The sequence below is a fragment of the uncultured Apibacter sp. genome (assembly GCF_946479295.1).
Classification (GTDB): Bacteria; Bacteroidota; Bacteroidia; order Flavobacteriales; family Weeksellaceae; genus Apibacter.
This window is the reverse complement of the sequence record NZ_CAMLFD010000013.1, coordinates 1-57,671: the sequence shown is the minus strand read 5'-3', so window position 1 is coordinate 57,671 and position 57,671 is coordinate 1. Positions and strand designations below refer to the sequence as shown.

The following is a 57,671-nucleotide window of genomic DNA, read 5'->3' as shown; positions in this document are numbered from 1 at the left end:
TTCGATTTGTTTGATAAGACGACTGTCAGATTCATTTCTGATGTAAAACTCATCTGTGAATAAAATAATTTCGCCATTATATTCTGATTCTACATCAAATGAGAGTATTTGATCTTTACCTATAAATAACATTTCGCCTGCTGAAACCTCTATAGGGGTAAAATCAACTTTTTGAATAGTTTTACCACTTGTTATTCGGATAATTTGATAAAAGCTTGCACGATGAGGCTTTCTGGTTATAGAACAGGCCTTTCGATTCATTGTAGGCAAATTTTTTATTTCAAAACCAAAAGGTAATAGTTCATTAAATGAATAGGATATCAAGTGGAAAATTTTTTTCAAATATACAAATAATCATAATATTATAGTGAGGATTGTTATTGTTTGAATATTTTATTATTTAAATTTATATTTTTACCTTATAAAATTTATAATATATTAGATACAATATTTTTTTATTAACAAAGTAGCTAACTTTTATTTACATTTTTTCATAACAATCAAAAAACCAGTTTACCTAAAAATATAAAACATTTCCTTATTTATGAGATTGTAAGAGTTTTTTTCTTAACCATTCACGAACAGGCACATCATAAAATTTCATGGAAAGGTAAGCTACGATAAGGGAAATAATCACTACAAGTAAACCATACGGCCACGAATCTTCCAGAGAGAGGTTGTTGTTGACAATGTAAGCCATATAAATATTAACAAATGGAAAGTGAGTAATATAAATAGGGTAGGAGATGTCACCAAGGAATTTACATAGAGACATGGTTTTTTTATTTTTAATTTTTCCACCGGCTCCTAACCAAATGATCAATGGAAAGAATACGAACAAACATATACATTCGTAAAAACGGTTCCAAAGGTTATTTTCTCCTCCCAAATGAGGTATAGATAACAATATAACCAATAAAAGAGCAGTTAATAAAAAAGCATTTTTTATAAATCTAAGTTTTCCAGTCCTAGCTAATAGTAATCCCGCTAAAAACGGAAAAGCTAAACGAGTCAAACCGATTCTTAGTTGTTTGGGATCATCAATGGCCCACCCCCCGATTATATCTCCGAGAGGATTTGTAAAGGCATAGTAAATTGTATTTCCTGCTGCAAAAATAACAAGTATAGATAATATTATTTTAGAAGTTCGACGTAAAATTAGTGCATATACAATATTTGCTATATATTCAAAAAATAAAGACCAGGCAGGGCCGTTTAAAGGGTACATTTCATTCCATCCTCGGATATCTAAACTTTTACCTACGGGAATTAATAACATACCAAGAGCCATAATTAGCAACAATTTCATTATAGAAACATCTGATGTTTCTTTCCAGCCCAATGCTGGTGCATCTTGAAAATAATATAATAATGCCCCTAACAGCATTCCGGCAATAATCATAGGGTGAAGTCGGACTATACGTCGTTTAAAAAAATCTTTTAACGTCATGGTTCCCCAACGATCATCATACGCATATCCCAATACATACCCGGATAATAGAAAGAAGAAATCAACTGCCAGATAGCCGTGATTAATAATTTGTAAAGCGTGATTATTTTGAGAGTAAATTTCCAGCACATGATATAGGACAACCATAATAGCCGCAACTCCACGTAAACCATCAAGAATTACATAATGCGGCTTTGATGCTTTTACATTTATTGTATTTTTCATTAATTAAAAATATTATTTTTTATTTGTATTGCAAAATTAAAATAATTATATATTAAAATATAGGGATATAATAAATTAATATTGTCTTATATTAGTATATAAACAGTTTTTAGTATATAATAAGTGTTAAAAAATGCAAAATATATATTCACTTGTCAAGTTTTGTAGAGCAATCTTTTCGTTTTGATCATGTGAGAATAAATTGGAATGCACAAGCAACCAGACAATTAGCTTATATAATCACAGACAACGGAATAAGAAGAATGTGAGAATGCGTTGAACCTTTTTTTCGTGAAGATATTGTATTGATTACCCCCTATATTCCCCATTGTCGGCTTTTCGATAATTCCGATTTTAATCAGAATGTCAAAATTGAAAATTTAACTATTAGATTTTCTAATCGATTTTTTTGGAAAATTGTAAATATACTTTTCCAGAATTGATTGTTTACATTAATAAAATTTAGAGAAACAAACAAGCAATCTCTTTTACCGGGATACTTTCAAAAAGTTACAAACTATTTTGATAACTATGATTGTTAAATCTAAGGTTGAAAGAATTTCTTCATTTATACATTTTACAACCTTAATAGCTTTTTCAAAGCGCAAAAATCCGTCCATAAAACGAAGTATTGGAAATAAGCAAACAATAAGTCATGGGTTGATTTAGATTATCAATTTGTATAGAAGATAAGATTGAATGCAAAATTTTTTTAAAAATTTCATATGCACGAAATACTATTATATTTTTATATTTGCAAAGCTAAAAATTCAAATAGCTCATAAACTCACGTGGTGGAATTGGTAGACACGCCATCTTGAGGGGGTGGTGTCCATAGGATGTGCCGGTTCGAATCCGGTCGTGAGTACATTAATTGAAATCTACTATCTAAAATTCAGTTACCTGATTTTTTATTTTTAATATTTTGTACAGCTATACTAATATAATAATGTTGCTATAAGTAATTTCTAAATAAAAGAGATTTATTACAGTTAAAGGATAACAAAATTTTAGTGAATTACAAACTTCATGACAATTAATTTTCAAGTTTCAATAATAAATACATATTAAGCCATTTATCAATAAGGAATTCAAGAGATATTGATTTTCATTTATTGAATAAGAAATAAGAAAAATAACATATTTATAATGGTTATAGTTAAAGTGTAACGCTTTGATAAAATCAGTAAGTGAAACTCAGAATAATTCAAGTAAAAAATAAAATCACCTAGCTAGCTCCATAAAAGAAATTCGATTTCCTTTTTGCTTACAAGGGGGAATATGTATATATAAATCCTAATCTATAATTTTTATAAATTTTTTATATAGGGATTGAATCATATATACAAACATTCAACTTAAAGCACTTTTTTAGCTATGTAAGACATGGTAAATTTCTAATACATCTTATTTAATCAAAAAAAACTCCTTAGATCGTTTTATTTTTACTTGTTCTTATTTACCAATATCATTTATCAATACAAACATCTATTTTAACTTACATACAATAATAATTCTATTAACGTCTACCTTAAAAGTAAAAACCATTTAAAGAAAGCTGTATTTGTGATAGAAAAGACTATGCATCTACTGGTTAAGTTGTTTATAATTCAAAAGAAGAAGTGACATAGTATGGAAATGATTGTGTGCATATTATCTCTGATACAATTCTTGAAAGAATTTATGATAATAAAGAATAAAATAATAATATAAATCACTAAAATTTATAGAAGAAATAATTGGTATGATCTATAAGTTCGTTAGCTTTATCAATGGTTACAACTATAGAGCAATATTAACGTAAGTAAATAAAAATTTAAACCAAATACTCAATACATAAGAATTTATTTTAATAAAAAATAAATAATAATTTGTTTTTGTTTATATTTATAATTTAACTTAGCGCATCTTAAAAATACTATGGAATTCAAAATACACAATGTATACGGAGAAGAAAAATTATCTTCTATCGCAAAAAAATATGATACAACGCCAGAAGAGATAAAAGCTCTAAATCCTCAAGCTAAGTTTATTAAATTACCCTTTAGTAGTACTGTAGTGGGACATGGGCAACAGATTAAAATTCCTGTTAGAACAAAAGAGCAAGTAAAGGTAGAACGAAAGCAAGGAGATACCATTCCCAAAGGAGAATTTATTAAACAAGCCCGTTATCGGTGTAATCAAGATAATCTGATAACCATAGATGGAACTCCCAATTTTTCCTGTGAACTCAAAACACAATATTTATATTCAACCTTAGATAATGAAGAACAAAAATACCTGAATGTTACATTAGAGGATTATATTACTTCTATACAACCTCAGGGAATGAAAGAAGCATTTGAATTGATTAAACAAATAGAATTAATCAGAAATCAAATTATTTTTACCCAAGACAATTCAGGTAAAATATCTAAAATTCATAATTTAGGAACACTTGAGAATAATTGGAAAATATTTTTAAATAAAGAAGCTAAAAATATTCCGTTCTTTCAGGAACTAGAAAAAAGAAATCCTGATACTATTAAGGATTTTATCAAAAATGGAAATAAAGAATTTTCCAGTAATGGGAAATTAGCAGAAGTATTAGATAAGAATTTATTTTATCATATTTTACTCAAAGCAAATTTACAGGATGATTTAAAAGAATATACTTTAAATCAGCAATCACAATTATTTCCTGATATAAAATTACAAACAAAGGTAGTCAAAAGTATGGCTACAGAAGATGATTTATCTACTACCTATCGATTAGTAGGAACTTTAAATAGAGAGAATTTGGATGAAAAAGAATTGCAAAGATTATATACAGAGATGTATCAACCATTAATAAAATTCTCTTATACAGAATATGATTATATCTACCGAATTACGTATGTAATAGAGAACAAAACAGGGCTATTACTCAATGCCAATGCTTCATTAAGTGAACAGGTTAAAAATAATTACGAAACTATTACTAAATTTGAGCTAAAAAAGATAGCGTTGTAAAATGAATTTAAAAAATAATATAATAGAAGCTAAGGCGTACAATTATTCTACTATGATGAAAACCGCCTATTTATGGTTGCCTGTCTTATCTGTAATCCTATTTTTCTGTTCCTATTTTGAAAAATTAAGATTTTTTTTATATCTGACAGTGGGAGCTGCAACGTATGGATTAATTTTAAATCAGATGAAGAAAAAATCTATTCAGATTATTTTTTCAAATAGTAGTATAACTATTGATAAAAATACTGTTCCATTGTCAGAAATTGAAAATTATCATATCTGTTTACCTTTAAATGAGCTATTTATGTTAAGAATAAAAACAAAAGGTAAAAATCTAATAACCTATATTGGAAAAGAATGTAAAGAAGAAGTTGAGGTATTCTTTAAAAGTACCTCCATTCCAGAAAATAAAACTGCTTATGATACTTTTTTCAAATATAGTCATTTGATACTTGCTTTTGCTATATTGTTTATAGGGTTAGGAATATATTTCATTTACGAAAAAATAAGATTATTAATTAAACTACATTAAATAATGAGTAAAGTTTATATACCCAAAGATACACCTATGCAGTTTGTACCTATCAGCAAAATTCAGACCCCAAAAAGATTTATTGCTACTCGTGCAAAAGTTTCCGTTTTTTATAAAAAGAAAGCCCTGTTAACTATAGAAGATAGAAATACAGATGAAAGATTCATTTGTAAAAAGCCTATGAATTTTGCCTTAGGTTTTGCAGGTCTTATTGTTGGTGTGATTTTAGCTTCTAATCCTATTGGTTGGGCTGTGGCAGGTATTTGTGTAGGTATTCTTGCTGCTGCTGCTACCATAGCAATAGTAAAGCATGATTGTTCAGGTCATTTACAGGCAGGAGAATGGATAAATTATAAAGAAGGAGTAAAATTTAATGGTCATAATGCTATTACTAACTGCTCTATGCTTATGTGTGAGAAAGGGGGAATACTACAACCTATAATTAGCTATGATGTGGCTAAACACGCTGCTGAATCAGTAGCATGGCAAAATAGGATAGAAACAGGGGTAATTACTGCTGGTGCTATTGCTTCTGGCTTTTTTCTTGGTAAGGGAGGTGGTTTTTCCAATGCTTTACTTAGTTTTCGTAATGCTTTTTTCTCTAAACAGGTATTTTTTACTGTTGGTGGTATAGGAACTACTTATGCCATGACTAACTATCAAAGTTATATAATGAGAAAAAATGAGAAATATTCAGATAATGAGATTTATCAAAGGATGAATGATGCAGAAAAGAAAAATTATAATGATATTAAAACTATAGGAGAAGAAACTGGAAAGTCTGTAAAAGAAGCAGCTTTATCAGGAGCTCCACCAAATATAAAAGATTTAGCAGGGGTAGTACAATTGTATAGGACAGGGCAGTTAATTATACAAGATGTAGCTTTACAGGCTCAATTTGAGAAATTAGCTACTATGAACAGGCAACAATTAAATACCAGTGAATTAGCTCAAAAAATATGGAGAGAGGTACAAACTAATCCTAAGTATGAAAGTGTTTATAATGCAGCCAAAAGAAATAGTAATTATAATCAAAACAGGGTTACACCAACGATGAGGAATAATGCTATCTCTCATTTGGATGATAATATTAATAATAATAAATGGTCATTGAATAATCCTAATTCTTTGCTTAATAAAGGTGCTTCTATTGCTCTTTTCTTTGTTCCATTGGTAAGTGGTTATTTTTCTGAAAATGCAAGAAGGAAATTAGCTGATACAGCTAGACAAGATGCGACAGACAGTATAAGTGTTAGAACGAGTAAGTAAAGCTATATGGATTAGTCAACACTTAATCTGATAGCATAAATTTATCTGTAATTGTTAGATTAAGTATTAATTCAATTTAATCATTGCTTGTTCTATTTCTGAACGTTTAAAAAGAATTTAAGTGTAAATTTCTAATACATCTTATTTAATCAAAAAAAACTCCTTAGATCGTTTTATTTTTACTTGTTCTTATTTACCAATATCATTTATCAATACAAACATCTATTTTAACTTACATACAATAATAATTCTATTAACGTCTACCTTAAAAGTAAAAACCATTTAAAGAAAGCTGTATTTGTGATAGAAAAGACTATGCATCTACTGGTTAAGTTGTTTATAATTCAAAAGAAGAAGTGACATAGTATGGAAATGATTGTGTGCATATTATCTCTGATACAATTCTTGAAAGAATTTATGATAATAAAGAATAAAATAATAATATAAATCACTAAAATTTATAGAAGAAATAATTGGTATGATCTATAAGTTCGTTAGCTTTATCAATGGTTACAACTATAGAGCAATATTAACGTAAGTAAATAAAAATTTAAACCAAATACTCAATACATAAGAATTTATTTTAATAAAAAATAAATAATAATTTGTTTTTGTTTATATTTATAATTTAACTTAGCGCATCTTAAAAATACTATGGAATTCAAAATACACAATGTATACGGAGAAGAAAAATTATCTTCTATCGCAAAAAAATATGATACAACGCCAGAAGAGATAAAAGCTCTAAATCCTCAAGCTAAGTTTATTAAATTACCCTTTAGTAGTACTGTAGTGGGACATGGGCAACAGATTAAAATTCCTATACCTGAAAAGAAAGTAATACAAACACAATTCTATTCTGATGCTCCTTTAAATAAATTTATATTTAATTCCAAAGCCAGATATAGATGTGAACAGATTAACAGTACCAAAGTTAATAATACCCTTACTTCTTATGTTAATCAAAAAACTCAATACCTGTTAGAGCAGAATTTAGAAGAAAAATATGCCAGAACAGAATTAGAAGAATTTTTATATGAAGTGATACCGCCAGCTCTGGCTGATTCCTTTGAATTAGTAAAATCTACAGAATTTATAAAAAATAAGGCTTATTTTCAATTATCAGAAAATGGAAAAATAGAAAAGTTGTTAAATCGCAATGCTATTTTAAAACAATGGAATGAATTTAAAGAAAAAGATTTTTCTAAACTTCCTTTTATCGCTTCTTTAAAAGACAAAGAAACAATCAAAAATATAGAACAGGCTGGAGATAAACAATTCAACAATCCCAATATTCAGGAATATCAAAGAAACCTATTTAATTTTCTTTGCTTTGACCAATATTTATATAAACCAATAGAAGAATTAGAAAAAGAAGAATTTTTTTATGCCTCTACATTATTACCTCCTTTAGTAATTCCTTTAGAGTTTAGATATGATAAAGTACGTGAAAACAAAAATATGCTTACCATAAAAAAAATAGCAGAGGTTAAATTATCAGATAAACTGATACAGGAATTAACAGCAAAATATAATGAAATACTAAAACCTGCGATTAAATACTCTTTTACAGAATATAAATTATTTTTTAGCTGTATTATAGAGTTTGATACAGAAACTAAGTTACTGGAGAAAGGTTCTGTAAGCCTGAAAGAAGAAGTAGCAGACAATATAGAGAATACTTGTGAGTTTAGTTTAACCCGATTGCTTAATTATACTCCCTAAAAACAAGAGCAATAGTGTGAAGAATAAAGTTAAAATAGAATTACTAAAAACAACAATTATAGCTGTTCTTCTTGGTTTAGCAGGTATTATATTATTAATTGTTGGCTGTTCAGATTTGATACATATAATAAACCTCAAATTCTTTAATCGGGATAGTTATACAAGATTATCTAACAGATATGCTGAAATTACAGGTCAATCAATGTATAATACTCAATATATTATAGGGATAATCCTAATGACCATATTAGGCGTATTATTAACATTATATTTTATTTGGTATTTAAAAGTGGCTTTTTTTGATGGAATTAATATAAGAAAAAAGAATTTATAATCGTATGGAACAAGATAATAAAAAATATGAGTTTAAAGCTGTAAATCTAAAACAGGAAATCATAATTGGAATAGTATGGGTAATATTATTTTTATCATTTTTTATATTCATGCAATATCTATATCGGGATGATAAAATAGTCAATGTAATAATCAATTTAAAGATCATTGGTATTCCTTTTTTGCTCTCATTTATATTATCATTTGCTATATCATACTACATTATAAGCGATAAGTACCATATACAATTAAAGGGGGATAATATGTTAATATATGCAAACAATAAGCGAAAGTATAATCTAAATATAAACAATATAAACAAAATTATTTATAGTATTCCAGAAAAAAGAAATAGCATATGTCTTTTAATTTATTTAGACATTAATAAGATACGAATCATATCAGGAGTATTTTATACAGAACGCAAAGAATCTAAAAAATTTGCAAATTACTTAGAAGAAATATTGCACGATTTTCTATTAAATAAAGGTTTTACAGAAGAAATAAAAACAAAAAATAAAAACGTTGCATATATTCTAACTAAAAAAGATTAATATGTCCTTTTATTTGCCAGAAAAAACGTATGTAGTTTATACTAATCAAACAGGGGATTTAATAACCGATTTAGAAAAGAAAAGTTCATAAATAAATTTCAATAATATGGAACAGAATAATAAATATGAGTTTAGAGCTATTTATTCTAAAAAACAGTCTTATTTATGTTTGGCGATTTGGATTATATTATATGTACCTATCTGTATCTTATTTAATTTTTTATTTGATAGTAGAGAAAGTGGAGTTTCCACTAATAAGAAAGTATTCTTATTATCATTTTTATTATCTACATTATCTACATTCCTTATATCTCAGTTTTTTATAAGTTCAGTTTTAAATTTTGAATTAAATAGCAAAAAAATTTCTATATTCAAAAAGAAGAAGAAACTTATTGACATTCCTTTATCTGAGATAACCAAGGTAGAATTTGGAACATCAACTATGTTCTTTAATCTGACTTTTATTCATTTTTTCTTTAATGATAAAAATATCATATTACTTACAGGATTTTTATTTACATCAAAAAAAGGAACAATACAATTAAAGAACTTTTATTTTAATTATTTTAGAAAGTATATGCTTTCAAATTTTTTCATAAATGAAGATACTGCTAAAATAAAAAAGAATAAAAACTTTGCGGAACGATTTACTCCCATAAACTAAAAAAGATTAATATGTCCTCTTATTTGCCAGAAAAAACGTATGTAGTTTGTACTAATCAAACAGGGAATTTAATAACCGATTTAGAAAAGAAAAGTTCATAAATAAATTTCAATAATATGGAACAGAATAATAAATATGAGTTTAGGGCTTTGACAATAAAAGGGGTTATTTTAATTTTTATTCTTATAGTTCCTGTATTTTTTACTATTTATTTATTGATGGATAAATTTATATTTTATGATATAAAACATTATAATGTATTCACAAATATGAAGGTAATAGGAATACCTATAGTTTTAACTTATTTATTAATGACTATAACCTCAAACTACATAGTAGGTAATAAATATTTAATTGAAATAAATGATAATATAATTAGAATTTATAAAGATAATAAAATTTTCCATCTTATAGAATTAAATCAATTGCAAAAAGTTGAATTTAATTTTAATGCTAAACAAAAGAATGGTTGTTTAGCATTCCATTATAACAATCTAAAAATAGGTATGTTTTCTGGGGTGTTACTTACGAAAAAAAAAGATTTTATAATAGTAAACGATTATTTCGACGCAATTCTTTATCGTTATTTATTGGATAATGATTTCTCAGAAAAGACAAAAAAACATAAATATATTACAACATTTACTTTAACTAAAAAAGATTAATATGTCCTCTTATTTGCCAGAAAAAACCTATGTAGTTTGTACTAATCAAACAGGGAATTTAATAACCGATTTAGAAAAGAAAAGTTCATAAATAAATTTCAATAATATGGAACAGAATAAAAAATATGAGTTTAAAGCTGTAAATATTGTCCAAATCATTATAATTATGATAGTTTGGGTAATTATTTTCATGCTTATTTATATTATGATGGATAAATATATTTTCTACAACATAAAAACAGCAAATGTATTTACCAATTTAAAAACTTTAGGTATTCCTATGATTATTTCTTTCATATTATTATTCTTTATATCTCATTATATCATCAGTAGTAAATATTATATTCAAATAGACAATAATATTTTGATATACATAAATAGAAAATTAAAATATTCTATACCTATCGACCACGTAAGTAAGGTGGAATATAAAATACCAAATAAGAAAAATGCAATGACACTACAATTAAATTTTAACAATGAAAAAGTTGTAATAATTAATGGATTATTTTTTACAAAAAGAAGTGAGTCCATAATTTTTGAACGTTACATAGACACTATTTTTCATAAGTATTTGATTAGTTTAAATTTTCAAGATAACATCAAACAGAATAAACAATCCATTACTCATATCCTAACTAAAAAAGATTAATATGTCCTCTTATTTGCCAGAAAAAACCTATATAGTTTGCACTAATCAGACAGGAAATGATTATAGGGAACTACTTGCTGATTCAGAAAAAAGAAAAGTTTCTGTATTTTATCAGGAAAATAGAGCCTTTCTCACTATTATTGATAAAAAATTAAATGAAGATTTTACCTGTAAAACAGGATGGAGTAAAGGATTAAGCAAAGGGGCTTTTGTAGGAGGAGTTGGTGTAGCTCTTGGAATAGCGGCAGCGGCGGCTACTGTTCCTGTTGTTGGATGGATTATAGGAGGAGTTATAGGTGTAGTTGCTGTGGGAATAGCTTTATATGATATATTTACTAGCCCTAAATGTATAGGAGCCTTAGGAAATGAAGCCAGTCAATGGAAATTATATCATCCTAAAGTTTACAAAAACAAATACAATGCTATATTGAGTTGCTCTATTCTCCAATGTGGAGAAGGAGGAATATTACTACCTTTTATCAGTCAGACTGCTGCTGCTAAAGCTGCTAGTACTATTGGTTGGAATAATAAGGCAGATATTGGACTTAATGTAGTAGTCAATGGATTAGCTGGATATGGTTTAGGATTTAGTGTGATGGGGATTGAAACCATAGGAGGAGGGATTATGTTTGCATTAAGTACAGGATTAGCCATTTATTTAGGTGAGAATGTAATAAACCCCAGTGCTCAATGGGTAGGAGATAAATATGCAGAAAGATATAAAAGTAAAAGGTATGATGAAGTTCGAAATTCTTTAGAAAAGAAACCAGCGCCAGATAAAGGTCTTTTAGATTATGTAATGGGAGCCAACAATCCTGCAAAAGATATTAGTAATATGGTTAAGAATAAAAATCAAATTGTAGAAGCCATGAAAGCCAATGGGGCAAGTAAAGAAGCCATTGCTAATTTTGAAGCCTCTGTAGCAGAAGCTCAAAGAACTGGTACATTAAGTAATTCAGAATCAGCTAAAGTTTTATCAGATATTAAAGAAGGTAAATATGGTTCAGATGTTAAAGATATATTTACCAATAGAAGTGGAAATGCAAGGGGTATGCATACACAAAGAAATTATGATAAAGCGACTCAGATGGAACAAGATAAAATTCAGTTGAATAAATATAAATCTTTAAAAGAAGCAAGAAAAGGAGCTGGGAGTTTATTAGCCATAGCCCAACCTTTTATTAGTGCTATTTTTGATAGAAAGGTATTAATTAAAGCAATAGAAATACAGGAAGCAGCTGATGCAGAAGATTTCTCTAACTCCATTAGTGTTATTAGTACTGATTATTAGAATGTAAAATATTGATTATGGAATTAACAGGACTTAGACTTTTGTATATAAACCAATAATTAGCTTTACACCTCATTTGAATTTTACAAAAAATAATGTTCGGTTTAATGTTTTATTGATATTTATCATAATCCCTTAAAGTTAAATTTCATTCAAATCAAAAATAATTGAAGAATATGAAAAAAATATTTTTAAGAAAAAATTGAATGGAATAAAACACCTAATTCAAAAGGAAATGTAAATGAAGGTAATTTATTCAAAAAACAATATTTTATTTTTTTAATCATATTTTAGTAAATCAACTTACTGATAATCTTTATAATAGTAATAATAAACCTGATAGTATATTATTTTTAAATTTTAATTATACTGTAACAATAAAAGATTATTTCCCTGAAATTCAAAAAAATATCCCTAATACCTCAATAATAAATATTCATAGCGAATTTAAAAATAAAGATAATCCTATTGTTTTTGGTTATGGTGATGAAGAAGATGAAACAAATTTTAAATTAATTGAAAAATATGATGAATGTTTAAAATATATGAAAACATATTGGTACTTAAGAACAAACAATTATCAAAAATTAATAGATTTTGTCTCCAGTAATGATTTTGAAGTTTATATAATGGGGCATTCTTGCGGCTTATCTGATAAAACTTTATTAGGCGAAATCTTTAATAATGAAAGATGTCTAAAAATAAAGGCATTGACATATCAAAAATATAGAGATGATAATTTAAGTTTAAATTCGACAGATTATATTGAGAAGACTTATCAAATGGGTAGAATATTTAAGAATAAAGGAGATATGAGAAAAAAAGTACTCCCATTTAATTCCAATGATATAATAAAAATAAAATATGATAAAAACGCGAAACTTCTTTCATTAATATAAGCTTTTAAAATACTGATTGTAAATTAAATAGTGCATACTTCTCTATTATTATAAATTTATGTTTTTTTTCATATAAAAATTAAGATTCCTTCAATAAATACATTTATGAAAAGTTTTGTGCACATGTAAAACTTTTGTAAAGCATATTTATATTTATTATAATTTTACATGAGTAAAATTTTAAAAACAATGAACGAAGCACAACTTTGGAGTAAAATAGAAATTTTTTTTAAAGAAAAGTTTGCTCAAGATGATATACCCGATTTAAATACAATGATTTTTTTAATAGGTTTACAAGAATTGGGGCTAGGTTATAAAAAATATAAAAAAGATGAAAAAATGAATTTAATACATATTGCGGTTTGTCGTTTATTGGAACCGTTCGGATATTATAAACTAGATGGATACGATAAAGATAAATGGCCACATTATAAATTAATTGAAAAGCTTCCCGACTTAAAACCCAATGAGCAAACTTTATTGATGAAAAAAGCTATAATTCAATATTTCATTGATGAAAAATTGCTCACCTTTGAAAAATAAGAAAAGACAAACTTATGTCTGTCTTTTCTTCAAAATTATATAAAGTGTAAAATATATTTACTTATTAATTAGATTCAGATTTTGCATCACGAATCATTTTTTCATTTGCCGTAATTGAAAATTCAACTCTTCTATTTAAAGCTCTTCCGGATTCAGTGTTGTTATCACCAATAGGATCTGCTTTACCAAACCCTTTAATAGTGAAACGACTGGAACTGATTCCATTACTTGCTAAATAATCAGCAACACTTTTAGCTCTATTTTCGGACAAATTTAAATTATATTGATCTGCTCCTTTAGCATCTGTATACCCGAAAATACCAATATTAGTATCAGGATATTGTTTGAATATGGAAATAATTTGATCCAAATTTTTTCTTGCAGTAGGAGTTAAGGTAGATTTATCAAAATCAAAACGCACCGCATTTTCATTAAGAACGACTTTTATTCCTTCACCCACACGTTCTACAGTAGCTCCGGGAACACTTTCTTGAATTTGGCGAGCCTGTTGATCCATTTTGTGACCAATCAAACCACCAGCAGTTCCCCCTACAGCGGCACCAATTACAGCACCTAACGCAGCGTTGTTTTTATTTCCTACGTTGTTTCCGATTACAGCACCTAACACACCTCCAGCAACGGCACCTATTCCGGCTCCTTTTTGAGTATCATTTGTGTTACAAGAGAGTATGATGCTTGCAGACAATAAGATTACTGTTAATTTTGTAATTAATGATTTCATAATTATAATTGTATATTATTCACAAGTTATTTATTTTAATTTTCCGGATGCTAATTTACTAAAATGAAAAGTAATAGTAACTCCACTAATAACTTGACTTAAGTTGAATTCTTCTTCGGAAATATTATCATATAAATAAGTAGTTCCTGTAGTTACTTTTCTGGCTTTATCACCTTCATTAAGTAACTTTAAAACAAGCATATTTTGTTTATCTATATACCAGGTAAAATTCTGAGTAAGAGCAGGACAAGTATTACCTCCTTGCAAGGTGAAATTTCCTCTATTATTATTAGCAATAAAATACCAAACGCTATTTTTTAGACATTGTGCATCATATTCATCAAAAGCTTTTACTTTAACCATATTTTCAGAATAAGAAACCCTATCCAGTCTCCAAGTACCTCTTACATCTCTTTGAGAGGGACGGTCAAGAGCTACGGAATTAGAAGATGAGCATGAATACAACATAAAGATGCTCAAAATTCCTAAAATCATAATTTTTTTCATAAAAGAAATTAATTTAAATTTATAATTATTATTTATATAAAAAGTAACAAATAAAATAAAAATTTAAAACATTAAAAATTTATTTTCCCTGAATCCGATCCTTTTTTACATACTAAAGATTTTTTCTGTCCATTAACAATAAAATTAATAAAATTCTGCTGCTCAGGGTATTTATCCAGCAACAATGAATTTTTTATACTAATGGAAGAAACGGAATTAACACCATTTACTTCATAATAGATCCAGACTATGTTACCGTCCGGATTTTTAGAAGAAAAAGTAAAAGTTACCGGTGTGTCATTAATACTCAATTTAACATTATTTTGAAGGTATTTATTTAGGGAAGTATCAAAATCATTCGAGTTGACTTTTTTCCCAATAGTTTGTTCGATATGCTCAACATTTACTTTCGAAGAAAGTTTTAATGTTTTAGTACTAGACACATATTCCACTTTAGTTATAGAAGTAAAAAAATCAGATGAATAAAGAGTATACGAACATAAAAATAAAATACATAAAATAAAAGGAATAAACTTTTTCATCATTGGTTTAATTATATTTGGTTACATTCTGCGAGAGAAAACAAATTTAATGCCAAATACCATTAAAAATTTTGTTTAATACTGTATTTATCATAAAAAGCGCGAATATGCCCTACAGCTTCATCGGCAGTATCGACAAGTCGAAAAATATTAAAATCTGTATCTTTTATATAATTTTCTTCCAGCATAGATTCGCGCATCCATTCCAATAAACCACTCCAGTATTTAGTACCTACCAAAACAATAGGAAATTTACTTGTTTTTTTGGTTTGAATCAAGGTTAGAGCTTCGAACAATTCATCCATGGTTCCTAATCCCCCGGGCATGACTATAAATCCTTGAGAATATTTAAGAAACATGACCTTTCGAACAAAAAAGTAATTGAAATTCATACTTAGTTTATAATCTACGTACGGATTACTGCCGGTTTCAAATGGCAATTCAATATTAAGACCTATAGATTTTCCTCCTGCGGCTTGAGCACCCTTATTTCCTGCTTCCATAATTCCAGGCCCCCCTCCGGTAATAATACCAAAGCCGATCTTGGTAAGTTTATAAGAAATTTCTTCTGCTAGTCCATAATATTTATTTTCAGGACTGGTACGAGCAGAACCGAATATTGAAACACAAGGTCCTATTTTGGTCATGGTTTCAAATCCGTTAGTAAACTCCGCCATAATTTTAAAAAGCATCCAACTGTCTCTGGTTTTTATTTCATTCCAGTTTTTTTGTTTAAAATTATTAGCAATAAATTCTTTTTTTTCTGAATTATGCATTTTGTATTATTTTTTTATTTAGACAAAATATGTACAGCAAAAATAAAGCATAATAAAAATCTACCATCATAAATTGGCAATGATTTGAATTATAATTTACAATTTTATCCTAATAGGTTCATTATGACGTACATGATATAAGCTTTACATTTATGAAAAAATATATGGGAAAAATAAAAAAAGTATTCTTGAGGATTATAACCATATATTATATTATTTTTGTAGACGTAATTAAGATAAAAGATAGATATGGAAAATAATAGATATGAATTAAATAAAAATTTAGCACAAATGCTAAAGGGAGGAGTAATCATGGACGTATCAACTCCTGAACAAGCAGAAATAGCCGAAAAAGCAGGAGCGGTTGCAGTGATGGCTTTAGAACGAATTCCTGCAGACATTCGTGCTGTAGGAGGAGTTTCACGGATGAGCGATCCGAAAATGATTAAAGGAATCCAAGCAGCAGTAAGCATACCTGTTATGGCTAAAATAAGGATCGGGCATTTTGTAGAAGCTCAGATATTAGAAGCATTAGAAATCGATTATATTGATGAAAGTGAAGTTTTAACACCGGCAGATGATAAATACCATGTAAACAAAACCAAATTTAAAGTTCCTTTTGTTTGCGGAGCTAAAAATCTTGGAGAAGCACTACGAAGAATACAAGAAGGAGCTTCTATGATACGTTCAAAAGGAGAACCGGGTACCGGAGATGTAGTGCAAGCAGTAAGACATCTACGCGCTATGAATGAGGGTATTCGTAGAATTCAGGGATTGCATGATGATGAGCTCTTTAATGAAGCTAAAGAATTGCAAGTACCTTATGAATTAGTAAAATACGTATATGAAAATGGAAAATTACCGGTGGTAAATTTTGCTGCCGGAGGGGTTGCTACTCCAGCCGATGCAGCTTTAATGATGCAATTAGGAGCTGAAGGAGTATTTGTTGGTTCCGGCATATTTAAATCGGGAGATCCTGTAAAAAGAGCTCAAGCCATTGTTAAAGCAGTAACTAATTATAATGATCCTAACATTTTATTAGAAGTCTCCGAAGATTTAGGTGAAGCCATGGTAGGAATAAATGAAGGAGAAATTGAGATACTAATGGCTGAAAGAGGAAAATAAAATAAAGTTTAAACTGATATTAGGTCATTTTGAAAATAATTTTTTCAAAATGACTTTTTTAATTCAAATCGTTAAATATGAATGTAGGAGTATTAGCATTGCAAGGAGCATTTATAGAACATATTCAGATATTGAAAGAATTAGGTATAAGTACATTTGAAATAAGGCAAAAAAAAGATTTAGTTCGATCTATGAATGGCCTAATTATTCCGGGTGGAGAAAGTACTGCGATAGGAAAGTTATTAAGAGACTTGAACATGCTTGATGAGCTAAAAAACATGATCGAAAACGGGTTACCTGTATTCGGTACCTGTGCCGGATTAATTTTACTTGCTAAAAAAGTTGAAGATGGTGGCAATCATTTGGGAGTCATGGATATTACAGCAAAAAGAAATGCTTATGGGAGACAGTTAGGAAGTTTCTTTGTTGAAGAAAATTTCGAAGGAATTGGAACTGTGCCGATGACATTCATTAGAGCTCCGTATATTTCCGAAGTAGGCTCTAAAGTAAAAATATTGGCAGAAGTAAATGGAAATATTGTTGCCGCACAGGAAAAAAGTATGTTGGTAACGTCTTTCCATCCGGAACTAAACTCTTCTCTAAAAGTTCATCAATACTTTTTAGAAAAAGTATGTAGCTAAAATTTTTATGAATAAATCAAAAATAATAAATTATTCAGGAATATTTCTGACTTATTATGCAAACAATGATACCAGTTGTGTACATTCGGCGCAAGATCATTGTTTAATTTATTTGTATTCCGGAAAACTAATTATTGAGGAAAAAGACAAAAAAGAAATTGTTTTAGAACCGGGAAGTTGTGTATTTGTACGAAGAAACTATAATATAAAAATGACAAAAATTAATTCCGGAGATCAGCAATATAAAGGAATTACCATGACGTTAAGACGTAATTTTCTTCGCGATTTTTATTATAAAAGTTTGAAAAAAGATAATGAACCCCAAATCTTTCCCCCAAAAGATAATATATTTATCATCCCCTTACGCCCCGATTTAGTTAGTTTGTTCCACTCTCTTGATCCTTATTTTGACACATCAATTAAACCTTCTAAAGATATTTTAAGCCTAAAAGAACAAGAGGCCATTCTATCCTTATTAAAAATCAATAAAAATTTTTATTCTATACTATTTGACTTTACTGAACCCTGGAAAATTGATATTCTTGATTTTTTAAATGAAAACTATAGGTTTGATTTAAGCATGAAAGAAATTGCATTATATACTGGACGAAGCTTGGCAACTTTTAAGAGAGATTTTTCAAAAGTAAGTGATGTTCCGCCCCGAAAATGGATTATTCGAAAAAGGCTTGAAGTTGCGTATAATATGCTTGAATACAGTGATTTGAAAATAAAAGACGTTTGCTATGAAGTAGGATTTAAAAACTTATCTCATTTTTATAAAGCATTTAAAAAGCAATATGGTTTTTCACCATCTGAAAAACACTAATTAAGCTCTAAAACAAATTTATTTGATCTTCTCGGCAAAAGGAAATTTTTTAACTGGCATTAACTTTGTTTATGTAATCACATATAGAACTTAAAAATCTTTAATTAAAATGTTATGAAAGAAAAAGTAATAATTGTGATGGGGGCTTCCAGTGGAATAGGGGAAGCGACAGTAAAAAAACTTGCAGAAAAAGGTGCAAAGCTTGTTATAGCAGCGAGAAGAGAGGAAAGATTAAAAGCTATTAAGGATTCTTTACCGGGATCTGAAATCGAATACAAAGTAGCGGATGTTTCCAATTTTGATGAAGTAAAAGCTGTAGTTGATTTGGCTTTAAATAAATTTGGAAAAATTGATGTCATCTTTAATAATGCCGGAACAATGCCTTCCTCTTATCTTATAGATGGTAAGCGTGATGATTGGCATGATATGTTACATGTAAATGTATTGGGAGTTCTGAATGGAATTGCTGCAGTTCTTCCTTATTTTGTAAAACAAAAATCCGGTCACATAATTACCACTGATTCAGTGGCAGGGCATTATGTATACCCGGGATCAGTAGTTTATTGTGCAACAAAATCGGCTATACGTGCCATCATGGAGGGATTACGTCAGGAACAACGCGAAAATAACATTAAATCTTCCATGGTATCTCCGGGAGCAGTGCGTACAGACCTTTATCAAACCATGAAAGACGAATCATTAAAAGAAGGTCAGCTTAAAATGCAGAATACAGAAGGATACGGTGTATCTTCTGAAGATATTGCAAATGCTGTTGTTTATGCGATAGATACACCTGTAGATGTATCTATCAGTGAGATAATTGTACGTCCGACTAAACAATCTCTCTAAACAATAAATTGTAAAATAAAAATCTGATTTTTAAAAATAAATATTTATCCAATAAATGATTTATTTAAGTTAAATATTTATATAAATATTTTATATTTAGATTTAATTCTGAATATAAGAAATTAAAGTTAACATAATTTTTTTATTGTTAAATGTAATATATATAGTAGGTTTATATATGATATTTATAAAAATAAAATTGTTTTTTGGGTAAATATTTTTTTAATTTTAGTTAACCCTTATTCGTAAAGAAAGATATCTCCTATCAAAAAAATCAGATAATAAATAAACAAATTCTTATGAAAAATTCAAATCCTCCTAAAATCAGTGATTTTCCACAAGGAAACGAAAATATAGAATATGAACGTTTTTTTTCCGGAAAATCTTGGTTGAAACAACTTACATCTCTAAAAGAATTGAATGTACCTTTATTTAATGTAACTTTTGAGCCTAGTTGTAGAAATAATTGGCATACACATTCCGGTGGACAAATACTTATTGCTATAGGAGGCAAGGGATTATATCAAGAACGGGGTAAAAAAGCACAACTTATGATGCCGGGTGATATTATTGAAATTGCTCCAAATTTGGAGCACTGGCATGGGGCAGCGCCTCATGATTGGTTTTCTCATTTAGCAATTACCTGCAATCCTCAAAATAATCAAAATATTTGGATGGAACCGGTATCAAATGAAGATTATCAACAAGCATTTAACTCAACAAATAAATAAAAAGATAAATTTTTATCCAAAATAAACACATACATAAAATGGATTATATAAAATTAAACAATGGAATAGAAATGCCTATATTAGGCTTTGGAGTATATCAAATATCTCCCAAAGACTGTGTGAAAGCAGTATCAGAAGCAATAGAAGTTGGATACAGATCAATAGACACCGCACAAGCCTATTACAATGAAGAAGAAGTTGGAAAAGCAGTCAAAGCCAGCCATATTGATCGAGACAAATTTTTTATTACCACCAAAATATGGGTTTCAAATGCAGGCTATGATAGAGCTAAGAAATCGGTAGAAGAATCTTTAAAAAAACTTCAAATGGATTACGTAGACTTATTATTAATACATCAGCCATTTGGTGATTATTATGGTTCATATCGTGCCATGGAAGAATTGTATAAAACAGGAAAAGCCAAAGCTATTGGTGTAAGTAATTTTTATCCGGATCGTTTTGTGGACCTTGTTGAACATGTAGAAGTAAAACCGGCAGTAAACCAGGTGGAAACTCATATTTTCAATCAACAAAAAATTGCTCAGCAAATAATGCATGAATACGGTACCCAAATTGAATCATGGGGCCCATTTGCAGAAGGAAAAAATAACTTTTTTACCAACGAAACTTTAGTTTCTTTAAGTCATAAATATAATAAAACCACTGCGCAAATAGCACTTAGATTTTTAATACAGAAACAGGTTATTGTTATACCTAAATCTACTCATAAAGAACGCATGATTGAAAATTTTAACGTTTTTGACTTTAATATTTCAGAAGAAGATCTACATTCCTTAGAATCTTTGGACCAAGAAAAATCTTTATTCTTTTCACATAATGACCATGAGACCGTACGATTTATTTTAAATTACAAAAAGGAACATAATTTATTCTAATATTTAATGATCTTGCAAGTAAAATTTTAAGAAATAATTTATTCCTATGATTTAATAATCAATGTACGGATAGCTATACACAATAGGGGAGATATTTCTAATAAGTGTTTAGGCTAAACTTATTATCTTTAAAATAGTTCTTTTATTGTTTAATACCTAGAAAAATTACCTATGAAAACAATTTTCTTAACGTCGTACATAGCCGGAACCATTGAAAAGCTTGTCGAACTGCTTCAAAATTCTAATAAGTGTTTAGGCTAAACTTATTATCTTTAAAATAGTTCTTTTATTGTTTAATACCTAGAAAAATTACCTATGAAAACAATTTTCTTAACGTCGTACATAGCCGGAACCATTGAAAAGCTTGTCGAACTGCTTCAAAAAGAACAACGTGGAGTAAAAAATATTTTGTTTATTCCTACAGCTGGAAATGTTGAAGAATATACCGGATATATAGATGACGGAAAAAACGCCTTGCAGCAATATGGATTTGAACTTGATATGCTAGATATTGCCCATACCGATTTACAACAATGCCAAACATCTCTTTCAAATGCTCCAATAATTTGTATAAGCGGAGGTAACACATTTTATTTATTGCAGGAACTAAAAAGGAAAAAACTTGATCAGATATTGACTAAGATAATTACACAGGGGTGTTTTTATATTGGAGAGTCTGCAGGGGCAATAATTCTGGCAGCGGATATAGAATATAATAAAATTATGGATGATAGCAGTTTGGCTCCTGATTTGGAAAACTATACCGGACTAAATCTTATCGATTTCTATCCTTTACCTCATTATATTGAAGAACCATTTGTTGAATCAGTCCAGCAAATTTATACAAAGTATAAAGATAATTTAAAATTAGTGCCAATTAATAATCATCAGGCTATAATTGTTAATGACAATACGTATACAATAGTCTGAATAATTTATATATAGAAATATTTTTTGATAAACTTAATAAATAATGAAGAGATTATAGAATACAGTATATTCTATTTATCAAATAAAAAAACTTTTACATACAAAAATAAAATAGAGTGGGAAGAGTAATTTTTAACTTAAAACTTATTATATAATATAAATTAAAAAAAAAGCAATTAATATAAATTAAAAAAAGTAATTGATTTCATCAAATATTACCAAATTAATAAAAAATATAATCGTATGAATAGAATAGAAATTTGTAAAGATAATTTTAAGAAATTATTTAAAGGAGAAGCTCTCAATGGAAAAGGCAATGACCCGGAAATGATGGATATACTGCAAAAATTTATTTTTGGAGAAGTATTTACTATTGGAGATATAGATAAGAAAACACGTGAATTAATAACCTGTGTAGTTCTCACTTCCTTACAGCAATTGCCTCAATTGAAGTCACATGTAAATGCAGCTTTAACCATTGGGGTAACTCCAATAGAAATTAGAGAGGCTGTTTATCAATGCGTTCCAGTCATAGGATTTCCCAAAACACTAAATGCTTTAAGAGTAATAAATGAGGTTTTTACCGAATGTAACATACAATTGCCATTAGAAAGACAAGGCATGGTAATGGAAGACAATCGATATGACGAGGGATTAAAAATACAAGACCCTTTATATGGAAATCGCATTGAAAATCTAATGTCAAAGGTACCAGGAGGAATTGGAGAAAAGTGGCTCAATTTCTAACAGAAGTTTATTTTGGAGATTTTTATACACGAAAAGGATTGAACTTACCTCTTCGTGAATTACTTAATTATTGTGTATTAACTTCTATGGGAGCAGAAGATCAATTGGTATCTCACTACTATGCAAATATAAAAATAGGTAATAGTAAGGAATTATTAGCTGCAGCCATAGTTCAAACTTTGCCTTATATAGGCTTTCCTTTAGCCTTAAAAGGATTGAAAATTATTATAGACTGTTCAGAGAAACCTTTAGAGTCTTAATTATTAACTTTAAAAAAATATTAGCTTAAAAAATAACATTTGTTATTGCAAAGTAATTTTTGAAAAAAATTTACTTTTATCTTATAATTATTAAAATCTACAACGTCGTACATAAAAATAATATCATGTATGGCAGTACATTTTATTACCATATCCTTCATATTATAAAAGCACATAAATTTCTTTTGATGTAATATATACCTTTAATCTATCATTAAAATATAGTACATTTGTTTACTAAATATGATAAAGAATAGGTTTTGGATTCTATTTTAACTTACTAACATAAATAGAAAGTCCATAGATATAATATTCCTTTTAATTAAAATTTTAAATTCAAATAATTTGGGATTTAAGAGAATATTAAAGTTTTTTTCTATTTTTTATTTATTTGTAAATTTATTGGATTATATATAAATGAGTAATTAATTCGTATAAATTTTAATTATAACTTTAAAATAATTAATTAAATAATAAAAATATTATGCTAAAAGCAGGTTTGGTTGGAGCCGGACATTTAGGCAAAATTCATTTGAAATTATTACAACAATCTGAAAAATATGATTTAATAGGTTTTTATGATAGCGATGAAGAAAATGGAAAAAAACTGGAAGAAGAATTCGGTTATAAGTTTTTTCAAAGCTTTGAAGAACTAATAAATCAAATTGATTTATTAGATATAGTAACTCCTACTTTTGCACATTTTGAATATGCCAAAAAAGCCATACAAGCTGGTAAACATTTTTTTATAGAAAAGCCTATTGCCAGATCTTTAGAAGAAGCTGATGAAATCATTCGTTTAGCCCAAGAATATAAAGTGCAGGGTCAAGTAGGACATGTTGAAAGATTTAACCCGGCCTTTACTGCGGCAAAACCTTACATTCAAAATCCAATGTTTTTGGAAATCCATCGCTTAGCAGAATTTAATCCTAGAGGAACCGATGTTCCGGTTGTCCTAGATTTAATGATTCATGATTTAGATATTGTGTTATCGTTGGTAAATTCAAAAGTAAAAGAAATACATGCCAGTGGGGTAGCAGTTGTCAGCAATACTCCCGATATTGCTAATGCTAGAATTGAATTTGAAAATGGGTGCGTAGCTAATGTAACTACCAGTAGAATTTCAATGAAGAATATGAGAAAAAGTAGATTTTTTCAAAAAGATGCTTACGTTTCCATAGATTTTCTGGAGAAAAAAGCGGAGATCATAAGAATTAAAGAAGTTCCGGAACAAGTGCAACCATTTGATATGATAATTGAAAATGCTGAGGGTGAGAAAAAACAAATTATTTTCCAATATCCCGATATTGAAAATAATAATTCCATATTAGACGAGCTGGATTCTTTAGCAGATTCCATTGAAAATAATAAGTCTATTAAAGTAACATTGATGCAAGGAAGAGAAGCTTTACGAGTAGCATTAGAAGTTATGAGACAAATTGAAAATAAAAAATAGAGTGGGAAACAAAGACTATTGTTTTATAATTAAAATGTAAATTATCATTGTATAAAAAAATAAATTCAATGAGCGAAGAAGTTGTAGATCAAGAAAACGATGAAATTCCAAAAGATAAAGCTCCGAATAATTATTTAGTATTTGCGATAATTTGTTCGATTGCTTGCTTTGCACCCGTAGGAATTTTTGCTTTGTTTTATTCGTTACGTGTAAATCAATATTGGGAACAAAAAATGTATTCAAAATCAAAGCGTTCTTCTGCTATTACTCGTTTACTTTGTATATGGACTATAATAGCAGGTATTATATTTTGGATGGGCATTTTATCAGGAGCAATCTATAATATTTTCGGACAGAAATCTCATAATTGATTTGTGATTTTTATATAGTGCATGATTTTTGATTATTATTTTATTTAATTTAATATAACTATGAGAACCGTTATGACTCGAAAGAATATAATTTTTGATAATATTTTATGGAATATTTCTTTTTTTGTGATTCTAGTCTTAAATATTGTGGCGTGTGGAGATAAAGCTACTTTGTCAGACGATGTCGCTCTTAATTCGATAGAAGAATATCTCAAATCCAATCCAATATATGAAACAGCAGATATAACCATCGGTGAAGTTAAGTTTAGCGTTAAAAAAGATAAAAAAAATATTAAAGCATATAAAGAATTAGAAGAAAAAGGGTATCTAATTTTAAATTTAGTAAAACAAAAAAAGAAATTTTTAAGTAAAGACAGTGTATTAACCTATGAAGCTAAATTGACAGATAAAGCTCGTCCATATGTCATTAAACAAAAAAAAGAAACCGTAACGTTGAAATCCTTAGAATATAAACTAGGAGACAAGGAGCAGACCAGATTTGAGTTAACTGGTAAACATTCAGCTAAAGCGGTGATAACTCTTAAAAAAGTAAATACAGATTTTTCAATACTAGGTTACGACAAAAACCCTAATACCAATTTTATAACTAAAACATTTAATTTAAGTTATAAAAAAAATAAAGGTTGGACGGTAACGAAAAGTAAATGATTTATTTTTTCCTTTGATATGTTAAAAAGCTAAAATCATAGGGTTGATTATCATCCTTACCATGAAATTCTTCAAAAATTTTATTCCATTTTGAAAAGTCGATTTTAGGAAAATACGTATCTGCATCCTTTACTTGCGTATGAACTAAAGTAAGTTCCAATATATCAACATAATCCAATGCTTGTTCATAAATAGTTCCTCCCCCTATAATGTAGGGATTTACATCATTTATATGAGCAGTTTCCATTGCTTCTGATAAAGAAGAAAGCAGAATTACGTTTTCCGGTACCTCATATTCGGGATTCGATGAGATCACTACATTTATACGATTAGGAAGAGGACGTCCTAGAGATTCGAAAGTTTTTCTTCCCATAATTATAGTATGATTTTGGGTTAGACTTTTAAATCTTTTTAAATCTTTTGATAAATGCCAAAGTAATTGATTGTCTTTTCCAATTGCATTATTTTCATCTATGGCTGCAATAATGGTCATGTTAATTGAAATTAAAAATAGATTTAAATATATAAAAAAAAGAGCAAAGTATAATTTTTGCTCTTTTTTTATTAAATTTTATAAATTACTTATTTCATTTTATCTAGCCCATCGGAAATGTATTTTACCTGATCTTTAAGACTTTGATTAGGAAATGAAGTAATGGAAGCCTGCTGCTTCATTTGTAATGACACTTGTATAATTTGAAGCATAAATTTACCAAATTCATAATTTTTAGCTTGAGGGTAAACTTTTACAAAAGCATCAACAATATTTTGTGTTTCAGTAGGATAGTTGCCTTGCATGATAGTTTTTAAACTTTCAATATAAGTATCTGCTTCTTCCTGAGATTCAGATGAAATTAATAATTCTAAAAAGCTCTTTGAAATAATTCCAAGTTTAGAATTATCTTTAGTATAAATTGCAGTTTTAGCAATGGCTGTTGACAAATCTTTACCTGGGTTTTTATCATCAATTTTACTTACTAATTCTGAGGCAGCATTCTTATCTACCTTTAAAATAGCTAGTATACAGGCAGCTTTAACACCATAGGAAGGACTATTGAAAGATTTTATAAATAAATTCTTATATTTTGTAGCATCTATTTTTCCTAATTGTTTAATGGCATTTGCCTGAACTAAAGTTTTAGAATCCGAAGTAGCAATCTTTTCTAAGACAGAAGCCGATTTTTGTTTTACGTTAGGATTGGTTTCATCTAATTTTGAAATAGCAAAAGATCGTAATCCTTCAAATTTATCAAAAGAAGCAGCTTTCAATAAAGTTTCCAATGCTCCCGTATGGGAAGTTTGAGCATCAGCTAATTTGCTAAGAGCCTCTTTTCTCGAACTGTATTCAATAGCATAATTATATTGACTTATATATTGCTCAATAGTTTTATCATCAGTTAATTCACAAAGCAATACTCGATCGGGGTTTACATTAACTAATTGAGGCTTGGTTTTATAAGGAAGTTCAAATGTATTCTTGTCAGTAGCTTTAGCCCAAACATGATGGCGGGTTGCTTTTCCGTTTTCATATATATCAATATCCAAAGGGAATTGAAATTTAAGATTTTGAATTTGAGTAAGAGTTACTGAAACTGTTTTTTGTAACTCATTATAATTATAGGCTACTTTTAATTTAGGATGCCCGTTTCCAAAAAACCATTGATTAAAAAACCAGTTAAGGTCTTTACCGCTCACTTCTTCCCAAGCGAGACGAAGCTGATGTGCTTCAGTTGCTTTATATTCATTATTTTTTAGATATACGCTCATACCGGAAAAAAATGCGTCATCTCCTAAATAGTTTCGCAACATGTGAAGTATCAATCCTCCCTTATTATAGCTTACAGCATCTAACATATCCTCTTTGTCTTTATACTGGAATCGTATGAGATCTTTTTCAAAATCTTCTCCACCATACATATATCCTTTACGTTCCTCATCTCTATGTTCTTCTGCATAGTCTTTACCATATTTATGTTCCAGCCATAAATATTCGGAATAATTGGCAAAAGATTCGTTAACAGGAAGATTGGACCAGCTTTCTGTAGTCGCGAGATCTCCAAACCAATGATGGAATAATTCATGGGCTATTACTGGTTCCCAAGTATTTTTATCAATAAGTTGACCGGGTTTTTGTAATGCACTTTCATCATGTAGCGTGCAGGTAGTATTTTCCATTGCCCCACTTATATAATCTCTTCCCACCATTTGACTGTATTTTTCCCAAGGATAAGGGTATTGTAAAATAGTTGAAAAATATTCGATCATTGAAGGAGTGTCTCCGAAAATTTGTTTGGCATAAGGCTCATATTCTTTGTCTACATAATAATCTACAGGAATATTTTTCCATTTGTCTTTTACTATGGAAAATTCTCCTATCCCCATAAAAAATAAATAAGGAGCATGTTTTTTATCAAATTTCCAGTAATCTGTGCGAGTACCATCGGAATTTTTGGTTTGAGTTTTTAAAACCCCGTTGGATAGAGTCACATATTTATCCGGAACAGTTATATATATTTCTTCTGAAGTTTTTTGATTGGGCTTATCTATAGTAGGAAACCAACAGCTGTTTGATTCGGTTTCTCCTTGAGTCCAAATTTGTGTAGGTTTTTCTTTATTTTCACCTCTAGGATTTATAAAATAAAGTCCCTTGGCATCATGAATGGCTTGACTGCCTTTTTGATTAATGGATCCCGGAATTGCAACATATTTAATATAAACTGTATACGTTTCATTTCTTTTATAGGTCTTGTCCAGAGCTATTTTTAATTTAGTGCCGCTGTAAGAATACTTTAAGGATTTATTACCCGTAAGAGAAACGGCGGAAATTTCCATTCCTTTTGCATCTAAAGTTAATGAATCGGTTGGATAAAAGTGTGGCTTTAAAGTTATCCAGGCTTCACCGAAGAGTTTTTCATTAGGGATATCAAACCCTACTTTTAATTTGGTGTGCACTAAATCATTAACCATGGTTGAAGAAGGATGATAATCTGAATAATCCTGAGCTTTCGTAAAATTAATGGCTAAAATAGAAACCAATAAAAGTATACTTTTTTTCATTAAAATTTATTTAAAATTAATTATATATAAAGAAAAATGTGTAGGAAATAATTTTAATTTTTTATTCTAAAAACGCATTTTTTCCATTCTGATTTTTTAAGAATATAAATATACGAGTATAAAAAATATCAGCTAATTTAATTAATTATCTTAATAAACAAAGTTAATAAAGTATTAATACTTAAAAATTGATTTTCCTAATTATAGGATCTTAGAATATATAAGAGTAAAAATTATAAGATGGGTTTTCTAAATATACTTAGATATAAAAACGTCTTATACACTGATTTTTAATTTTTTTTAAGTAGAATTAAGATTTATAAAACTAATAGTAATTTAAAATATATATTCAATAAACTAAAAGTTTAATTCATATAAATTTAATTTTAGTAAAATAAGATTGCGTAATATCTTTAGTAATTTCAGAATAAATTTTATTTTGATTGTAATTTAACTCATGTCGTAAGGCTGAAGAATTCAGCTGAATATATAAAGTTTGGTCATCAATAAATATTCGTTGGGTATGATTGGCTATTATAGACCCCATTAAATTTCTCCATTTTTCTTCCATTTCAAGAATAAGCAGTTTTTCTTCCATACCCAATGCCTTAACCAAATTTTTAATGGCTGAATTGCATGTTTGTTCTTTTCTTCTTAAACTCATTAATGTTAAATTTTCAATTTTAAATAAATAAACTTTTACGCTTTATTCAATTTTTAATTTGATAAAATATATGGTCACTTTAAACAACAGTAAAAGGTATGTATTTCTTTAAATTTAACAATATTTTTTAATCAATCCAAGTTTTATTTCAAATAATTAACTATTTGCAGAAAGATTAAAGTTCGAAAATTCGATAATCGGAACTGATTTGCTGTACTATTTTTTCTGTTCTTTCTTTATGAGTATCTGAAAGAAATATTTGACCGAATTCTTCTTCATGAGCTAATTTCACCAATTGCGCCACTCTGTGATCATCAAGTTTATCAAAAATATCATCCATCAAAAGGACAGGACTTTTTAACGAATATTCTTTAATAGTTTGAAGTTGAGCTAATTTTAAGGCTACTAAAAATGACTTTTGCTGACCTTGAGAACCGAATTTTTTAATGGGATATTGAAACAGCTTAAAAATCAAATCATCTTTATGAATTCCTCCTGTTGTATAAGCAGCTGCCCGATCTTTGTTCAAATTCTCTTTTAGAAGACTATTCATATCTTTTTCTTCCAAATTTGATATATATTGAATGCTTACCTCTTCCTCTCCTTGCGAAAGGGAAGCATAAAACTTGCGGAATTTAGGAACATATGAACTTATGAATTCATTGCGTATTCGATGTATTTTAGTTCCGTTTTCAATAAGTTCGGCATCATAAATCTCTAAGCTTATAGCATCGAAATACATATTGGCCAGAAATAATTTTAATAATGCATTTCTTTGCGCAAGAGCTTTTTGATATCTAAGAATTAGATGGAGATAATCGGGATTGATTTGGCTGATCATTCCATCCATAAACTTTCTTCTATATTCACTTCCCTCACTAATTAAGTTACGATCATAAGGGGAAATCATCACACAAGGATATTTCCCTATATGATCGGAAAGTTTATCGTATGTTTTTGAATTTCGTTTGATTATTTTTTTATGTCCTGATTGAACTTGTATCTTGATATTATCTTCATTATTTTCATCCGTAAAATTTCCTTCAAGAGAAAAAAAAACTTCATGAAAACGAATATTGTTTTGATCTGAATAATTTAAATAACTCTTAGTTAAAGAAAGATAATGAATGGCATCCAAAATATTGGTTTTTCCAACACCGTTATTTCCTACAAAACAATTGATTTTCTCAGAAAAAGTAAAATTTTTTTCTGAAAAATTTTTGAAATTGAATAATCTAAGATTTTTTAGATACATGTATAAGTCTACCTTATTTTCGGATATTCAATTGGATTTACTTCATGCATAATTTCGTATATTTTTTCTATCACATCATCTACTGAAGGCTTTGAAAAATAATCTCCGTCTGATCCATAAGCCGGCCTATGATCCTTAGCCGTAATAGTTTTCGGAGCTGAATCTAAATATTGAAATCCATTCTGCTCTTCAAGTATTTTTTGCAAGATATAAGAGCTGGCTCCCCCTGATACATCTTCATCAGCTATTACCAAACGGTTTGTTTTTTTCAGGCTTTCAACTATTTCATGACTTAAATCAAATGGAATTAATGATTGAATATCAATGATTTCAATATCAATACCTAAAGCTTCTAATTCTTTAGCAGCTTCTGTAACAATTTTCCATGTAGCCCCATAAGTTACTACAGTTATATCTTTACCTTCTCGCGTAATATCAATTTTTCCTACCGGAGTGGTAAATTCTCCTAGATTGGAAGGTAGAGGTTCTTTTAATCGATAACCGTTTAAACATTCAATAAGTAAGCACGGTTCTTCCGACTGTATCATAGTGTTGTAAAATCCAGCCGCTTGTACAAAATTTCTTGGTACCAATATATATATCCCTCTCAAGTAATTAATAATTCCTCCCATAGGAGATCCAGAATGCCATATGCCTTCCAATCTGTGGCCTCGTGTACGGATAATCAAAGGTGCCTTTTGCTTTCCTTTGGTTCGGTAACTCAAAGAAGCCAAGTCATCGCTCATAGTTTGTATTCCATAAAGTACATAGTCCAAATATTGTATTTCAGCAATCGGCCGTAAGCCTCTCATGGCCATTCCCATTCCTTGACCTATTATGGTGCTTTCACGAATTCCGGTATCTGATATTCTTGTAGAGCCATATTTTTCTTGTAACCCCTCAAATCCTTGGTTGACATCACCAATTTTGCCAAGGTCTTCGCCAAAAGCAATAATTTCCGGATATTTTTCAAAAAGTTTATCAAAATTATCTCTTATAACAATCCTGCCATCCACCAGATCCGGATTTTCATTGAATATAGGGGGAACATATGGGACATGTACTGCAGAAAATTGTGTGTCTGTATATAATTTAGAATTATAATTTTCGCTTTCTTTATTAAAGACGATCGTATACCAATTTTGTAAATTAGTTTTAGCTTGCGAATCTTCTTCGCGCACTATGCGGAAAACTTTACGTATAAAATGGAAGATGTCTTTTTTGTAAGGAAGAGGAATTTGTAGGAAATTTTCCTTTTCTAAATTTATAAATGCTTTTTTTACGCTATTTTCAGCTAAATCTGTTATTAAAGATAAGGCATTGTTTTTAAGGACATCTATGTCAGAACGGAACTTATTCCATTCGTTTTTTTGATGTTCCTTAACCATTTGCTTAACTTCATCTTCTAAATGTGTTAATTCTTCCTCAGTGGCAACCTTTATTTTCTGATTATTGATCTGATCGTAAGTTTCATAATCAATAATCCATTCCCTGAATTTTTTAATACAGTCATATTCCTTTTCCCATTCTAGCCTTTCAGCAGATTTATATCTTTCATGAGAACCAGAGCTTGAGTGACCTTGAGGCTGAGTGAGCTCACAGACATGGATAATAACAGGTATATGTTTTTCTCTTGCGAATTTTTCAGCTTGTGCATAAGCTTCAATCAATTCCGGATAATCCCATCCGTGGGCTGTGATGATTTCACAACCTCTGGAATTTTCATCATGGGTACGTTTAAAGCCTTGTAAAAGTTCAGAAAAATCATCTTTTGCCCTTTGCTTAGAAGATTCTACAGAAATTCCATAGCCATCATCCCAAATGGAGAGAACCATAGGAATTTGTAAGGCGCAAGCAGCATTCAAGGCTTCCCAAAAATGTCCTTCGGAAGTGCTGGCATCTCCGATGGTTCCGAAAGCAATTTCATTTCCATGATGTGAAAATTGAATTTTATCTTCGAGTTCAGGACAATTTCTATAAATTTTTGAAGCATAAGCCAATCCGAATAATCGAGGTATTTGTCCGGCAGTAGGAGATAAGTCTGCGGCATTATTTTTTTGTTCCGTAAGAACTTTCCAATTGCCTTCATTATCTACTAAATGGGTAGCATAATGACAATTCATCATCCTTCCACCTGATTCCGGTTCTCTTTCTTCGTCTGTATCAGCATAAAGCTGAGCAAAATAATTTTCAACCGTAATTTCACCCACCGCAAAGGCTATTGTTTGATCACGATAATATCCGGAACGAAAATCTCCATTTTTGAAAACTTTTGCCATCGCAATTTGTGGAAGCTCTTTACCGTCTCCTAATATTGCAAATTTAGCCTTTCCAGAAAGAACTTCCTTTCTTGCTAACAAACTGCTATATCGACTGATTAAGCACAATCGATAATCGTTAAGCACTTCTTTTTTAAATTCTTGAAAGCTTAAACTAGCTTCTGATACAGTTGAATTTATTTCTTTAATCACGAACTATTTTTTAAAAAAAAACAAAGTTACAGATTTTATTCTAACTTAAGCTTTCGAACAATAGTTATATAGGTAAAATTTTTTTTGAAAAAAATACTCATAATTTTTATTATATTTATTTTACAAGCTGAAGAATTAATTTATTGGGAAATTAAAAAATTAAGTCAAAAATTATATAGTTAAATTAAGTCTGTTAACCATTATAATTAATAAAATAATAGATAATAGTATTCATTGATGGAGTTAACGTAGATTAGTTATAATATTCAACCAAATAAAAATATAAATTTTTGTATAGCAGAACTTACAGAGTCTTTGATTATATGCCAGAAAAGAAAGGTAAATAAAATAATTTTAAATTAAATCAGGCTAATTTTAAAGATATTAATTTTCACTTATTTGAACGTTTTTTTGAAAGGGAGTAACCAAGAAATATAAATGGGAAGCTATGAAACCAATCCAAAAAAGATACCCTCCTAGATGAAAACGTTCTTTCATAATTTTATGTTCGTAAACAGTTGAAAAATCATGATAGGTGTAGGCTAAACCTAAACAACTTAGAAGTAAAAATAAAAAAAAGATAAGTCTGGATACGGATAAGTGACATAAACGTTTAACCATATATTGCAATAAAATAAAAAATAATTGTAAAGCAAAAATTATCAAAGCTGTTTTCCACCATACTTTTAAAATCTTATATTCTCCGCGAAACAAATTGATTCCCATACGTCCTATCCAAGACATTTTAGAAAGTAATAATCCGATAGATATGGAAAGTACTAACTCGAAAAGTACTAATAGGGATAATCTTTTCATAATATTTGATTATGGCAATAGGCTTATTTCACTATATGTGGTAAAAATAAAAATAAACTATGAAATGAATAAATTTTTCGATAAAATAATTAATCTTTCCAAGCAATACCTTGTCTAATTAAGATAAGCAAATAGAAGCAAATTTGTGAACAAAAAATCAAAAAAAAATAGCGCTTAATAAATAAAAAAAACACTTGGAATCAATTAATAAAAACATATATATTTGAAGCCATTTTACTTATAAATATGGGCACTATGAGAAATTAGGTTAGGATATTCGATAAAGTTCAATGAAACGAATGTATACTGAATTAAATTTAATAATTAGTTAAGAAAAATTATAGAGAAGTGCTTTATGATAAAAAAATATTAATTTAAAAATTAAAATGATGAAAACAGTAAGAAAAATTTTAACAGGAATTTTGTTAGGAAGTATTTTAGTATCATTTACAAAATTTCCTTTAGATTCATCCCCCAAAGAGAAGGAAAATGATCCCAGAAAAGAATTAGCAAATTTTCCAGAGGCAAGTACTGGTATGGTCAGACATGTAATTCTTTTAGATAAAAAAACAAATGAAAATTTATATAAAGTAGAAATTATCCCGGGAAAAGTAATGAAAGTAGATTGTAACAAACATACTTTAATGGGAAAAACAGAGGAAAAAGAATTAGAAGGATGGGGATATACCTATTTTGAATTTTCTTCAGATGGAGAAACTCTTTCAACACGTATGGCATGCCCAAATTCAAATGATGTTGAAAAATTTGTTTCTTCACAATCTACAAATGTCAGCTACAATAGTAAATTACCGATCGTTATTTATGCGCCTAAAGGGTATACCATTAAATATAGAATTTGGGAAGCAAGTAAGGAGAAAAATGCCTCAGAAAAATAATTAAGATAAAAAAAGGATTTCTTTTTAGTTAATTCAAAAAAGAATCCTTTTTTACTTTGAAAAAAATATTATAATTTAAGATAAAAATAGCAATTTATTGATTATAAAATTAAATGTTACTACATACACTTTTATTACATGGGGTTAGAATATCCTTTCTATTTGAATATAAAAATTCCTAGTATTATCGGAAACATTATCTGGTGTATCATTGTTGTCAACTATTACAAAATAAAAAATTCTATACCATTTTTTATCAACGACTAGTTGTACCATAATTACTTCCAAATCGTTGCTAGTACCTACAATACCTGCTGTTGGTGGTGCCGATAAGGATTGATTTTTTCCGGCATTTCCATACACACCATCATCTAAATCTGCAAAATTATTTGGAGCTATTACTATATTTGAACCTGAAGTAATGGTTGCACTGGCTAAAGTCGAATACCAAACTTTGACAGGAGATGATGATATATTTACTAGCCGAGGATTATAAGTAACTGTACCAGAACCTTTATTAGCATTGTCTAATAAATATATATCCAGCCTTATCTTTCCATCAAGGACTGGTAAATTATTAATATATTTACTTAAAAAATAGTCTGGCAAATTTTTATGACTTCCCCAATAACCAGTAGGATCTCCTATACTTGGATCAATATTTGGGCTAATATAAGCTATTTTTTCACCCACCGCTAAATCGTCTCCCATACCCACTTTTGCACTACAATTTTGTCCACCAATTTTAATTTCAAAAGTAGTGGTATTAGGACTGGAACTTGTTGGCGTACCTGTAATATTATACTGTATAACACCACTTCCTTTATTCAAATGTCCTGGATCAAGAGTGGCTGTTAAGCCATTTATCGGGCCTATTTTTTGTGCTCCGTATATACCTTGGTTTCCTCCTGTATAAGGTACTGTCATAATACCGTTATAAGGAACATTTAAAGTATATGTTCTCGGATTAATCAACACGGAATTACACGTAATACTTTCTACACTTGCTGAAATCAGTGGACGTGAATCTAACGTAACCCATTGATTTCCTATCCAAACTGTATAACCAGTATAAGGAAAGCTATCATTTGCTCCATCATTATAAACTAATAAGCCCTTAGCCGGTTTAGGAATAGTTGTGCTATCAGTAGATGAGATTAAAGAAACACGAGGGCCTAAAAAACCTTTTTTATATCCAGGATTTAAATTGTCAACATTTATTTCAAAAATTGAAGAAGAATCTGGGGTATTGGTTCCTATACCTACACTTCCATTATTAGTAATTACAAAATCATTGGTTTGCTGAGCAGGAGTAGGGTCACCCACTTTCGGATTATCCTTGGCTCCATCTACATGGAAGATAGCTTTGGGGTTATCTGTATTTACACCGACTTGGCTATATACGGATAAAGGAATTAATAGCATTCCTAAAAAAATAAATTTAGTTTTCATACATTGAGATTATTTATTAAAAGATTATTAATGTAAAAGTGTTTTAATGATATAAATAATTTTAAGGTTTTTATTTTAGTTTTTAAGTGTTTAAATAAAATTATGCATATAGAGTAATATTAGTGTTAATTGAATTATAATAATATTTGATTCAAATTTAATTATTTATTTTTAAAATAAAATAGTATATCTACTTGATTATGCTGTTTGTTTTAATAAAATATTAATTTTTTATTATTTTATTATATTATTTTTTTGAGATATACCAAGAAATATTTAATAAATCCTTTACAGATATGGCTTTCGTATTTTAAAGAGGAAATAAAAAAAGAAAGGTTATAATTTCTAATAAAGTAAAGAAATCATTTAAAATTATTATAAGATAAGTTAAAAAATGAATATACAATAGGCAAATTCAAACTTTAATTTTAAATTGCTTAGGTATAAATATTTATAAGCCTGAAGAATATGTTATTAAATTAAGAATTTAAGAAGTTTGTAAAGGAAAAATTGCTTTCCATACACTAATTAATATAAAAAAGGATTCCTTTTTAGTTAATATAAAAAAAGAATCCTTTTTGCTTTAAAATTATACTACACTATACTAAAACCTTACAACTTGATTGATCAGACAATCAAATGTAAATCTATGCCTATTGTTATAGTTTATTAATATACTCTGTGAATTGTGATATAAAATTTCCTGGTATTATCGGAATCATCATAAGGCGTGTCTTTATAGTCAACTACCGAAAAAAAAGTAAGCTTATACCATTTTTCATTGATAACAAGATCTACCATTATATTTTCTTGATCACCAACTACACCATCGAAGTTATATATGGGAGACGGTTGATTAGATCCTTTATTTGCATATAAGCCTTCACTAAATGATGCAAAGCCGCCGGGTGCTAATATTACATTTGCGCCTGAAAGATTTGTATTAGAAGCTGTAGAGGAGTACCAAATTTTAACTGGGTTTAGCGTAATATTTATAACACGAGGATTAAAAGTAATTGTTCTAGACTCATTATTTGCATTGTCCGTCATATATATATCCACTCTTAATTTACCATCTAAAATGGGTAAAGTACTATCAAAGTTACTTAAATAATTACTTACTTTATAACCTTTGGCAGAGTCCTTAACTGCCACTATACTTGGGTTTATATTTTTGGTAACGTAAGATTTATACTGACCAACACCTACATCACTTCCTGAACCGACAGTTGTACTACAATTAACACCACCTAATTTAAAAGTAACATAAGTAGCGGATTGTGTTATTGCCGTACCCTTAAAAGAATAATATACTTCACCATCTCCTTTTTCGAAATGTCCTGGTTTAAGAGTTGCCGTAAACCCATTAAATGGTCCAATTTTTTGAGCTCCATATACACCTTGGTTTCCTCGCGTATAAGGTACTGTCATTATACCCTCATAAGCAGTACCTGGTGTAAATGTACTTGGGGTAATATAAACGGAATTACAAGAAATATCTTCTACCTTACCGGGAATAAGCGGGCGAGCATCTAACGTTTCCCATTGATCTCCTACCCATACAGCATATCCGCTATAAGGGAAGTTAGTATTTTCTCCGGTATTATAGACCAATAAACCCTTGGTCGGGTTAGGAACAGTTTTGTCATCAGTAAATGACGTTAAGGAAACACGAGGGCCTAAAAACCCTTTTTTATTATCGGAATTTAAATTGTCAACATTTATTTCAAACATTGAAGAAGGATCGGGGGTATTGGTTCCTATACCTACACTTCCACTGCTAGTAATAACAAAATCATTAGCTTGTTGGGCAGGAGTGGGGTCAGTTGCATTTGGATTATCCTTAGCTCCATCTACATGGAAGATAGCTTTGGGGTTATCTGTATTTACGCCAACTTGGCTATATACGGATAAAGGAATTAATAGCATTCCTAAAAAAATAAATTTAGCTTTCATACATTGAACTTATTTATTAAAAGATTGTCTAGTGTTGAAATTTTCAACGAGATAAATAATATTAAGGTTTTAAATAGTTTTTAAGTGTTAAGATTAAATTTTACATATTTTAGTGTTAAAATTGTTTTAATAGTATTTAATACAAATTTAACTATTTATTTTTAAAAATAAGGTAATATATTTATTGATTATGTAATTTTTTTTCAATAAATGTTCATTTTTTTTATTTTATTGAGTTGTTTATATTTGGTATTTTGATAGAGAATTCTAGTAAATCCTTTACGAATGTGACTCACCAATTTTCTATAAATTAATTGAAAAAGAAAGGGTTTATTTACACTTATAATTTTAAAGCATTATAAGATTAAGTGAGAAAGTCATTTCTTTTGAAATTTAAATTACAATTTATAATTATATTTTTTATAAAGTGTAATAATGAATATTTAAAAGCTAAGATAATTTGAAGTACTTAATTTGTAAATTCAGTTTTCTTATAATCTATTTCTATTTTTGCATTAACTAATATAAATATAACCTAGCTCAAATCGTCCTTTAATATATAAGCAATAATTTCGTTTTAAGATAAAAATACCACTCTTTTAATACGTAAATACGGTTTATTATTCGTTTTTATTTTCATAATAAACATAACGTTTGCACAAATAGCAGAAGTTGTATGTTTATCTCAATTGAAAGTATAACCTTCGTTTCTTAGATGAAATTTACAATTATTAGCCGAAAAAATGAATATCGATGTAGCCGGAGCATCATTTGTGTAAGCCTAATTATGGAATAATTCCATCTTTTCCTGGGCCATGGAAATATATGGAGTACACAACCCTAGAGAGGACAAAAGTAAATTCGGGTACTCTTTTGAAAATGTGCTAAAAACACAGAGTTTACTATGGAGCTCAGTCAATCGGTAAAAAGACAAGAAAAATAGGTAATAGATAGAAAATAAATTTTTTAAAGAAATAACGATACAGGAATTTGAAGAAATCTTACGAAGCAAAAGATCATTGCAAGAAATTATATATCCGGTCTTATTAAAAAATACACAATTATCAGTATAAAAGAATTTCAAAGCTGGTTTTAGCTCATAAAAATATAGCTGAAAAAAGCCTTATATGCAATTAGGTGATTGCAAATTGAACTAAATGAAAAAAATATGAAGTAAAAAAATTAATAAATAATAAGAATGGTATAAAAATTTTATTAAAAATTCCAGCTGTAAGTAGAGTTGAAATGATGGAAGAGACTAATGAAATTAGAAATATACTATTACTAAAAATTTTGAAAAAGGCTTTAGAAAGAAGACCCGATATTAATATTACTAATTGGCAAATCGATAATTTTTATAAAAACTATATTTACCAAAAAATCACAAAAATTATCGGGTCTTAGATTTCCGTAAGTTTTAAACAAATTTAAAGTTCTATAAGAAAATCTTATGGGATTTGGAGTAAGTTTTATTGATCTTTTTTTACGAAAATCAAGAAAATATAAATTCCTCTGTTCACAATAATGATTATTAACTATTGTAGTCTTTCAACATATATATTAATCCTCCAAAAGTCATCATCCAATGTGTCGGTATCATTATTGTCTACAAATGCAAAATAAGATATTCGATACCATTTTTCATCCAATTCAACGTCTACTGTCAGCCCTTCTGTATCTGTGAAGTCCGGTGAAAAATTAATTACACCTCCATTCTGTCTGTACATGTTTCTTCCAAGGTTAGCCCATATACCGTCATCAAGATTAGCCCAAGCCTTTGGCGCCAAGACTAAATTTCCAGCAGATTTAAAAGTAGCACTTGCTCGAGCTGCAAACCAAAATTTTAATGGTTTATCTGTTATATTTACTAGTCTAGGATTGTAAGTAGTATTACCTGCACTTACATTTGCAGGGCTAAATAGATATGCATCCACTCTTAATTTATTTCCTATAACAGGCAATTTATTATCATAATAACTTAAAAAATATATAGGATTGTAATTATTAGCGCTTCCACCAGATTCTCCAATTGATGCTTTTAATCTATTAGTAGAATAATAAATTTTTTCACCTACAGCGAGACCTTCTCCTGATCCAATATTTGCATCACATCCTTGATTACCCATTGATATTTTAAAGTTGGTAACAACTGGACTCGTAACCGTTGGTGTTCCTTTGATTAAATAACGTAAAGCACCACTCCCAATATTTAATTGCCCACTCTCGAGAGTAGCTGTTAAACCGTTAACTGGACCAAGAGTCTGGTCGTTATAGATGCCTCCGTTCCCTCCTGTATAAGGTACTGTCATAGTCCCTGTAAAAGCTGTTCCCGATTTGTATAATTTAGGATTTAAAGTAACAGAGTTACAAATAAACTTATCTATAGATGCTGGAGAAAGGGTACGTCCTTCTAATGATTTCCATTGAGAACCTTGCCAATATATATATCCATTATATGGGAAGTTAGGATTATCTCCCAAATTATAAACTAATAAGCCCTTAGCCGGTTTAGGAATAGTTGTGCTATCAGTAAATGATGTTAAGGAAACACGAGGGCCTAACAAACCTTTTTTACTTCCGGATTTTAAATTGTCAACATTTATTTCAAAAATTGAAGAAGAATCTGGGGTATTGGTTCCTATACCTACACTTCCATTATTAGTAATTACAAAATCATTGGTTTGCTGAGCAGGAGTAGGGTCACCCACTTTCGGATTATCCTTGGCTCCATCTACATGGAAGATAGCTTTGGGGTTATCTGTATTTACACCGACTTGGCTATATACGGATAAAGGAATTAATAGCATTCCTAAAAAAATAAATTTAGTTTTCATACATTGAGATTATTTATTAAAAGATTATTAATGTAAAAGTGTTTTAATGATATAAATAATTTTAAGGTTTTTATTTTAGTTTTTAAGTGTTTAAATAAAATTATGCATATAATAATATTAGTGTTAATTGAATTATAATAATAATTATTTCAAATTTAATTATTTATTTTGAAAATAAATTAATATATTTATAAATTATGTGATTTTTTTTTATAAATGTTAAATTTTTTTTATTTTATTAAAACAATATATTTAAGATTTAAATGAAGAATTTTAGTAAATTCTTTATGAATGAGACTTATCTATTTTATAGATAAATTAAAAAAACTTATAGGCTCTTGTATAAAAAAAATAATTAAAAATTATTATAGAATTAAGGTAGAGAGTCAATTTTTTTGAAATTTAATTACAATTTATAATTATTGTTTTTTTATAAAGTACAACATTGAATATTTAAAATCTAAGATAATTCGGAGTACTTAATTTATAAATTCATTTTTTTTCTAATCTATTTCTAATCTTGCATTAACGTAAATATAACCTGGGTCAAATCGTCCTTTAATATATAAGAAATAATTTTGTTTTGAAGACAAAAATAACACTCTTATAATGCGTAAATACGGTTTATTATTCGTCTGCATTTTTATAACAAGCATAACATTTGCACAAACAGCAGAAGTTATACGTTTGACCCAATCGCAGGCAGAAGCCTTGTTTCTTAGGCAAAATTTACAATTATTAGCCGAAAAAATGAACATCGATGCAGCCGAGGCATCCATTGTACAGGCAAAATTATGGGATAATCCTAACTTTTCCTTAGGCGATGTAAATTTATGGAGCACTAAATCCCAGCGAGAACAAGAGCAAATTCCGGCACTTTTCGGAAAATTTGCTAAAAATACAGAATTTACCATGGAGCTCAGCCAACTGGTAAAAACGGCAAGAAAAAGAGGTAAATTGATAAATAGGGAAAAGGTTTCAAAAGAAATAGCTGTGCAGGAATTTGAAGAAACCCTACGAGGCTTAAAACTAGAAGTTAGAAAATCACTCCAAGAGATCCTATATTTACAGTCTTATCAAAAAATACTCAGTCATCAGCAAGAGGCCCTTTCAAGGCTGGTTGCTGCCTATAAAAATCAAGTAGCTCAAGGGAATATAGCCAAAAAAGACCTTATACGCCTCCAGTCATCACAACTCGAACTAAATGGAGAAATCTATGAAGTAAAAAACAATTTCAATGAACAACAGAAAATTATAAAAAGTTTGTTGAATATTCCACCCGTTAATACAGTTGAAATAATAGAGGAAAACAACGAAGTTAAAAATCCGGATGATATATTATTACCAAAAATTTTAGAAGAAGCATCAGAAAGCAGACCCGATATAAAAATAGCTAATTTGCAGATCGATTACTTTGACAAAGATCTCATATACGAAAAATCACAAAAAGTACCGGATCTTACCTTTGCTGTAAACTATGACCGCATCAGCGCACCCTGGAAAGATTTTATAGGGTTTGGAGTAAGCTTTGATCTTCCTTTTCTAAACAGAAATCAAGGAAATATAAAAATAGCCCAGGTAAACAAAGAACAAAGTAAATATCAAGCCCAACAAGTAGTAAATACAGCACAGCAAGAAATTTCGGAAGCCTATAATAACTATTCCGCAACCTATCATTTATTTAAAGATATTCAAAAAGAAAATATCTCCGATGATTTAGACTCAATGCTTGATGCCTATACCAGAAATCTAATGAGCAGAAATATAAGTATGCTCGAATTTATAGACTTCATTGAAGCATATAAAACCAATAAAGAAACCCTACTAAATACACGCAAAAATCTATATACACAATTTGAAGAATTACAATATACCGTTGGAAAAGAAATAAGATAAACCCCATGAAAAAAAATATTTACCTACTTTCAAGTCTGGCACTTGCGTTATCCTGCACCGGTGTCAAAGATAAAGACACAAAAGTTCAGGACGATCCGGCAATAAATCAGTCTTTCTTAAAGCATGTAAAGACGATAAAAGCAGAATTAAAGCCACAAGAAGAGGAGCTTACGCTTACAGGAAAAGTAGAATACGATCCGGATAAGATTGTAAACTATGTACCCCTGATAAATGGAGTAGTAACAAAAACATATTTTTCATTGGGAGATCAGGTAAAACGCGGACAAGTTTTGGCAAATGTCAAAAGTTTGGAAGTTAACTCATTACATTCCGAAAAATCTAGTTTGCAATCTGAGTTGGAAGTTGCAAGAAGAGAATTGAAAAGCGCTGAATCCATGTATAAAGACAATATGTTGTCAGAAAGCGAATTAGTAGAAGCAAGAGGAAAAGTAAAACAAGCGGAAGCGGCCTTAAGAAGAGTTCACACAGATATGTCCGTTATAGGCTCTAACAGTAGTGGAGCTTCTTCAATCCTTTCTCCGATGAGCGGATATATAATCAGCAAAAATATTACCTCAGGAAGCACTATTTCCCCCGACGCAGAGCCAATATTTACAGTTGCAGACCTTAGTAAAGTATGGGTAATCGCCAATGTATATGCAAGTAATTTACAATTTGTGAAAGTAGGAATGCCGGTAGAAATGACCTCTTTGTCTTATCCGGGAGAAGTGTTTCAGGGAACCATACAATCCGTATCCCAAGTTTTCGATACCGAAGAAAAAGTATTGAAAGCTCGAATTATCATGGAAAATTCAGATTTAAAATTTAAGCCCGAAATGTCCATGACTATAAAGCTAAAAAACAATACCGAAAATATGAAAGTTTCCATACCAATAAGCGCTCTTATTTTCGATGATGATAAATACTACGTTATAGTAGAAGAATCCAAAGAAAATTTCAAAGTAAAAGAAGTGCAGCTTCAAGGTCACAATGAAGAAACGGCCTATATATTATCTGGGCTTTCCGAAGGAGAAAATGTGGTGGTAAAAAATCAATTACTCATTTATTCAGGATTAAAAAACAAATAACAAAACATGCATAAGTTTGTTGAAAAATGTATAGCTTTTTCATTAAGGAATCACCTATTGATACTATTTCTTAGTGTAATACTTTTTATAGCGGGAATAGTATGCTACATAAACACACCTATTGAAGCATATCCCGATGTTACCAACACAAGGGTAAGAATCATAACTCAATGGCCCGGAAGAAGTGCCGAAGAAATTGAAAAGTTCGTAACGCTTCCCATAATGAGGGAAATGAATACCATTCCTAAAAAGACCGATGTACGATCTACCTCACTTTTCGGCTTATCGGTGGTTACTGTTATTTTTGAGGATGGAGTAGACGATTTTTTTGCCCAACAATATGCCTCAAACCGTATGCAGGACCTGAACCTACCCGAAGGCGCAGATCCTTCTATAGAACCGCCTTCCGGCGCTACCGGGGAAATCTACCGATATACCCTTAAAAGCGATTTGCCGGTTCGTGAAGTTTCCGCACTCAATGAATGGGTCGTAGAACGAGAGCTATTATCAGTTCCTGGGGTTGCCAGTATTGTAAGTTTTGGAGGAGAAGAAAAATGCTATGAAATAAAAGTTAATCCTACAGAATTGTCAAATTACGGACTTTCTCCTTTAGAAGTCTATGAAGCAATTTCCAAGAGCAATATAAATGTGGGAGGAGATGTTATCCAGAAAGGGAGCCAGGCTTACGTGGTGCGAGGCGTTGGATTATTAGATAACATTAAGGATATTGAAAATATATTGATTGAGGTAAAAGGAAGCACTCCGATACGAGTAAAGCAAGTGGCAACAGTTTCTGTTTCGTCAAAACCACGATTAGGACAAGTAGGTTTTGATGATCGAGACGATGTGGTTCAGGGAATCGTAGTGATGCTAAGAGGACAGAATCCCGGAGATGTTATCAAAAATTTGAAAGTAAAAATTGCAGATTTAAATGATCGAATTTTACCCGAAAATGTAAAAATAGAACCTTTTTTGGATCGTACCACCTTAGTCGATGCAACGGTACATACCGTTATGAAAAACTTAATTGAAGGAATAACGTTGGTATCCATAGTTGTATTTATTTTCTTATTCAATTGGAGAACAACAGTAATTGTAGCAACTGTAATTCCGTTATCTTTTTTATTTGCCATTATTATGCTTCGCATACAGGGGCTACCGGCCAATCTTATCTCTATGGGAGCACTCGATTTCGGATTGTTATTAGAAGGTACCTTGGTTATCGTGGAAATTATATTTGTCTCGATGGTAAAACGGACAGAAGAGCTGGGAGGAGAGCGTTTCATAAAAACTTCGAAAGGTGGTCTCATTAAAAAAAGCGCCGGGGGAGTTGCTTCTCACATATTCTTTGCACAAGTGATTTTAGTAGTTGCCTTGTTTCCAATCTTTTCATTTCAGAAAGTGGAAGGAAAGATGTTTTCACCCTTAGCCTTCACATTAGGATATGCCTTATTAGGCTCGCTAATTTTATCTTTGACCTACGTACCGGTAATGTGTAAGGTATTACTTACAAAACCGGTTAAAGAAAAAACGAATCTGATTAGTAAGACCTTCTCTTCAGGACTATATAAAATTTATGAATTTGCCTCTCGTCACCGCAAAGGAAGCATTATTGCATTTTGCATACTACTCCTCTTATGTGTTATCCGATTTAGCTTTTGGGGGACAGAATTTATCCCAAGCATGAATGAAGGCGCTATTTACATACGAGCAACTCTGCCCAACAGCATTAATCTTGACGAATCTGTGAAAATTACTAAACAGATGAAGAAGAAGTTGAGAAGCTTCGATGAAGTACAATTTGTATTATCGCAAACAGGACGTCCCAATGACGGTACAGACCCTACCGGATTTTTTAATATAGAATTCCATGCACAACTAAAGCCTGAAAATCAATGGAAAAAGAAAATAAAGAAAGAGGAACTAATCCGAGAGATGAAAGATTCCTTAGATATTTATCCCGGTACGGTTTTCGGATTTAGTCAGCCGATTCAAGATAATGTAGAAGAATACGTAGCGGGAGTAAAAAGTTCACTCGTAATTAAAATATATGGAGATGACCTCCAAAATCTAGAACAAATTGCAGATAAGGCGGCCTCCGTCATTGAAAAAGTGAAAGGAGTAGAAGACGTAAACGTATTTAGGAGCATCGGATTACCCGAATTGCAAATACGATTGTCTGAAGATCGCATGGCACGTTATGCAGTTTCAATGGCTGACGCTCAGGCAGTGGTAGAAATGGCTATCGGAGGAAAAGCAGCAACCCAATTTTACGAAGGAGAAAAAATATTTGATGTAAGAGTTAGATTTCAAAAGGAATACAGAGATAACGAAGACAAGATCGGAGAAATTTTAATTCCGACGATGGACGGAAAACATGTGCCTTTAAAAGAAATTGCTGATATAAAATTTGTAACCGGTCCCACCTTTATTTACAGAGATGGAAGCAGCAGATATATAGGAGTTGGATTTAGTGTTCGCGATCGTGATTTAGGATCTACGATCAAAGAAGCACAAGAAAAAGTAAATCAAGTAGTTAAGTTAGGTCGTGGTAATCGTATGGTTTGGGCAGGAGAGTTTGAAAGCCAACAAAGAGCGACTCAACGATTGATGATTATAGTTCCTTGCGCATTAATATTGATATTATTCTTGCTTTATATGAATTTCAGAACCATCAAAGATACTTTGATTGCTGCCAGTGCAATGCCTTATGCTTTTATCGGAGGATTTATTTCCCTTTGGCTGACCGGTACTATTTTTGGTATTTCAGCAGGGATAGGCTTTATTATATTATTTGGAATTACTGCCATTGACAGTATTTTGCTAATAGCCCTAATGAAGAAAAAGATGAATACGACGGGAAATTTAAGACTGGCTATAGACAGTGCCGTAAAAAGCAGAATACGTCCCGTATTGATGATTGCCCTTATGGGTTCCATGGGATTGCTACCTGCAGCCATGTCCAATGGAATGGGTTCAGAAGTACAAAAGCCATTGGCAATTATGATTGTTGGAGGTATTATAATATGTATGCTTTTATCTTTTACTATTTTACCACAAATTTTTTACTTTGCTTACAGAAAGAAGCGAAGAATTAAATCATAAAATAGTAACTTTAAGAAGCAAAAAATTAAAATATGGAGTTGTTATTGATTGAAGATAATAAGAAGATCAGTGAGTTTATGGTCAAAGGGCTGGAAGAAAGCGGCTTTTCGGTAACATTGGTAGAAAATGGAGTTGATGCCAGAAGACGTTTACACGAACCCGGTTGGAATATTATCTTGTTGGATATTATGTTGCCAGATATTGACGGAATGGAATTGTTACAATATATTCGATATAAAAAAATAACTACTCCTGTTTTAGTGATTAGCGCATTGGGAGATCCCGATGATAAAGTTAAAGCATTAAGTTATGGAGCCGATGATTATCTAACCAAGCCTTTCCATTTTAAAGAATTAGTAGCACGAATCTATGCCTTGGACAGAAGACGTAAAATAAATTATGATTTATCTAAGGACATTCTGGTATGTGGAGATTTAAAAATGTATTTGGATGAGCATAAAATTTTAAAAGGAGACAAAGAGATCATCCTTACCATTCTCGAATTCAAATTGCTCAAATTCCTGATGGAAAACAAAAATAAAGTAGTCACTCGCACTCAAATTCTCACCAGCGTTTGGGGAATTAACCATGATATAAACACAAATATAGTAGATGTGTATATTTCCTATTTGCGAAATAAAATTGACGGAGATGACGAAAAAGATAAAATCATAGAGACCATTAAAGGAAGAGGATACCGTATTAAATCTTTATAAAATCATCAATGAAAATACAAACACGACTAAGCCTACTCAGTTCCGGTTTTTGGGGAATCGTTTTTATCGTGGTTGCTCTCCTTATTTTCGGATTTTACAAAAGAAGCATTGAAAATTCCGTATACAGGAATCTGGAAAAAACTGCTCAAATTATCGGATATTATTTTTTTGAAGAAGACGAAATAAGTGTTAATGAATTTCAGAAAATAAAAAAGCAATACGAAAAAATTAATAATCCGTATTTTGAAATTTATGACGATCAGAACCAACTAAAATACGGAACCGTTCGCGATATATCTGAAAGTCTAATCGATGAAATACGATCCAAAAAAAGACTCACCTTTTCCACCCCAAATTTTTTATGCTACGGGATGTATTATAATGATAACGAAGGAAATTTTGTTATCATCGTTAAAGAGAATAAACATGATGTGTATCAATACATTAATCCCCTAATTGGAATTTTGGTCTCCGCCTTCATCTTAGGATTATTAGTTACCGTTTTATTAAATCGATGGATTGCCCACATAGCCTATCGACCGATACGGGAAGCTATAAATCAGGTAAAGAGTATGTCTCCCGGAGAAAACATGGAATTAAAAACAAGCGGTAAATATGTTAAAGACGAATTGCATGACCTTACCGATACCTTTAACAAACTGCTCAGAAAAATATCCGATTCAATCAAAATACAACAAAATTTTGTCAGCTATGTTTCTCATGAGTTTAAAACACCATTGGCTGCCATACAAGGAAATTTGGAGGTATTTTCCATGAAAAATCGTACCCCCGAAGAATACCATAAGCTCACACAAACACTGATGGAAGAAATACATCAGCTACAAGAAATACTAGATATTTTACTCATCGTATCTGATTTGCGTAAGAATACGGATATTTCAGAACAAATACGCATAGACGAACTTATTTTTGAAATTATAAAACGTGTTTCCGATAAATACCCCGATTGTAGCGATCTTATAGATTATACCTTAGATATAACCACCGAGCATGTAGAACTTCTTTTCATAAACATTGATAAAACACAGTTATTTATAGCATTGTTTAACTTAATCGAAAATGCGGTTAAATTTTCCCAAAGAAAATTAGTACACATTAAGCTCTACAAAAGAGACCAACGATTGCATTTGTTGATACAAGATCACGGAATCGGAATTCCGGAAAGGCAGTTAGATGAAATAAGTCGTCCTTTTTATCGAGCAGATAATACCGGCAAAGTTTCAGGGATGGGAATAGGATTGTCCATAGCATTACGCATATTAGAAAAAAACAATATACACTATACAATTAAATCCGAAGAAAATCAAGGAACTCAAATAACCTTGATATTTAATGGAGTAAATAGAGAATAATTCACAATCGTATTAGTTCAAACTGTTAATTGTTAAGTCAAAAAGTAAGCATTCTTCGGGTAACCGTTAATTTAGTAAGCAAGGTGGAACTGTAATTAATTCGCCGTTCCAAATTATAACGGAAACCCTTCCGTATAGGTTTGAAATTTGTTACAATAGAAGTGAAGTAGGAGAGAAGGATATATTCTTATGATGGGTCTTCCATTTTAAATTTATATTTTGCGAGGTTCATCTTAATTTAAATCCTTACTTTTGAAGTGAATTTTTGAATGAAACGAAGAAACTATATCATGAATAAGTATCAAAACCCATTAGAAAGCCGATATTGTAGTGATGAAATGTTATATAATTTTTCGCCGGAAAAAAAATTTACTACCTGGAGGAAACTGTGGCTTGCTTTGGCAGAAATACAAAAAGAATTAGGCTTGGATATCTCGGATGAGCAAATTAAAGAGCTTAAAGATCAAGTGAACCACATTGACTATGCAAAGGCCAATGAATACGAAAAGAAATTTCGTCATGATGTGATGGCGCATGTACATGCTTATGGAGATGCAGCACCGGCTGCCCGTCCTATCATTCACTTAGGAGCTACTTCTGCCTTTGTAGGGGATAATACGGATCTTATTCAAATACGCGATGGTTTTGAGCTAATAAAGATAAAATTGGTAAATGTAATTAAAGGATTGCATTCATTTGCCCTTACATATAAAGACCATCCGACCTTAGGATTTACACATTTTCAACCGGCACAATTAACAACCATTGGAAAACGGGCCACTCTTTGGTTGCAGTCTGTATTGTTAGATTTGGAAGACTTGGAATTTCGCCTACAAACCTTGCGTTTCAGAGGTGTTAAAGGAACGACGGGTACAGCTGCCAGCTTTAAAGAATTATTTGACGGAGATTTTTCAAAAGTTAAAGAGCTGGATAGGAAATTGTCCGAAAAATTCGGATTTAAAAAAGTTTTTAAAGTAAGCGGGCAGACCTATGACCGTAAAATAGATGCCCAAGTGTTGGAAGTGCTTTCCAATATAGCCCAGTCGGCACATAAATTTACCAATGATTTACGTTTGCTGCAAAGTTTAAAAGAAATAGAAGAACCTTTTGAAAAGAACCAGATCGGTTCCAGTGCTATGGCTTATAAACGCAATCCGATGCGTTCCGAAAGGATTTCTTCCCTAGCTAAATTCGTTATTTCCTTAGCAACTTCACCCGCGATGGTGGCCGCTACGCAATGGTTTGAACGAACGCTAGACGATTCGGCTAATAAAAGATTGAGCATTCCGCAAGCATTTTTAGCAACAGATGCCCTATTGATTATTTGGAATAATATTTTAGACGGCTTGGTTGTATATCCTAAAATGATTGAAAAACATATTAATGAAGAGCTTCCGTTTATGGCTACCGAATATATAATTATGGAAGGAGTAAAAAATGGAGGAGACCGTCAAGAGCTTCATGAAATAATCCGTAAGCATTCCATGGAAGCAGCAAAAACGGTTAAAACAGAAGGAAAGCCCAATGATTTACTTGATAGAATCTTAACTGATGAAAAAATAAATATTGATAAAGAAAAATTGATGCGGATTGTAAATCCATCTAATTTCATTGGTTTTGCACCTGAGCAAACAGAAGAATTTTTAGATGAGGAAGTCAACCCGATATTAGTAAAATACCAACATCTTTTAGGGATAAATTCCGATTTAAAAGTGTAAAATTTATATACTGAACGACCACTAAGGCAGCTGTGATTTAAATAAATAATTTAAACTAAACTAAACTAAATATTTCCATTCGATTTGCTTAGTCTTAAGCAAAATAAAAATATCAGGTTGCCTAGTGGTTTTCAGTGGTGAAAAACAACATCTATCATAATTTTAAGTTTCCGTACCTGTTTCTTTATAAAATTCTTTTAAGAATTTCTCCATAAAACGATGTCTCTCTCTTGCCATTTCTTTGGCAATATCTGTATTCATCAAATCTTTCAACTTCAATAGCTTCTCGTAAAAATGATTGATCGTACAGGATGTATTTTTTTGATAGGAACTGCTTTCTGTATACTCCATAGGCTTTTCTTCCGGATTAAACAATGCACGGCCTTTACTGCCTCCATAAGCAAAAGCCCGGGCTATTCCTATCGCACCGATAGCGTCTAATCGGTCGGCATCCTGAACGATTTTAGCCTCTATAGTGGATGGTGGGGTGTTGTGTCCGCCCTTGTAAGAAACTTCTTGTATAATCTTTAGAATTGATTTTATATAAGTGTCTTCATAACCTAAGGAAGACAATAAGGGATATACCGTTTCTTCAGTACGATCGATTCCATTGTGGAGCTTATAATCTCCAATGTCATGCAACCATGCAGCCAATAAAACCTTCGAACGATCCGCCGGCTCATAAAGCAATATTTTCTCAGCATTGGTCACAACTCTTTCCATATGCCAATAGTTGTGGCCGCTATTATCTTCGAATAGCTTTTTCTTAATATATGTTTGAATGATTTGTATCGATTTCTCTAATTCCATAGCTAAATTTACTATTTTTTAGCAAAATTAATATCCCATAAAATTTCGATTTTGCGATTTGTTCCTAGCATTTGTTCCTGATAAATCTTACAAAGAAGTTCTAAATACTTAATTTTTCCGCTATAAAAAAGCACCCAAATTATTTATGGGTGCTTATTATCGTTTTTAAATTATTTTGATAGATATTGGGTTGGTTATCCGCTGAAGACTCCCATATCGATAAATTTATTTTGTCTATGTTCTACCAATTGGTCTGGAGACATTTTAGATAATTCTTTATAGGCTTCTAGGACTTGATTTTTAAGAGAATCAAATGCTTTTTGAGGGTTATAATGTGCACCACCCAAGGGTTCTTTAATGATTCCGTCGATGATTCCCAATTTTTGAGAATCTTTCGGTGTTAGGCGAAGATTTTCGGCAGCAACTTCTTTATATTCCCAGCTTCTGAATAAGATAGAAGAGCAGCTTTCCGGGGAAATCACAGAATACCATGTATTTTCCATCATGTATACTTTGTTTCCTACTCCAATTCCTAAAGCGCCTCCACTGGCTCCTTCTCCAATTACCACGCAAATAATAGGCACTTTAATAAGGCACATCTGAGAGATGTTATAGGCGATGGCTTCTCCTTGACCTCTTTCTTCGGCATCTAATCCCGGATAGGCCCCCGGAGTGTCGATTAAGGTCAAAATAGGAATGTTAAACTTTTCGGCAACCTTCATCAAGCGTATTGCTTTTCGGTAACCGTCAGGATTGGGCATACCGAAGCGACGATATTGTCTTTCTTTGGTATTTTTTCCTTTTTGTTGTCCGATAATCATAAAGGTTTTTCCGTCTATTCTTCCTAACCCACCGATCATGGCTTTATCATCCCCGTAATTACGATCTCCGTGTAATTCTATAAAGGTATTGTCCGTAATAGCATTACAATAATCTAAGGAGTAGGGGCGAGACGGATGGCGGGAAAGTTGTACGGTTTGCCAAGGAGTTAGGTTATCGTATATTTGATGTTTGGTATTTTCAATTTTTTTTTCGATTTCTTTACATGCGGAATTTATATCGATGCCGCTTTCAAGACCTAGCTCGATACATTTTTTTAGCTGGTCTTCCAATTCTTTTATAGGCAATTCAAAATCTAAATATTCCATTTTATGAGTATTAGTGACTAAAAAATATACTAACTTTTAAATAAATTAAATTCAAATCTCATTTTTGAAACTACTTAGAAAAGGGTATTTTCAAAAATAATCTTCCAATTAATTACAAATCCAAAATACCCTCGGGTAAAGTCATTGAAATGTATTGGTCAATTTTATTTACTTCAATAATCCAATCATTTATAACGGGAATGTAAATAAATTTATTGTTCGCTAGTTTGATGACAAAAAGAGCTTGTGCGCTGTTGTCATTTATTTCCACGATTTCACCTATCTTTTGCAGATTTTCATCTACTAAAGAAAAATTTATGACCTCGTGATAATAAAATTGCTTTCCTTTCAATTCAGGTAAGGTATCTAAAGGAAGATACAGCTCGGTTCCTATTAAGTCTTGTAAATTGATAGATGAATCTTCAAATTTTACGCGAAGTGAATCTTTAGTATAAAGTTGACATTCATTTAGGAAAAAAGGAACCGGCATTTCATTGATATTAATAAATACCGATTCCAAATTATGGTAAGCTTCAGGTTCATCGGTGTCAATTTTAACTATCAGATGACCCTTTAGACCATGAGGTTTAGTGATTGTGCCTAGATAGTAACAATCTTCTAATCGCATGAATCTATATTAAGCTTTTGGTTCTTCTTTTGTTTCTGCCTGGGCGTCTGTAGCTGCTTCATCTTCTGCGATAATAGCTTCTACTACTTCTTCGGCATCATTGGCTTCCGCTTCTTCTGCTTTTTGTTGTGCAGCAATACGGCTTTCGTTTACTTTTCTTTCCGCTTCAAGCCTTTCTTTCTTCGCTTGTTGTTTGGAAGATGCTAATTTGTCTTTTTTTGCTTGAATGGCTTTTTCTTTTTCTTCCAACCAAGCTTGGAATTTTTTCTCTGCTTCTTCAGCGGAGAAAGCTCCTTTTTTTACTCCCCCGTTTAGGTGCTTTTTCAATAAAGCTCCTTTGTATGAAAGGATAGATTTTGCTGTGTCTGTAGGTAAAGCTCCTTTTTCTAACCAGCTAACGGCTCTGTCAACATTTAGTTCGATAGTTGCCGGATTGGTAGTAGGAACATAAATTCCTAATTTTTCGATGTTTTTACCATCTCTTTTTGCTCGTGAATCTGCCACAACAATGTGGAAAACCGGTTTTCCTTTTTTACCGTGTCTTTGTAATCTAATTTTTACTGCCATATTTTTTTGTTTCGGGATCCCGTCCCCATTAATATTAAGTTTGCAAATATACGACTAGTTTTAGTATCACTGCAAATTTTTGTGTATAATTAAATTATTCGGGAGCTTGTTTGCTTTTCGAGAAATGGGCATCCCAACCTTGTGCGTTTAAAGGAATGCGTTGGGTATTGCCTTTGGTTATAAGTACATTTTCTTGATTTTCAGTTGCATGCCCAATGATGGTGAAATTAGGGTTATGTTTGATTTTATCATGATCTTCGATAGGTATGGTAAATAAAATTTCGTAATCTTCGCCGCCGTTTAAAACACCGGTTACAGGATTAATACCAAATTCTTCTGCTGTAGTGATCACTTGGCTGTCCATGGGGATTTTTTCTTCATAAATGGAAAAACCTACCTTGCTTTGTTGTGAAAGATGGATGATTTCTGAAGCCAATCCGTCAGATATATCAATCATAGAAGTAGGATGTATATCCATTTCTTTAAGCAGGGATTTGATTTCTGTACGTGCTTCGGGTTTTAGTTGTCTTTCCAGAATGTAGGTATAGCTTGATAAATCGGGTTGGAGATTAGGATTAACCTTAAATACGGAATTTTCGCGTTCCAAAACCTGCAATCCAAAATAGGCGCCGCCTAAATCACCGCTAACTACGAGAAGATCGTTAGGTTGGGCCCCTTTTCTGTAAATGATTTCCTCTTTATGGGCATAGCCAATGGTGGTGATATTTATTACCAATCCTAAATGTGAGGAGGCTGTATCTCCACCTACCAAGTCTATAGAATAATGTTTACACGCCAAATGCATACCTGTATATATTTCTTCCAGAGCTTCTACCGGAAAACGATTGGAAACAGCAATGGAAACTAGTATTTGTTCCGGGGTTGCGTTCATGGCTACTAAATCACTTAATCCGATCACTACTGCCTTATATCCGAGATGTTTTAAAGGAGTGTAGGCTAAGTTAAAATGTATATTTTCCAATAACATATCGGTTGAGACCAATACCTTTTTGTCTTTAGGGTCTAATACAGCGGCATCGTCTCCCACACCTTTTAGGGTAGAAGTATTTTTAGGAATAAAATTATTGGTCAGATGGTCGATAAGTCCGAATTCACCATACTCTGAAATAGAAGTTTTATATGGGTTTTTATTATCAAGCATTTTTTAGGTATCTTTTTTTATTTGAGATTTGATTTTCGAATTTACGGTTTTTCTATGTATATGAAGAAAGGATTGTTTTTCGATTAAAAAAATATTTAATTATGAAATATTATTAGGATTGCAAAAAATATGCTTTTTATGAATGAAAATTCATAAAAAGCTATGTTTTCTTATTTCTATTAAATTAAAAAATCCATTGATTTACAATGGATTAATTTTTGAGGCTGTGACGTATCACAAAAATACTAAAATTTGAAAGCAATTCACAACTACTGTCAACTTCTGATTGGTGCTGATCAAGCTGTGACGTATCACAAAAATACTAAAATTTGAAAGCAATTCACAACCTTCTAATACGATCTCATTGTTGTTTAAAGGCTGTGACGTATCACAAAAATACTAAAATTTGAAAGCAATTCACAACGATAGCGGTTTTGCCCATACGATTCAACTCGCTGTGACGTATCACAAAAATACTAAAATTTGAAAGCAATTCACAACGGTCTAAGCTTTCAATCATAGAAACAGCTAGCTGTGACGTATCACAAAAATACTAAAATTTGAAAGCAATTCACAACACATACCCATTCATTTTGGTAAATCGTTGCGCTGTGACGTATCACAAAAATACTAAAATTTGAAAGCAATTCACAACAAACGCTATTAAAAAGGCATATTTACTGCAGCTGTGACGTATCACAAAAATACTAAAATTTGAAAGCAATTCACAACTACTTGCGGTACTGCTTTAACTTCTGATCAGCTGTGACGTATCACAAAAATACTAAAATTTGAAAGCAATTCACAACACCCCTCGAATTTGTACTAGATCCTTTGTAGCTGTGACGTATCACTACAACTACTAATAATTTGAAGGCAATTCACAACAGTTGCAGATAGATATTGGATTTTAATTGTTTTCGCAGTAACATATCACTACAACTACTAATAAATTTGAAAGCAATTCACAACCTGCTCCGGCTAATACTAAAGGATTAGTTAGCTGTGACGTATCACAAAAATACTAAAATTTGAAAGCAATTCACAACTTTATTTATCCGTAAATGGAACGCCATTCTGCTGTGACGTATCACAAAAATACTAAAATTTGAAAGCAATTCACAACAGTTGCAGATAGATATTGGATTTTAATTGTTTTCGCAGTGACGTATCACTACAACTACTAATAAATTTGAAAGCAATTCACAACAATTTTGCTTTAATTTCTTATATCCTTTTAGCTGTGACGTATCACTACAACTACTAATAATTTGAAAGCAATTCACAACGGGGTATAGGAATGCACAATGGTAATTGCGACTGTGACGTATACTACAACTACTAATAATTTGAAAGCAATTCACAACAGTTGCAGATAGATATTGGATTTTAATTGTTTTCGCAGTAACATATCACTACAACTACTAATAAATTTGAAAGCAATTCACAACGCAAGCGTTTTAGAGCTATTAAAACCAATTGCTATGACGTATCACTACAACAACTAATAATTTGAAAGCAATTCACAACTACAGATACAATACTGATTCTTTCTTCTATGCTATGGCGCATTTTACTACAACTATTAATAATTCGAAAGCAATTCACAACATTACATTCCATTTTCGGGTATTGATGCTAGCAGTGACGTATCACTACAACTACTAATAATTTGAAAGCAATTCACAACAGTGATGTGATCCTACACATAATTAATGCTGCTGTGACATATCACATAATACTAGAATCTAAAAGCAATTCACAACTACTCTATTTGTTTTAATTGTTGCTTAAGTGCTATGATGTATCACTACAACTACTAAAATTTGAAAATGATTCAATACATATAAAATACGCAATAAGCGACCTCCTATAATTTCAAAATATCAATTTAAATCTAGTTGCATGTAATAAAGTTAAACATATAAATAACTTAAATTATTGTATAATAAGGGAAATAATTTTGTAATATTATGTTGTATGAAAAAAAATTGTCATTTTGTTTATGTGTATAATTAAATTATTACTATATTTGTTCATTATGATGTTTTAGCATCAATAAAACTATTTTTATATGAAAGACGCTCCTAATTCTGATGAAGCCCTTAATTCATCTTATCAACTCAATCCGCCTAAAAAAGAGGTTCGTTACTACGCTAAATATGGTGGAATAAAAGATGATTTATATGGGAATTCTC

Annotated in this window: 51 protein-coding genes, 1 tRNA gene and 1 CRISPR repeat array (1 of these 53 running past the window's edge); of the genes, 32 read left to right on the top strand and 20 right to left on the bottom strand. The window is 30.5% G+C overall.

Going from position 1 to position 57,671, the window contains the following annotated elements:
• Positions 1-261, bottom strand: partial view of a helix-turn-helix domain-containing protein gene (locus Q0T35_RS08585; protein ID WP_295842580.1) — the start only. Its footprint begins 519 nt before the window's first position; the window shows 261 of its 780 coding nt (coding positions 1-261); the start codon lies at positions 259-261; its stop codon lies beyond the left edge, outside the window.
• Between the two features lie 277 nt (positions 262-538).
• Positions 539-1,675 carry an acyltransferase gene (locus tag Q0T35_RS08580; protein ID WP_295842576.1) on the bottom strand — a complete coding sequence of 379 codons (1,137 nt, stop codon included), beginning with the start codon at positions 1,673-1,675 and terminating at the stop codon, positions 539-541.
• Positions 1,676-2,460: 785 nt separating this feature from the next.
• On the opposite strand from Q0T35_RS08580, the gene Q0T35_RS08575 reads away from it, so the two are divergent.
• From Q0T35_RS08575 to Q0T35_RS08515, 13 genes are all read left to right on the top strand, one after another.
• Positions 2,461-2,543: transfer RNA gene (locus Q0T35_RS08575), tRNA-Leu, on the top strand.
• 1,052 nt (positions 2,544-3,595) lie between these two features.
• Entirely contained in the window at positions 3,596-4,666 is a 1,071-nt protein-coding gene (locus Q0T35_RS08570) for a LysM domain-containing protein (RefSeq protein ID WP_295842572.1), read from the top strand.
• Between the two features lies 1 nt (position 4,667).
• Positions 4,668-5,198 carry a hypothetical protein gene (locus Q0T35_RS08565; protein WP_295842570.1) on the top strand — a complete coding sequence of 177 codons (531 nt, stop codon included), beginning with the start codon at positions 4,668-4,670 and terminating at the stop codon, positions 5,196-5,198.
• Positions 5,199-5,201: 3 nt separating this feature from the next.
• Positions 5,202-6,467 carry a PAAR-like protein gene (locus Q0T35_RS08560; RefSeq protein ID WP_295842566.1) on the top strand — a complete coding sequence of 422 codons (1,266 nt, stop codon included), beginning with the start codon at positions 5,202-5,204 and terminating at the stop codon, positions 6,465-6,467.
• 654 nt (positions 6,468-7,121) lie between these two features.
• Complete coding sequence (locus tag Q0T35_RS08555) at positions 7,122-8,192, top strand: LysM domain-containing protein (RefSeq protein ID WP_295842564.1); 1,071 nt, start codon at positions 7,122-7,124, stop codon at positions 8,190-8,192.
• 16 nt (positions 8,193-8,208) lie between these two features.
• Positions 8,209-8,526, top strand: coding sequence for a hypothetical protein (locus Q0T35_RS08550; protein WP_295812494.1), 318 nt, complete (start codon positions 8,209-8,211; stop codon positions 8,524-8,526).
• A 4-nt stretch (positions 8,527-8,530) separates the two neighbouring features.
• A complete protein-coding gene (locus Q0T35_RS08545) occupies positions 8,531-9,079 on the top strand; it encodes a hypothetical protein (RefSeq protein ID WP_295842562.1) in 549 nt (182 codons plus the stop codon).
• A gap of 106 nt (positions 9,080-9,185) precedes the next feature.
• On the top strand, positions 9,186-9,743 hold the full coding sequence (locus Q0T35_RS08540; protein WP_295842559.1) for a hypothetical protein: 558 nt from the start codon (positions 9,186-9,188) through the stop codon (positions 9,741-9,743).
• 116 nt (positions 9,744-9,859) lie between these two features.
• A complete protein-coding gene (locus Q0T35_RS08535; protein ID WP_295842558.1) occupies positions 9,860-10,408 on the top strand; it encodes a hypothetical protein in 549 nt (182 codons plus the stop codon).
• Positions 10,409-10,514: 106 nt separating this feature from the next.
• The gene (locus Q0T35_RS08530) at positions 10,515-11,060 is read left to right on the top strand and encodes a hypothetical protein (protein WP_295842556.1); all 546 of its coding nucleotides are present in this window, start codon (positions 10,515-10,517) and stop codon (positions 11,058-11,060) included.
• 1 nt (position 11,061) lies between these two features.
• The gene (locus Q0T35_RS08525; protein ID WP_295842554.1) at positions 11,062-12,351 is read left to right on the top strand and encodes a hypothetical protein; all 1,290 of its coding nucleotides are present in this window, start codon (positions 11,062-11,064) and stop codon (positions 12,349-12,351) included.
• A gap of 254 nt (positions 12,352-12,605) precedes the next feature.
• Entirely contained in the window at positions 12,606-13,250 is a 645-nt protein-coding gene (locus tag Q0T35_RS08520) for an AbiH family protein (RefSeq protein ID WP_366937735.1), read from the top strand.
• A gap of 168 nt (positions 13,251-13,418) precedes the next feature.
• A complete protein-coding gene (locus Q0T35_RS08515) occupies positions 13,419-13,793 on the top strand; it encodes a hypothetical protein (RefSeq protein ID WP_295842552.1) in 375 nt (124 codons plus the stop codon).
• A gap of 64 nt (positions 13,794-13,857) precedes the next feature.
• Here the strand turns inward: Q0T35_RS08515 and Q0T35_RS08510 are convergent, their stop codons facing one another.
• The 4 genes from Q0T35_RS08510 to Q0T35_RS08495 all read right to left on the bottom strand — a co-directional run bounded on the left by Q0T35_RS08510 (position 13,858) and on the right by Q0T35_RS08495 (position 16,360).
• Positions 13,858-14,535, bottom strand: coding sequence for an OmpA family protein (locus Q0T35_RS08510; protein WP_293919155.1), 678 nt, complete (start codon positions 14,533-14,535; stop codon positions 13,858-13,860).
• Between the two features lie 30 nt (positions 14,536-14,565).
• Positions 14,566-15,042: a lipocalin family protein gene (locus Q0T35_RS08505; RefSeq protein ID WP_295812471.1), complete on the bottom strand. Its 477-nt coding sequence runs from the start codon at positions 15,040-15,042 to the stop codon at positions 14,566-14,568.
• A gap of 71 nt (positions 15,043-15,113) precedes the next feature.
• Positions 15,114-15,584, bottom strand: coding sequence for a DUF6702 family protein (locus Q0T35_RS08500; protein ID WP_293919159.1), 471 nt, complete (start codon positions 15,582-15,584; stop codon positions 15,114-15,116).
• A 62-nt stretch (positions 15,585-15,646) separates the two neighbouring features.
• Positions 15,647-16,360 (bottom strand): TIGR00730 family Rossman fold protein, encoded by a 714-nt coding sequence (locus Q0T35_RS08495; RefSeq protein WP_293919160.1) that lies wholly within the window; start codon positions 16,358-16,360, stop codon positions 15,647-15,649.
• Between the two features lie 249 nt (positions 16,361-16,609).
• On the opposite strand from Q0T35_RS08495, the gene pdxS reads away from it, so the two are divergent.
• The 12 genes from pdxS to Q0T35_RS08435 all read left to right on the top strand — a co-directional run bounded on the left by pdxS (position 16,610) and on the right by Q0T35_RS08435 (position 25,861).
• A complete protein-coding gene (pdxS, locus tag Q0T35_RS08490; protein ID WP_293919161.1) occupies positions 16,610-17,485 on the top strand; it encodes a pyridoxal 5'-phosphate synthase lyase subunit PdxS in 876 nt (291 codons plus the stop codon).
• Between the two features lie 77 nt (positions 17,486-17,562).
• Positions 17,563-18,126, top strand: coding sequence for a pyridoxal 5'-phosphate synthase glutaminase subunit PdxT (gene pdxT / locus Q0T35_RS08485; protein WP_293919162.1), 564 nt, complete (start codon positions 17,563-17,565; stop codon positions 18,124-18,126).
• Between the two features lie 7 nt (positions 18,127-18,133).
• Positions 18,134-18,952, top strand: a complete 819-nt coding sequence (locus Q0T35_RS08480; RefSeq protein ID WP_295842549.1) for an AraC family transcriptional regulator — start codon at positions 18,134-18,136, stop codon at positions 18,950-18,952.
• A gap of 114 nt (positions 18,953-19,066) precedes the next feature.
• Positions 19,067-19,801, top strand: a complete 735-nt coding sequence (locus Q0T35_RS08475; protein WP_293918462.1) for an SDR family oxidoreductase — start codon at positions 19,067-19,069, stop codon at positions 19,799-19,801.
• A gap of 299 nt (positions 19,802-20,100) precedes the next feature.
• Positions 20,101-20,532 carry a cupin domain-containing protein gene (locus tag Q0T35_RS08470; RefSeq protein ID WP_293918460.1) on the top strand — a complete coding sequence of 144 codons (432 nt, stop codon included), beginning with the start codon at positions 20,101-20,103 and terminating at the stop codon, positions 20,530-20,532.
• A 38-nt stretch (positions 20,533-20,570) separates the two neighbouring features.
• A complete protein-coding gene (locus Q0T35_RS08465; RefSeq protein WP_293918458.1) occupies positions 20,571-21,428 on the top strand; it encodes an aldo/keto reductase in 858 nt (285 codons plus the stop codon).
• A 315-nt stretch (positions 21,429-21,743) separates the two neighbouring features.
• Entirely contained in the window at positions 21,744-22,358 is a 615-nt protein-coding gene (locus tag Q0T35_RS08460) for a Type 1 glutamine amidotransferase-like domain-containing protein (RefSeq protein WP_293918457.1), read from the top strand.
• Between the two features lie 243 nt (positions 22,359-22,601).
• Positions 22,602-23,105, top strand: coding sequence for a carboxymuconolactone decarboxylase family protein (locus Q0T35_RS08455; protein ID WP_295842545.1), 504 nt, complete (start codon positions 22,602-22,604; stop codon positions 23,103-23,105).
• A complete protein-coding gene (locus tag Q0T35_RS08450) occupies positions 23,090-23,365 on the top strand; it encodes a carboxymuconolactone decarboxylase family protein (protein ID WP_295842544.1) in 276 nt (91 codons plus the stop codon). The genes Q0T35_RS08455 and Q0T35_RS08450 overlap by 16 nt, the downstream gene beginning before the upstream one ends.
• Positions 23,366-23,849: 484 nt before the next feature.
• The gene (locus tag Q0T35_RS08445; RefSeq protein WP_293918453.1) at positions 23,850-24,821 is read left to right on the top strand and encodes a Gfo/Idh/MocA family oxidoreductase; all 972 of its coding nucleotides are present in this window, start codon (positions 23,850-23,852) and stop codon (positions 24,819-24,821) included.
• 68 nt (positions 24,822-24,889) lie between these two features.
• On the top strand, positions 24,890-25,192 hold the full coding sequence (locus Q0T35_RS08440; protein WP_295842543.1) for a CD225/dispanin family protein: 303 nt from the start codon (positions 24,890-24,892) through the stop codon (positions 25,190-25,192).
• Positions 25,193-25,252: 60 nt separating this feature from the next.
• Positions 25,253-25,861 (top strand): hypothetical protein, encoded by a 609-nt coding sequence (locus tag Q0T35_RS08435; RefSeq protein WP_295842541.1) that lies wholly within the window; start codon positions 25,253-25,255, stop codon positions 25,859-25,861.
• A 1-nt stretch (position 25,862) separates the two neighbouring features.
• Here Q0T35_RS08435 and Q0T35_RS08430 read toward each other — a convergent pair whose 3' ends face one another.
• The 6 genes from Q0T35_RS08430 to Q0T35_RS08405 form a co-directional block, all read right to left on the bottom strand.
• Entirely contained in the window at positions 25,863-26,354 is a 492-nt protein-coding gene (locus tag Q0T35_RS08430; RefSeq protein ID WP_295842540.1) for a dihydrofolate reductase, read from the bottom strand.
• Positions 26,355-26,443: 89 nt separating this feature from the next.
• A complete protein-coding gene (locus Q0T35_RS08425) occupies positions 26,444-28,918 on the bottom strand; it encodes a M1 family aminopeptidase (protein WP_295842539.1) in 2,475 nt (824 codons plus the stop codon).
• 370 nt (positions 28,919-29,288) lie between these two features.
• Complete coding sequence (locus tag Q0T35_RS08420; protein ID WP_293918444.1) at positions 29,289-29,582, bottom strand: DUF721 domain-containing protein; 294 nt, start codon at positions 29,580-29,582, stop codon at positions 29,289-29,291.
• A 175-nt stretch (positions 29,583-29,757) separates the two neighbouring features.
• The gene (gene recF, locus Q0T35_RS08415) at positions 29,758-30,837 is read right to left on the bottom strand and encodes a DNA replication/repair protein RecF (protein ID WP_295842538.1); all 1,080 of its coding nucleotides are present in this window, start codon (positions 30,835-30,837) and stop codon (positions 29,758-29,760) included.
• A gap of 8 nt (positions 30,838-30,845) precedes the next feature.
• A complete protein-coding gene (locus Q0T35_RS08410; RefSeq protein ID WP_295842592.1) occupies positions 30,846-33,296 on the bottom strand; it encodes a thiamine pyrophosphate-dependent enzyme in 2,451 nt (816 codons plus the stop codon).
• 396 nt (positions 33,297-33,692) lie between these two features.
• On the bottom strand, positions 33,693-34,124 hold the full coding sequence (locus tag Q0T35_RS08405) for a hypothetical protein (protein ID WP_293918441.1): 432 nt from the start codon (positions 34,122-34,124) through the stop codon (positions 33,693-33,695).
• 389 nt (positions 34,125-34,513) lie between these two features.
• Between Q0T35_RS08405 and eco the strand changes: the two genes are divergently transcribed.
• Positions 34,514-35,020, top strand: coding sequence for a serine protease inhibitor ecotin (gene eco / locus Q0T35_RS08400; protein WP_295812427.1), 507 nt, complete (start codon positions 34,514-34,516; stop codon positions 35,018-35,020).
• Between the two features lie 144 nt (positions 35,021-35,164).
• On the opposite strand, the gene Q0T35_RS08395 is transcribed toward eco, so the two are convergent.
• The 3 genes from Q0T35_RS08395 to Q0T35_RS08385 all read right to left on the bottom strand — a co-directional run bounded on the left by Q0T35_RS08395 (position 35,165) and on the right by Q0T35_RS08385 (position 41,262).
• On the bottom strand, positions 35,165-36,472 hold the full coding sequence (locus tag Q0T35_RS08395; RefSeq protein ID WP_295842537.1) for a hypothetical protein: 1,308 nt from the start codon (positions 36,470-36,472) through the stop codon (positions 35,165-35,167).
• Positions 36,473-37,141: 669 nt separating this feature from the next.
• Complete coding sequence (locus tag Q0T35_RS08390; protein WP_295842536.1) at positions 37,142-38,428, bottom strand: hypothetical protein; 1,287 nt, start codon at positions 38,426-38,428, stop codon at positions 37,142-37,144.
• Positions 38,429-39,963: 1,535 nt separating this feature from the next.
• A complete protein-coding gene (locus Q0T35_RS08385) occupies positions 39,964-41,262 on the bottom strand; it encodes a hypothetical protein (protein WP_295842534.1) in 1,299 nt (432 codons plus the stop codon).
• Between the two features lie 609 nt (positions 41,263-41,871).
• On the opposite strand from Q0T35_RS08385, the gene Q0T35_RS08380 reads away from it, so the two are divergent.
• The 6 genes from Q0T35_RS08380 to purB all read left to right on the top strand — a co-directional run bounded on the left by Q0T35_RS08380 (position 41,872) and on the right by purB (position 51,158).
• On the top strand, positions 41,872-43,158 hold the full coding sequence (locus Q0T35_RS08380) for a TolC family protein (protein ID WP_293918559.1): 1,287 nt from the start codon (positions 41,872-41,874) through the stop codon (positions 43,156-43,158).
• Positions 43,159-43,163: 5 nt separating this feature from the next.
• Positions 43,164-44,246 (top strand): efflux RND transporter periplasmic adaptor subunit, encoded by a 1,083-nt coding sequence (locus Q0T35_RS08375; protein ID WP_295842532.1) that lies wholly within the window; start codon positions 43,164-43,166, stop codon positions 44,244-44,246.
• 6 nt (positions 44,247-44,252) lie between these two features.
• Positions 44,253-47,351, top strand: coding sequence for a CusA/CzcA family heavy metal efflux RND transporter (locus tag Q0T35_RS08370; RefSeq protein WP_293918556.1), 3,099 nt, complete (start codon positions 44,253-44,255; stop codon positions 47,349-47,351).
• A 32-nt stretch (positions 47,352-47,383) separates the two neighbouring features.
• Positions 47,384-48,067, top strand: coding sequence for a response regulator transcription factor (locus Q0T35_RS08365; RefSeq protein ID WP_295842530.1), 684 nt, complete (start codon positions 47,384-47,386; stop codon positions 48,065-48,067).
• Positions 48,068-48,075: 8 nt separating this feature from the next.
• Positions 48,076-49,440: a HAMP domain-containing sensor histidine kinase gene (locus tag Q0T35_RS08360; RefSeq protein WP_293918552.1), complete on the top strand. Its 1,365-nt coding sequence runs from the start codon at positions 48,076-48,078 to the stop codon at positions 49,438-49,440.
• Between the two features lie 290 nt (positions 49,441-49,730).
• Entirely contained in the window at positions 49,731-51,158 is a 1,428-nt protein-coding gene (gene purB, locus Q0T35_RS08355; RefSeq protein ID WP_293918550.1) for an adenylosuccinate lyase, read from the top strand.
• Between the two features lie 162 nt (positions 51,159-51,320).
• On the opposite strand, the gene Q0T35_RS08350 is transcribed toward purB, so the two are convergent.
• The 5 genes from Q0T35_RS08350 to thiL all read right to left on the bottom strand — a co-directional run bounded on the left by Q0T35_RS08350 (position 51,321) and on the right by thiL (position 55,473).
• Entirely contained in the window at positions 51,321-51,968 is a 648-nt protein-coding gene (locus tag Q0T35_RS08350; RefSeq protein WP_295842514.1) for an HD domain-containing protein, read from the bottom strand.
• 194 nt (positions 51,969-52,162) lie between these two features.
• A complete protein-coding gene (locus Q0T35_RS08345; protein ID WP_295812397.1) occupies positions 52,163-53,116 on the bottom strand; it encodes an acetyl-CoA carboxylase carboxyltransferase subunit alpha in 954 nt (317 codons plus the stop codon).
• A gap of 112 nt (positions 53,117-53,228) precedes the next feature.
• Positions 53,229-53,744, bottom strand: a complete 516-nt coding sequence (gene rimM / locus Q0T35_RS08340) for a ribosome maturation factor RimM (RefSeq protein ID WP_293918544.1) — start codon at positions 53,742-53,744, stop codon at positions 53,229-53,231.
• A gap of 9 nt (positions 53,745-53,753) precedes the next feature.
• Positions 53,754-54,311 carry a 30S ribosomal protein S16 gene (locus Q0T35_RS08335; RefSeq protein ID WP_293918542.1) on the bottom strand — a complete coding sequence of 186 codons (558 nt, stop codon included), beginning with the start codon at positions 54,309-54,311 and terminating at the stop codon, positions 53,754-53,756.
• A 94-nt stretch (positions 54,312-54,405) separates the two neighbouring features.
• A complete protein-coding gene (gene thiL, locus Q0T35_RS08330) occupies positions 54,406-55,473 on the bottom strand; it encodes a thiamine-phosphate kinase (RefSeq protein WP_295842503.1) in 1,068 nt (355 codons plus the stop codon).
• Positions 55,474-55,696: 223 nt separating this feature from the next.
• Positions 55,697-56,282: direct repeats of the CRISPR family, unit length 47 nt; unit sequence GCTGTGACGTATCACAAAAATACTAAAATTTGAAAGCAATTCACAAC.
• Positions 56,283-57,671: the final 1,389 nt, after the last annotated feature.

Coding starts and splice junctions, on each gene's coding strand:
- Q0T35_RS08475 (WP_293918462.1), top strand. CDS start 19,067: ATGAAAGAAAAAGTAATAATTGTGATGGGGGCTTCCAGTGGAATAGGG.
- Q0T35_RS08555 (WP_295842564.1), top strand. CDS start 7,122: ATGGAATTCAAAATACACAATGTATACGGAGAAGAAAAATTATCTTCT.
- Q0T35_RS08390 (WP_295842536.1), bottom strand. CDS start 38,428: ATGAAAGCTAAATTTATTTTTTTAGGAATGCTATTAATTCCTTTATCC.
- Q0T35_RS08380 (WP_293918559.1), top strand. CDS start 41,872: ATGCGTAAATACGGTTTATTATTCGTCTGCATTTTTATAACAAGCATA.
- purB (WP_293918550.1), top strand. CDS start 49,731: ATGAATAAGTATCAAAACCCATTAGAAAGCCGATATTGTAGTGATGAA.
- Q0T35_RS08420 (WP_293918444.1), bottom strand. CDS start 29,582: ATGAGTTTAAGAAGAAAAGAACAAACATGCAATTCAGCCATTAAAAAT.
- Q0T35_RS08365 (WP_295842530.1), top strand. CDS start 47,384: ATGGAGTTGTTATTGATTGAAGATAATAAGAAGATCAGTGAGTTTATG.
- rimM (WP_293918544.1), bottom strand. CDS start 53,744: ATGCGATTAGAAGATTGTTACTATCTAGGCACAATCACTAAACCTCAT.
- Q0T35_RS08505 (WP_295812471.1), bottom strand. CDS start 15,042: ATGAAAAAAATTATGATTTTAGGAATTTTGAGCATCTTTATGTTGTAT.
- Q0T35_RS08495 (WP_293919160.1), bottom strand. CDS start 16,360: ATGCATAATTCAGAAAAAAAAGAATTTATTGCTAATAATTTTAAACAA.
- Q0T35_RS08430 (WP_295842540.1), bottom strand. CDS start 26,354: ATGACCATTATTGCAGCCATAGATGAAAATAATGCAATTGGAAAAGAC.
- Q0T35_RS08560 (WP_295842566.1), top strand. CDS start 5,202: ATGAGTAAAGTTTATATACCCAAAGATACACCTATGCAGTTTGTACCT.
- Q0T35_RS08545 (WP_295842562.1), top strand. CDS start 8,531: ATGGAACAAGATAATAAAAAATATGAGTTTAAAGCTGTAAATCTAAAA.
- Q0T35_RS08460 (WP_293918457.1), top strand. CDS start 21,744: ATGAAAACAATTTTCTTAACGTCGTACATAGCCGGAACCATTGAAAAG.
- Q0T35_RS08385 (WP_295842534.1), bottom strand. CDS start 41,262: ATGAAAACTAAATTTATTTTTTTAGGAATGCTATTAATTCCTTTATCC.
- pdxS (WP_293919161.1), top strand. CDS start 16,610: ATGGAAAATAATAGATATGAATTAAATAAAAATTTAGCACAAATGCTA.
- Q0T35_RS08405 (WP_293918441.1), bottom strand. CDS start 34,124: ATGAAAAGATTATCCCTATTAGTACTTTTCGAGTTAGTACTTTCCATA.
- recF (WP_295842538.1), bottom strand. CDS start 30,837: ATGTATCTAAAAAATCTTAGATTATTCAATTTCAAAAATTTTTCAGAA.
- Q0T35_RS08525 (WP_295842554.1), top strand. CDS start 11,062: ATGTCCTCTTATTTGCCAGAAAAAACCTATATAGTTTGCACTAATCAG.
- thiL (WP_295842503.1), bottom strand. CDS start 55,473: ATGCTTGATAATAAAAACCCATATAAAACTTCTATTTCAGAGTATGGT.
- Q0T35_RS08515 (WP_295842552.1), top strand. CDS start 13,419: ATGAGTAAAATTTTAAAAACAATGAACGAAGCACAACTTTGGAGTAAA.
- pdxT (WP_293919162.1), top strand. CDS start 17,563: ATGAATGTAGGAGTATTAGCATTGCAAGGAGCATTTATAGAACATATT.
- Q0T35_RS08580 (WP_295842576.1), bottom strand. CDS start 1,675: ATGAAAAATACAATAAATGTAAAAGCATCAAAGCCGCATTATGTAATT.
- Q0T35_RS08470 (WP_293918460.1), top strand. CDS start 20,101: ATGAAAAATTCAAATCCTCCTAAAATCAGTGATTTTCCACAAGGAAAC.
- eco (WP_295812427.1), top strand. CDS start 34,514: ATGAAAACAGTAAGAAAAATTTTAACAGGAATTTTGTTAGGAAGTATT.
- Q0T35_RS08530 (WP_295842556.1), top strand. CDS start 10,515: ATGGAACAGAATAAAAAATATGAGTTTAAAGCTGTAAATATTGTCCAA.
- Q0T35_RS08455 (WP_295842545.1), top strand. CDS start 22,602: ATGAATAGAATAGAAATTTGTAAAGATAATTTTAAGAAATTATTTAAA.
- Q0T35_RS08370 (WP_293918556.1), top strand. CDS start 44,253: ATGCATAAGTTTGTTGAAAAATGTATAGCTTTTTCATTAAGGAATCAC.
- Q0T35_RS08395 (WP_295842537.1), bottom strand. CDS start 36,472: ATGAAAACTAAATTTATTTTTTTAGGAATGCTATTAATTCCTTTATCC.
- Q0T35_RS08435 (WP_295842541.1), top strand. CDS start 25,253: ATGAGAACCGTTATGACTCGAAAGAATATAATTTTTGATAATATTTTA.
- Q0T35_RS08425 (WP_295842539.1), bottom strand. CDS start 28,918: ATGAAAAAAAGTATACTTTTATTGGTTTCTATTTTAGCCATTAATTTT.
- Q0T35_RS08570 (WP_295842572.1), top strand. CDS start 3,596: ATGGAATTCAAAATACACAATGTATACGGAGAAGAAAAATTATCTTCT.
- Q0T35_RS08540 (WP_295842559.1), top strand. CDS start 9,186: ATGGAACAGAATAATAAATATGAGTTTAGAGCTATTTATTCTAAAAAA.
- Q0T35_RS08465 (WP_293918458.1), top strand. CDS start 20,571: ATGGATTATATAAAATTAAACAATGGAATAGAAATGCCTATATTAGGC.
- Q0T35_RS08375 (WP_295842532.1), top strand. CDS start 43,164: ATGAAAAAAAATATTTACCTACTTTCAAGTCTGGCACTTGCGTTATCC.
- Q0T35_RS08350 (WP_295842514.1), bottom strand. CDS start 51,968: ATGGAATTAGAGAAATCGATACAAATCATTCAAACATATATTAAGAAA.
- Q0T35_RS08345 (WP_295812397.1), bottom strand. CDS start 53,116: ATGGAATATTTAGATTTTGAATTGCCTATAAAAGAATTGGAAGACCAG.
- Q0T35_RS08565 (WP_295842570.1), top strand. CDS start 4,668: ATGAATTTAAAAAATAATATAATAGAAGCTAAGGCGTACAATTATTCT.
- Q0T35_RS08360 (WP_293918552.1), top strand. CDS start 48,076: ATGAAAATACAAACACGACTAAGCCTACTCAGTTCCGGTTTTTGGGGA.
- Q0T35_RS08445 (WP_293918453.1), top strand. CDS start 23,850: ATGCTAAAAGCAGGTTTGGTTGGAGCCGGACATTTAGGCAAAATTCAT.
- Q0T35_RS08440 (WP_295842543.1), top strand. CDS start 24,890: ATGAGCGAAGAAGTTGTAGATCAAGAAAACGATGAAATTCCAAAAGAT.
- Q0T35_RS08510 (WP_293919155.1), bottom strand. CDS start 14,535: ATGAAATCATTAATTACAAAATTAACAGTAATCTTATTGTCTGCAAGC.
- Q0T35_RS08500 (WP_293919159.1), bottom strand. CDS start 15,584: ATGAAAAAGTTTATTCCTTTTATTTTATGTATTTTATTTTTATGTTCG.
- Q0T35_RS08480 (WP_295842549.1), top strand. CDS start 18,134: ATGAATAAATCAAAAATAATAAATTATTCAGGAATATTTCTGACTTAT.
- Q0T35_RS08335 (WP_293918542.1), bottom strand. CDS start 54,311: ATGGCAGTAAAAATTAGATTACAAAGACACGGTAAAAAAGGAAAACCG.
- Q0T35_RS08535 (WP_295842558.1), top strand. CDS start 9,860: ATGGAACAGAATAATAAATATGAGTTTAGGGCTTTGACAATAAAAGGG.